We start from the raw sequence: 57,671 nt of genomic DNA on the forward strand, positions 1-57,671 counted from the left end.
TCAACACTTTGTTTTAAACTTTCTTTCGACAATTTAAAACCGAAGTTTTATTTAACTCTCTGAGTAGTTCGTGCCTTGCTATGCTTCAGCGTTTCCCGTCTCAGTGGGGTCGCATTATAGGGAGATCCGAAAACAGATCAACCCTTTTTTGAAGAAAACTTGAAATAATATGCGGTTCGCACATATTTACATCGAAATGGTTACTTTAAACACTAAAAAGGCCCTGATGGGCCTTTTTAATTAGTTTACTATGAGCTTCCAGCCAAGTTTTCCTTGCTGTTTAGACTCTTGTTGCAGCTCGCTGGCCATTAATGGATGATCTTTTAACCAGTTACTTTCAAACTTAAGGTCTAACACTTCATTTTTAGCAGTTAACTTAAACTTAGGCAGTACATCATCTTGTCTGCGCATTGATAAAATGACTGCTATTCGTAGTAATCTCACTATATATTGTGCTAATAGACTATTTACGCCGAGTGAATTAAAACAACCTTTTGGAAAATCAGATCGATGTGCATCTGCTACCGCTACTATTAATTTATGCTCTGACTGTGAAAAACCAGGCATATCGGTATTTTCCAAAATATAAGCGGTATGTTTATGGTACTGCTTATACTCTATTAGTAATCCAATCTCATGAAGCTGCGCTACCGCTTTTAATAGTGGTAACCCATTTAAGCTTTCAATTGGCCAATCTTTATCAATACTCAGCGCTAACTGCATTGCCAAGCTTGAAACTCGACACGCTTGTTTTTGATCAACATGATAACGGCTCATAAACCCATCAACAGTGCGTTTGCGAATGTCGTTATTATGAAACTCCGGAACCATGCTATATAAAACACCTTCACGCAGTGCTCCACCCGCCAATCCCATTTTTTCTATTTCAAGAGATTCAAATAGTGCGATTAAGATTGCAAGTCCTGATACAAATACCAGTCGACGGTCTTCACTTAACCCAGGAAGGTCTAGCGCTGCAATAGTGCTAAATGCAATTGCTTGATCTTTTATGGTGTTGAGCTTTTCAAGTGTAAGTAAGTCGTCAAGATTTTGCGCGACCATAATTTCTTGAATTGCTTGTACTGTACCAGAAGCTCCAGATGCAATTTCCCATCCAGCTGCTTTATACTCTGGAGAAATTTCATCAATGACTGTACGAGCCGCTTTTATTGCTGCGTTAAAGTTACTCTTACTTAGTTGGCAATCTTTAAAATAGCGTTCAAGATAGGTAACACACCCCATATTGAGGCTTTTGTAATGTAGGGCATCAAATGCTTTACCAATTACAACTTCTGTACTTGCACCACCAATATCAATAACAAGCTGTTTGCCAGTACAAGATGAAGTATGGGCAACACCTTTATAAATTGTGCGCGCTTCTAATTCTCCGCTGATAACATTAATGTTATGACCTAGAATTTTTTCGGCATGATTTTTAAATACGTCGGCGTTAGTTGCTAAGCGTAAGGTAGCTGTTGCTACTATGGTGATGTTTTTGTCTGGGATATCTTGTAGACGCTCAGCAAAAAGGGCAAGGCATTCCCAGCCTCGCTGCATTGCTTCTGTGCTTAATACGTTTCCTTTATCAAGCCCTGCGGCTAATCGGACTTTGCGTTTAACACGTCCAATTGTTTGTAGACCGCCAGCAATTGATTTGGCAATAAGCATATGAAAGCTATTTGAGCCCAAATCAATAACTGCGTACACATTTTTTTGCGGTTTAAGTTGCCCCACCGTTCAAAAACCTCTAGTTACTACTACTTATACAAACGGTCGCTTACGACCGTCCTTTTTGGTAACTATTATTTGGGCGACGTCCGCTGTTATTACTACGGTTACGTGGACCTGTTGAATAGTTGCGCTTTCTTTGAATAATAGGCTGAGTTAAATCATCTAGCAATGCTGTTTTATCATAATGTGATAAAGGAATGCTGTGCTCTATATATTCTTCAATTTCATGCAGGTTGTATGCATATTGCTCACATGCAAAACTAATTGCGTGGCCTGATGCACCAGCGCGGCCAGTACGGCCAATACGGTGAACATAATCTTCACAATCGTCAGGTAAATCAAAGTTAAACACATGACTTACTTCTGGAATATGAAGACCACGCGCTGCAACATCGGTCGCAACTAAAAAGTCTAAATCACCTTTGCTAAATTGCGCTAATATAGTTTGGCGTTTTTTCTGGTTAACATCACCAGTAAGCATACCTACACGATGACCGTCTGATTTAAGCCAAGCATATACTGTTTCACAACTATGTTTGGTATTTGCAAACACGATTGCTTTCTCTGGCCATTCTTCTTCAATTAAGGTTAACAACAGCTTAATTTTATCTTCTTGCGAAGGATGAAATAGCTCTTCTTGAATACGTTTACCCGTTTTAACGTCAGGTTCAATTTGAACATGCTCTGGGTTTGTCATGTGCTCAAAAGCTAATTCTTGTACGCGGTACGATAATGTGGCAGAAAATAATAAGTTTAAACGCTTTGATGTATCTGGCATACGATCGAACATATAGCGAATATCTTTGATAAAACCTAAATCGAACATACGATCGGCTTCGTCCAGCACGACTACCTCAATTTCATTAAGGGTGTAACAGCCTTGCTTATACAGATCAATTAGGCGACCTGTAGTACCAATTAAAATATCAACGCCTTTTTCTAGTTGTGCACGTTGTTTTTCGTAATCTTCGCCACCATATACTAAACCTAAGTTAAGATTACAGTGCGGCGCTAAAATTTTAGCATCTTTGTGTATCTGAATCGCAAGCTCCCGAGTAGGGGCCATGATCAGGGCTCTTGGATGTTTACTAGGTGCTTTGCTAGATTGTAATAACCGATGGCACGTGGCGGTTAAAAACGCCAACGTTTTGCCTGTACCCGTTTGAGCTTGGCCCGCGATATCGCGTCCATCACAAATAAAAGGTAGGCATTTTGCTTGAATAGGTGTGCAATATTCAAACCCATTCTCGGTTAAACCGGCAACCACTTCCGGTGCGATAGCAAAGTCTGAAAACTTTTTATCGGTTAAATGTGTCTTAGTCATAGCGTTTAAGCATAACGTTTAAACTTGCAATAAGAAACAAGAGTGTTTAAATACGCACTAAATATTTCGCCTAACTAAATCGGAGAGCGCAATGAGCGAGAAAATAATCCAAATTACTGACGATAGCTTTGAAGCTGACGTATTACAATCAGACAAACCAGTACTAGTAGATTTCTGGGCTGAATGGTGTGGACCTTGTAAAATGATCGCCCCTATTCTTCACGAAGTTGCTGATGAATACGACAGCCGTGTGACTGTTGCTAAATTAAATATTGACCAAAATGCTGGCACACCGCCAAAGTTTGGTATTCGTGGTATCCCTACTTTACTTCTTTTTAAAGATGGCCAAGTAGCTGCAACGAAAGTAGGTGCTCTTTCAAAAACTCAACTTATCGAGTTTTTAGAAAACAACATCTAACGGTAAGCTAGAACAATAAAAAGGGCTTTTTTGCCCTTTTTTAAATTTATTTTGTATAAAGACTGGACGCTTTGCCAGTGAACTGCTAGTTTATAAAGCCAACTAATCCTTAGTTATATTCAACAAACCTCACTCAACGATCAAAGCGATTTTGAGTATGACAACTGTAATAAAGAACCCACCAATATGCATTTACGCGAATTAAAAGACAAGTCGATTAAAGAGCTTGTAGACTTAGCTGAGTCCATGGGGCTCGAAAACGTAGCCCGCTTAAGAAAGCAAGATATCATTTTTGCCATTCTTAAATCCCATGCCAAAGGCGGAGAGAATATCTTCGGCGGCGGTGTATTAGAGATTTTACAAGATGGTTTCGGCTTCTTAAGATCATCAGAAGCCTCTTACTTAGCTGGGCCAGATGACATTTATGTTTCACCTAGCCAAATTCGCCGTTTCAGCATGCGTACTGGCGATTCAATTTCAGGCCTTATTCGTCCACCTAAAGACGGTGAACGTTACTTTGCTTTACTCAAAGTAAATGAAGTTAACTTTGATAAACCTGAAAACTCTCGAACTAAAATTCTTTTTGAAAACCTTACTCCACTACATGCAAACGAACGTTTTCGCATGGAACGTGGTAACGGCAGTAAAGAAGATATTACAGCCCGTGTACTTGATTTAGCATCTCCTATTGGCCGCGGCCAACGTGGCTTGTTAGTAGCTCCGCCAAAAGCGGGTAAAACAATGCTACTTCAAAACATTGCACAATCAATTACGCATAATCACCCTGATGTAACATTAATGGTTTTACTTATTGATGAACGTCCGGAAGAAGTAACTGAGATGCAACGCCTAGTTAAAGGTGAAGTTATTGCATCAACGTTCGATGAGCCAGCTTCTCGTCACGTACAAGTTGCCGAAATGGTTATCGAAAAAGCAAAACGCCTAGTTGAACATAAAAAAGATGTTGTTATCTTATTGGATTCAATCACTCGTTTAGCACGTGCTTATAACACCGTTATTCCTTCATCAGGTAAAGTACTTACTGGTGGTGTTGACGCTAACGCATTACATAAACCTAAGCGCTTCTTTGGTGCTGCACGTAACGTTGAGGAAGGTGGTAGCTTAACTATTATAGCTACAGCGCTTATCGATACCGGCTCTAAAATGGATGAAGTTATCTACGAAGAGTTTAAAGGTACTGGTAACATGGAACTTCACCTTAACCGTAAAATTGCGGAAAGACGTGTATTCCCTGCTATCGACTTTAATCGTTCAGGCACTCGTCGTGAAGAATTACTAACAAAACCAGATGAGCTTCAAAAGCTTTGGATTTTACGTAAAATTGTTCATGACATGTCAGAAATTGATGCAATGGAATTCTTAATCGATAAACTATCGATGAGCAAAACCAATGATGAATTTTTTGATTCGATGAGACGCCAATAAAGCGTTTTAGCTGAATAAAAAAAGCGCCTAAGGCGCTTTTTTTATGTCTGGATTAAACACAGTTTAACTTTCGTTATATTTTTTAAGTACACTCTGCAGCGTATCAACGAGCGCTTTAAAGTCATTCGCACTACTTTTTTGGGTCCTGCGTAAAAGGGCTCTATCTAAACTTTGAGCCGATTGCGCAATTTCATCTAAACCAAACATTTGCGCCGCTCCTAAAATGCGATGACTATCTTTTTGTAGCGCGGCTAAATCTTCACTTATGAAATGCTGAGTAATCGTTTCACTCTCCAAAGCAAAGCTTTGCTTAAAACTAATGACAAGATCGCTCATATCAACTTCATTTTGCTTTGTAATTGGCTGATCTTCTGCATTATGTAGGTGGCTGGAAAGCGCTTTATAAAATGACTCTTTATCTATCGGTTTACCTAAGTAACCACTAAACCCTAACTCTAAATAGCCATCCACTTCATGACTCATAGCATTTGCAGTTAAAGCAAAAATAGGCCGCTCAAAACCACACTGTTTTAATAGCTGAAAAGCAGAACGCCCATCCATCACAGGCATTTGAATATCGAGTAGCACTAAATCAGGATACTCTTTTAAGCACTGCTCTACCGCTTGCTCACCGTTTTCAACGGCAATAACCTCTAGCCCCATTGAACGTAAATAGCGGCTTATTAACCTTCGATTATCAGGGTGATCTTCTGCTAGTACAACACGCCCTGCCAATTGCTTATTTACCTTTGGAGCACTTTGAGTTTCAATCAGGCTTTGCGATTTATTTACTTCTGCGCACGGTAAAAAGAACGAAAACTGACTGCCCTTTTTGTATTCGCTTTGTACACTGATATAACCGCCCATCATCGCGGCTAATTGTTGCGATAAGCTAAGGCCTAACCCTGTCCCCCCAAAGCGACGGCTAATACTGTTATCAGCTTGGCTAAAGCATTCAAAAATAAGCTTTAACTGTTTAGAGCTCATACCAATACCGGTATCTTTTACAATAATCACTAGCCCTTGTTCACTCTTATTTAAAGCAATAATGATTTGGCCAGCGTGAGTAAACTTAATAGCATTAGCACATAAATTTATAAGAATTTGTTTTACGCGTATTAAATCCAGCTTAGTGTAAAACTCATTACCCACTTGATTGTCTAAAATGAGGCGTAAATTTTTTGCTTTTGCTTGAGTGATAAACATTGCATGTACGTCATTTACAAGCTCTACAATATCAAAGCACGAAATATTTAACTCTAACCTATTAGCTTCAATTTTACTTAAATCGAGCACGTCGTTTATTAAGCTTTTTAAATGGTCGCTATGGCGCTGAATTACTCTTAATTCATCTTTAAGTGACTCAGGCTCATATAATTCATTAATTAAAGCATCTGTTTGCCCTAAAATAGCCGTTAGTGGAGTGCGGATTTCGTGGCTAATATTGGCCAAAAACTGGCTTTTAACATCGTTAGCTTCTCTTAGCTCCTGTGCTATTGCCTGTAACTCGGCAGTGCGCTGCGTAACTTGCTCTGTTAACTGCTGCTTAGCGCGTTTTTCTGCGCCACGGCGGTAAAGCGCAATACCAGTTACAACAACCAAAAGTAATAGTAAAAAAGAGAATAAAGTAAGCTGAGAACGCTGCGACATTTTTAGCTCTTGCACACGTCGATCTTGTTTAAGTTTTTCTATTTCTTGGTTTAATTGTGTTGCTTTAAATTGATGCTGAAGTACCGCTAATGCATTTATAATTGCTGTACTTCTGAGCTTTCGTAGCTCACTAATATATTCTTGTTGCAAGGCCATTGCGCTTGAATAATCGCCTTTACTGGCTTCAAGTAGTGCTTTAGTCCCTAAACCCTCCCTAATTATTCGCTCACTGCCATATTCGTGGGCAAGTGAAATAGCTCTATCTAAACTTATTTTCGCCTCTTCTAAGTTGCCTTTAACAAACTGAATTTTACCAAGCGCATGTAGCGCATTAAGCTCTAAATTATGGTTACCTATTTTAAGCGCATAGTACTCACCTAATTTAGCTTGCTCGTACGCTTCATCTACTTTTTTTAACACTAAATTAGTATTTGCCAAGTTGGTATATTGCGTAGATAACTTATTGTAATCATTGGCTGAAATATAATAACGCAGCGCTAGCTGGTAATAATGAAGTGCTAAGTCAAATTGATTACTCTCCATATGAGCAACACCCATATTGTTGTATACCTGCGCAATACCACTTTTATCATCTAACCGCTGATAAACTTTAAGTACATCTTGATAAAGACTAAATGCACTATCGTAGCGTGATAAGCGTATATAAACGCCTGCTATATTAAGTAATATGTCGGTTTGATCTTGCTCACTACCGTGCGCTTCGTAAATAGCTTTTGCCTTTAAGTAAAACTCTAGGGTATCGCCTAGCTTATTCATATTAAAATAAGCCAAACCAATATTATTTAGTAAATTTGCTTGTTCAAGTAGTTGTTCATTTTTTTCAGCTAATACTAGGGTGCGGGTATATTCACTTATGGCCTTTTGAAATAAGCCTTGATAAAAAAGTGCTACACCTTGCATTTTTATTGCACGAAAGTGCTCGTCAGGAAAGAAAGTATCTGAAGTGTTTTTTTCTAATAATTTAAAATAGTGTAAAGATTCTTTAAAATTATCAGCCGATAACGCACTATTACCTAATGCCGAATAAACAGCGACACGCTCTTTTTTAGAAACGTTTTTATTAGCAAGTAACGTATTTGCTAATTGTAATTTAGGCTCCCACTGCACTTCGTTTTTGAATTGCTCAAATAACGAATCACTATTTTGGGCATAGCTAGGAGCTATTAGTACACAGCATATAGTAAATAAGAGGCATTTAAACTTGCCCAGCATAATTTTAATCCTTCAAACCGTTACTTATATCAGTGTAATCTTTATTGAAGATACACTAACTACTAGGGCCTAAACAATGCTTAACCCACTGATTGATGAGATTTTTGAGCTGATATTAACAAGGCAGGTTTGGCAAGTTCATACTTTAGCAGCAGAACTGACAAACCGCAGCGCAATAACAACACTCGATAAAAGCCCTGAACGTGATTTATTTAAACGTAACTTTTTAATTATGAATGCATTGTACCAACTGCAGGCACAATTACGCCCTCAAAGTTTACTCATTTCAACTCTGCATATCGAGCTTTTAGAAAAAGAAGATAATAGTTTAGTAACAACGAACGAAAATTTGCGAGATTATTATTTAGATTGGCGTAATTACGATACCGATGAAGAGAAAATTGATGAGCTTTTGAATAGTTTTTGGCGTCAGTTTAAAACGACATCACCACAACAAGTATTAAATGACAATGAATTTAAAGCGTTGGCTTTAGAATGGAAGTTACCCGAAAATTTCACTCTTAAAAACATTCAAAAGCGCTGGAGACAACTTGCATTACAGATGCACCCAGATAAACCAAATGGTTGTGAAGTTAAGTTTAAAAAAATAAAATTACAATACGAGCAGCTAAAGGTAGCTGCTCGCTAATTTGTTAATTTAGCGGTTTAAATTAACGAGTAAGGCGACGAGCGCGTATTTTACGCCCTTTAATGTTGCCTTCGGTTAGTTTGCGAAGTGCTGGTTTTGATGAGTTACGTTCAACAGCAACAAATGCTACGTTATCAAGTACGTTAATTTTACCTACTTGACGACCTGCAACCCCATCCTTACCTGTTAAAGCACCTAAAATATCCCCAGCGCGGACTTTTTGCTTTTTACCTGAATCAATCATCAAAGTAACCATTTCAGGGCGGTACGGCGGTTTATCTAATAAATTAAACGGCGGCATTTGCTCTGGAGTAATATCACGCTCGTAATGATCGCCAATTTGTGCAATTTTAAACGCTTCAGCTTCACCATAAATAGAACAAGCAATGCCCTTTTTACCAGCACGACCAGTTCGGCCAACACGGTGAACATGTGTTTGCGTGTCATGTGCTAAATGGTAGTTAATAACCATATCCATGTCATCAATATCTAAACCTCGTGCAGCAACATCGGTTGCAACAAGTATTGAAGCACTTTTATTTGAAAAGTGAATTAGCGTACGTTCACGATCGCGTTGCTCTAAATCACCGTGCAATGCAACAGCGCTGAAGCCTTCGTCAGCTAAATCATCACACACTTGTTGAGTTTCTACTTTGGTATTACAAAATACAACACAGCTTTGTGGTGTAAATTTAAGAAGTAATAACTTAAGCGTTGGATAGCGCTGCTTATTGTTATCCATTTTGTAGAAGTACTGCTTAATTGTGCTTTTGGCTTGCTCTTCTTCTACTTTAACCATTTCTGGATTTTTAAGTACACGCTTAGCAATTGCTTCAATAGCTCTTGGGAAAGTAGCACTAAATAACAATGTTTGACGATTTTGTGGAATACGCTCAATAATTGCATCTAATGTGTCTTGAAAACCCATATCAAGCATTTGATCGGCTTCATCAAGCACCAATGTTTCCACATCATCTAAACGTAGAGTACCTTTACGAATATGGTCATCAACACGCCCTGGCGTGCCAACAATAATATGCGCACCATGTTCAAGTGAACCTATTTGCGGGCCAATTGAAACACCACCACATAACGTCAATATTTTAATGTTATGAATGCCGCGCGCTAATTTACGCATTTCAACTGCAACCTGCTCGGCAAGTTCACGAGTTGGGCACAAGACTAAAGATTGAATACGAAAGCGTTTTACGTTTAATTTAGCTAACACACCCAAGCTAAACGCAGCAGTTTTACCTGAACCGGTTTTTGCCTGAGCAATGATGTCTTTACCAGCAAGTACAGGCGGCAAACTTTGCGCTTGTACAGGTGTCATGTGGGCATAGCCAAGGGTTGATAAGTTATCAACGAGTCCAGCCGGTAAAGCCAAAGATGAAAAAGCAGTTGAAGTCACAGTAAGTTCCATAGCAATAAAATAACATGGGAGAAAGCCCCACTAATATGCAGCTTATAATAGCAGAATTCGTAATTGGCAACCATTAACAAACACATTATAAAACATGTTAATGAAAGGTGTTGAAAATGATAGTAGTTTGCATTAAGATCGCGATTGTTTTTTACATACCTGCGCTGGAAGCAATTAATGAAACTGAATTCTATTTACATAGCTCTATTAGCAAGCATTACGACAAGCACATATGCAAACACTACCGACCTTGAACGCATAGAAGTAAAGGGTAGCTACTTTAACGATTACAAAGTAGATAACGCTAATGGCGCAATGAGAACATCAGCTTCATTACTTGAAACTGCACAATCTGTCACTGTAATAACCGACACTATTATTAGCGAACAGCTTGCCACTACACTTGGCGAAGTACTCACAAATGACGCAAGCTTAACTGCAGGCTCACAACAACGAAATCGTGAGGTATTTAACTTACGCGGCTTTGAGCTGAGCTCATCGACAGGTTATTTACGCGACGGTCATCAGCATTGGTCGCACTATCAGCAACCAATCGAAATTTTGCAGCAAGTTGAAGTAATTAAAGGCCCATCAAGTATTTTATATGGTCAGTCAGGCCCGGGTGGCTTGGTTAACATGGTAACTAAAAAACCTACAGCACAAACACTATTTAATGCCAGTGCCGATGTAGATCAGCATGGCTCAACCCGCTTTATGGTTGATGCTGCAGGTGCCTTGACTGAATCGGAAGATTTACGTGCTCGCGGGATTTTAGTAAAGCAAGACGTTGACTACTGGCGTGAGTACCAAAACGGTGAAAATCGTGAACGCGACCGCTTTTTAGGTGCTTTAATTGTTGATTACGATATTAGCGATAACGCATTAGTACGTGTGCATTACGACCGCACAGATGACGAAGCAGGTTTAGATACTGGCGCATGGATAGACGATAATGCTAATGTAATTGGTAGCGATAAAACAATCCGTGATATGTCTTGGGCGTTTACCGATATTACCGTAGAAAACCTAGGTGTAGACCTAGAAGTATTTTTAACCGATAACTGGCAAGTAAAACTTGGCTATAACGAACAAACGTTTGAACGTCAACGCTTTGAGTCAGCACCTCGCATGCCTAGTAGCTTTGCTGAAGGTGACAGCTATGAATCTCGTCCTTACGACCGTTTTGACGATTGGCAATTTAAAACTGCATTTATTGATTTTATTGGTGAATTTAAAACAGGTAGCTTACAGCATCAGTTTTTAATTGGCGCAAACTCGCTAGATTACTACTACGGGCAACGCCGTACTTCTGCTGACTACTTTGATTTTTCTGCAGGACAAGCAGAACCATCACGCCCATCTGTAAGTTATAAGACAGATGATACAGTAAGCGAAACTGAATACGACTATTACGGTATTTACGTTCAGGACTTAATTTCGTTCTCACCACAATGGCAATTATCGCTAGGTGGCCGTTACGACAAACAAACACGAGAAGGTGCAGATAACGAGTCATTTGTACCAAAGGTAGGTGTGCTTTATCATCCAAATACTTCGGCAACTATATATGCAAGTTACTCAGAAGGTTTTGAGCCTCAAGGTAGTGAAACTCTGGTTGATGAAACCGATGTAAATAATGGCATGAAGCTAGATGCCATTACCTCAGAGCAAAGAGAGATTGGTATTAAATGGCAATTATTTGATGACCGTTTACTGCTTACAGGTGCAATTTTTGATATTAGTAAAGAAGGCACACTTGTTAGCGAACAGCTTGAGACGCCTATTGGCTCATTCACAAGTGAAACAAACCAAGTGGGTGAACAACGCCATAAAGGTGTTGAAGTAAGCGCACAAGGTGCTGCTACCGACCGCTTATTTGTTATGGCATCAACTATGTATCTAGATGCTAACTTTGAACGCGATGAAGTATTGGAAGGTAAACGCCCTACCGATGCACCAAAATGGTCGGCATCACTTTGGACTCGTTATGAATTAAACGACGCCATTGCCATTAACGCTGGCGCTTTTTACGAAGGCGAGCGCTTTGCAGATAGCGATAATACAATTACTAAAGATGCATATACACGTGTTGATGTTGGCGCCACTTATAAGTTTAACTTAAGCAATACCGATATTAATTTACGTCTTAACATCGAAAACTTATTTGATAAAAGCTATTTAGGTGGTGGCGGCACGAGTAATGTAACTGTTGGCGAGGGCACAAATCTTCGTTTAGCAGCGCAATTTAGCTTTTAAATAAATGCCTTAAATAACAGTGTTAAAAGATAGCCCGCGTACATTTACGCGGGCTTTTTTATATCTAAACTTTTATACCTAACAGCATTAAACCTATTACAACGCCTATTCATCTCATCTATTTTTTATCATGTTTGTTACATGTTCTAATAGCGCTAATTATTAAAAAGGCTTACCCAAATGAAAAAATTAATTACCACACTGCTGCTTACTAGCAGTATGGCTGCAAACGCTAACAACGCCGAATTTACCCAAAAGCAATTACAACAAGTCAATGAAGTGCGCACCTCTGCACTAAATAGTGATCTAAGCTATAAATTACTAGAGTCATTAACAACTGAAGTAGGACCTCGCTTACCTGGTACTGAAAATGATAAAAAAGCAGTGGCATGGGCTAAAGCTAAATTTAATGAGCTTGGTTTTGATAAAGTATGGCTTGAAGAAGCGACTTTTCCTGAATGGCGCCGTTATAGCGAAAGCGGAAAAATACTAACACCAAGCGAGCAACCTCTACATTTAACTGCATTAGGTAACAGTATAAGCACGCCTAAAGATGGGATCACAGCGCCAGTAGTCTTATTCGAAACACTTGATGAGTTAATTGCAGCACCTGCAAATAGCCTAAAAGGTAAAATTGCGTATATTAATTACCGCATGAACCGCGATATAGATGGGAATGGTTACGGACCTGCTGTAAAAGCACGTGGCACAGGCGCTATAGAAGCGTCTAAAAAAGGCGCTGTTGCCTACATGATGCGCTCGGTAAGTACTGGTCATCATCGTTTTGCACACACTGGCGGTAGTTACTACAAAGAAGGTGTTACAAAAATACCTAATGTAACCATTGCTAACCCAGATGCCGATCAAATAGCACGACTCATTGCTTTAGATAAAGACGTATCGGTAAATATTAATGTGCAAACCGAAAGCCTTGGTGAAGGCACAGGTTATAACGTTATTGGCCAATTTAATGGTACCGAAAACCCTGAGCAATATGTATTAATTGGCGGGCATTTAGATTCTTGGGACTTAGGGACTGGCGCACTAGATGACGGCGCAGGCGTTGCGCTAACAATGGCAGCCGCTAAACATATTAGCGATGTAAAGCGTCCTAAGCGCAGTATTCGTGTGGTACTTTTTGCAGCCGAAGAGCTAGGCCTTTGGGGTGCAAAAGCTTATTTTGCAGAGCATAAAAACGAGCTAAGCAATATTGTTGCAGCTGCTGAGTCTGATTTTGGCGCCGATGTTGTATATGCTTTTGAATCGAACGTAAGCGCAGAGTCACTTCCTGTAGTGCGTGCTATTGCAAAAGAACTTGCGCCGTTAAATATTGAGCATATTGGTAAAAACCAAGCGAATGGTGGCCCTGATCTAATTCCACTTAAAGCAGCAACCTCAGCACCTATTTTTGAACTTGCTCAAGATGGAACAGATTACTTTGATTACCACCATACAGCTGACGATACGCTTGATAAAGTAACACCTGCTAAGCTGCGTCAAAATACCGCTGCATACGCTGTATTTGCTCTAATGGCTGCTGATGCAAAAACAACAATTAAGCCTAAAGCTCAAAATAAGTAATAACATACATACTTACTTACAGTTTGTGGCTTTAACTAACACGCTTCTTGTTTTACCTTTAGGTAATTAAACAAGGAGCGTGCTTTATGTTACTTTTCAACACGAGTGAATCATTTCCACATTTTGCACAAACAACACGCTGCCCTCATTGTCAAAGCGACGCCTACCATTTACTAAATAAAAGCCGCTATTTACGATTTAGCATTTTACCTATGCTTGCCTTAAAATTAAGTTATAAACGCGAGTGCTATCAATGCGGAAAAAGCGAACCTGTAAAAATAACGCAACTACCGTTAATAGAAAAACTAAGCCTACCTAAATACTTTATTGGTGTATTTTTATTACTTTGGATTGTTTTATTTTTTTATCAACAGCACCTTAATAGCGAGACTCGAAAGGAAGGCTATTTAAATGCGCCTAAAATATATGATACCTACTTAGTACACGCCGACAAATTTACACACGAGCCCTGGACCCTAACCAATTTAAGAATTGCTCAAGTTTTAAATTTTGACGAACAATTTATTACCTTTCAGATAAGCAACTACAGCTATAAACGTAATAATAGTATTACTTTGGCAATGCGTACTAGCCAGCTAATTCAAGACAATTACTTTTCCACTAAAACAATCAGCCTCCCTCGTGATGAAGTAGCACGCCTTTACAACGACGAAGCTATTTACGACGTGCTGCGCCCCTATGCCAACATCCTTTATGGTGGGTTTGTGATGCATCCTCCCAAACCTAAGCCACTATATAAAGGCTTAAAGCTCGATAAAAACAATCAACAAGGCATTATTTATTTTAAAGATGGTTTGTTTGTTGAAGCATTTAATAGCTTTAAACAAGCTGCTGAAGCGGGCTCTCAATGGGGGCAATTAAATTTAGCGCAAATGTATCGTGATGGTCAGGGAATAGATCAGGATCAACAGCAGGCTATTTATTGGTACAAAAAGGCTATTGAGCAAAAAAATACTAAAGCACAATTTGAATTGGAATCTCTTTGTAAAATAGCTAGCTGTGAATAAAGCAGCAAGTATGTTACTTGCTGCTTTAATATTTTATAACTCTAAATGTTTATCTAAAAAATTAATTACTTGTTTGTAGTAAGCAGTTCTGTGTTCTTCTTTGTAAAAACCATGGCCCTCATCCTCCAATAACACGTACTTATAAGGATGGTTAGCTTTTTTCAATGCAGCAATTAATGATTCGGCTTGTTCAATAGGGGCTCGTGCATCTTCACCTGCGTGAACTATGAACACAGCTGCTTTAAGCTTATCTATATTATAGCTAGGTGAAAATGCCTTCAAAAGCGTTTCATCAGTGCCTAAAACGTTTTCAAGATAGTTTTGTCCTGTACTACGCCCTGAAATATCACCTTCTTCAAACATTAGCGGTAGGTCATAAATACCAACTGTTCCAATTGCACACTTAAACATGTCTGGCTCTAAAATGGCGCTCTGCAAAGCTGAATAAGCACCAAAGCTTGATCCCATTATACAAATGTTGTTTTTGTTTACCGTTCCATTAGAAATTAAAAACTTAACACCATCAATAATATCAAACTGAATATCAGAACCCCACTTTTGGTAACCTGCTTCTTCGAAGTTTCGACCAAACCCACCTGAACCTCTAAAATTAACTCTTAGTACAGCCATTCCCCTACTTGCTAATAACTGTACCTCAGAATCATAACCCCAATAATCACGAGGGCCATGTGGACCGCCATGAGGCATTACAACTAGAGGTAAGTTTTTATCTTCAAGACCATTAGGAACAGTTAAATACCCATAAATAGTTAAACCATCCCGAGTTTTATATTGAATAGGTTTTGTCTTTGAAAGCTCATTTTCGTTCAGCCAACCACGCGCTGAAAATAATATTCTTAGCTTATTTTGCACCCCATCGTATAAGTAATATTTACCAGGATTGGTATCACTTGATGCGTAAATAACATTAATATCGCCATTAGAGGTGCTACTGACTAACTGCACTTGGTCGCCTTGCAATGCTTCTATCAAAGATTTTAAGCGAACACTCTTATGAGAGTCTTTATCTATAAAAGCATAGTTTGGGTAACCTAACTCACTTTCTATTGCAAATAACTCTTTTGAAGCTTCATCAACCCATACTCTTTTTGGAGATACATATTGTTCTTGATGGACTAATTCTATTTCCTTAGTATTTAGATTTAGTTTATACAACCCTTCAGCTTCGCCACCAACAGAAGCAGTCATATAAATGCTGTCACCAGATTTATCAAAAGCTCTTAATCTAATATCGCCATAATTAACTTCTCCTAAATTTAATTTCTTCCAGTCACCACCTTCTTTTTCTTTAGTATGTATTTTTGCATCTATATAGTTATCTGTAGATACTGAAACACGAACATTACCATCGTGGTCAGTTAAAAATTCGGCCATACGTGATGGAGACAAGGTGACTTGCTTTCTTTTGCCAGTATATACATCTACTTCATATACAATAGTATGAGGTTCATTACTCGAGGTCCAAGGGTAGGTAACTACTAACATTTTTCTTTTGTTAGTAACTAAGGGATCTAATACAAATGAAGTTCCGTATAATGGGGTCTGCCTTTTAAGGCGTGTACCTGTTTGCATTTCACCATGGTAACCAATTAAATATTTACCTCTAGCCCCGTTAGCATTTACGCCAAATATTTCACCATGATATTCTGGGTGGTCTTGCCATCCTTTTAGGTACTCTTTAGTAACGACAACTCGCTCATTATTTACCCAATGGTAATCACCAACTTGGGCATTTCCTTCAAAGGCAACTGCGTGAAGCATTTTAAAGTTTTTAGTATCAAAAATAACAAGTGCATCTTTACCAGCAACTTTGTTTATAACGGCTAAATATTCGCCGCCAGGAGAAATAGTAGCGTGATTAAACTCTTTATTTTTACTAAAGTGCTCCACGGGGATTTGGGGCTGCTTTGAAAAGCTAAAGAAGCTTACCAATAACAGAGGTACCAACAAGCTATATCTTAAAAAAAAATTCATCATAATTCCCTGTATTAACAACAAGAAGCCATAATATATAAAGTTAAATAGAATGTAACCAAAATGATGCTTTTTTGTATCTATTATTTTTTAAATAACTTTGTATAACTTACATGTACAAGCACAACAACTAAGCCAGCAATAACGCCTAGTAAACCATCAAACAAGAGAGGCGCTAATACTTCTCCTGTGCCGCCAGCAACAGACTGAGCATAGCTTGTTACATCCAACTGAGTATGATGTAGTAACTCAACGCCATGTACTAAAATCCCGCCGCCTACTAAAAACATTGCAATGGTGCCTGCAAAAGCTAAAAATTGCATCAACCTAGGCGCTGCTGCGAGTAAGCCTTTTCCAAGTAATTCTTTAAATTTATTAGCTGTTACCTTTGATTGGTTGAGTAAATAAAGCCCGGCATCATCCAGCTTTACAATACCGGCCACTAAGCCATAAACGCCAATCGTCATTATAATTGCGATAACACAAAGCACTAAAGCTTGATTAAGCAATGTAGCACCTGCCACAGTACCTAAAGTAATCACAATAATTTCGGCAGAAAGAATAAAGTCGGTTCTTATTGCCCCTTTTATTTTTTGTTTTTCGTACTCAACTAAATCTAATTTCTCACCCTCGTCTACCGCTTCACTGTTATGAGGCAAAAACTTAGCAAATACTTTTTCAGCTCCCTCAAAACATAAAAACAAACCACCCATCATTAAAAGCGGTGTTATTAACCAAGGCAGCCATACGCTTATTAATAAAGCAGCGGGTACGAGTATCGCTTTATTTAAAAATGAGCCCTTTGCCACAGCCCAAACAACCGGTAATTCACGCTCTGCTGCTACACCTGTAACTTGCTGCGCATTGAGCGCTAAGTCATCGCCTAATACACCCGCTGTTTTTTTTGTTGCAACCTTACTCATTGTCGCAATGTCATCAAGTAAAGTGGTTATATCATCTAATAACGTTAAAAGGTTAGTACCTGCCATAAAGCTTCCGAGCTCAAAAAATATTGCTATAAACATAACTTAAAGCGCTACTTTCACCAACGGTTAATTTTGCTTTGTTATTCTTACATTAGATTAAAATTTTGCCCTGTGTTTTAACTAACGTTTAAAGAAGATGGGAGGAAAAATGAAAGTATATTTAGCATTAATCGCTATTTTACTAAGCTTAACCGCATGTAGTGATTTAAAAACCAGTACTGCTTACCAATGCGATGATGAGAGCGTAAAACTCAATATTATTAATAATTCTGAAGCCGAACTTATCTTTAACAATAAAGTGCATGTACTTAATCACGAAAAAAGTGCATCCGGGAATAAATATATAAGTGAAGAGGTACTGTTTTGGGGTAAGGGTAATGAAGCCATGTTAATCATTGCAGGTAAAAAAAGACAGTGCACCAAGGCTTAACATAAAAACAACCAAAAAATTACAATAATGCTACAATAATTAAAGACCCATTATTGTGATGAAGTTATGCGTTCAATTGCGATCAAACATAAAATAATTTTAGCCTTTACAGCCATTGGCATATTGGTGCTAACAAGTAGTGTATTTTTTTATTGGTCATTAAACAAAATTAGCGTTAATAATACCCGAACCGAAAAATTAGCGGTTCCGGTACAACAGTTCAGCAAAGATTTAAGGCTATCATTACTGTCTATCACCAAATTTAACGCCTTAGCTTACAGCCAAGCAAACCTTGATTTACTTCAACAAAATAAAAAACAGGCGCAAGTTGAGCAACAACAATTTAGCGATATGCTCAATTTGTTAAGCACTCAACTAAATCAACAAATAACAATGCAAAATTTACTCACCAGTACCAACGCAGGTTTCGAGCAACTGACTGAAGTAAGTGTCGCAATGTTTAGCGCTAAAGAGCGTAAGTTTGTAGCGCAAAATTCCACCATAGAATTATCAGCAACGTTTAACGAGCAACTTTACAATTTAAGTTCTAACTTACTTGATATAGAACTTTTAGAAGTGCCTGTAAAACAGCAGGCGTTACTTAATGCTATGTTTGGAACAGCGACCCGTATAGACGATTTATTGTTTAACTTAAGCAATAATATAAAAAGCATTACTCAAACTACCACTATCAATGATTTAAATAGCCATCAGCAAGATACCCTATTTCTACTAGATAACATCCAACCTAATTTCACCTATTTAGAGCAACAAGCGCTACCTTTTGATAATGCGTTTAATGCTAAAAATTTAACGGCTAAGTTTAATCAATTAAGAGAGTTACTTAACAACGATACAGGAATTTACGCCCAACAAAATAAAGTACTCAAAAGTGCTATTGCTGCGGCTCAAAATTTTGAACACTTTCAACAGCAATTTATAACAACAGAAGGTCAGCTTATTGAACTTAATAAATTGGCTGATGAGCGCTTTAATGCCTTACAAACTAATGCAAAGGCCGCCATAAATACAGGGATTAGTTCTGTAGTAATTATTACGATTGTTTTAATTATATTGATTATCGCAATCTCTATTTTTACAACTCGCGCAATGCTAAAACCGCTTAAAAAAGTAAACCGCGATTTAGCCCGAATCGCCTCAGGTGATTTATCAAAGCGAAGCCACCCACGTAGTAAAGATGAATTTGGTACTTTGCTAAATAACATAAATAAACTCAGTGAAGACCTTACTAACCTAATTGGTGCAATTAGTAGCGACGCCCACGAACTAGACCGCAGCGCTATTAAAACCAGTGAAAAAGGTCAGCAAATGACGGTTGTTGCACAACAGCAGTTAGAGCGAAGCGCGCAGGCAACATCGCTTGCACAAAATATGCTAACCAACTCACAAGCGGTTTATGAGCAAGCTGATAAAACATCAAGTGAAATAACCAATGCATCGCAATTTGCAAATGATGTAAACGAGATTGCTAATCAAAATAGTCTAAGTATAGAAACTTTATTGCAGCGCCTTGATAAAGCAGTAGGCAGCACAGTAGAACTCGCACAGTACACCCAGCTTATTGAAGCCATTGTTGAAACAATTAGTAGCATTGCCGAGCAGACTAACTTACTTGCACTTAATGCTGCAATTGAAGCAGCGCGAGCGGGTGAAAACGGACGCGGGTTTGCTGTAGTTGCTGATGAGGTTCGATCATTAGCTGCACGTACACAAACCTCGACTAGCGAAATAAACACCATGATCCAAACATTGCAACAACACACTAAAACAACTCAAGAACACATTACTGATGGCCAACACCAAGCCAAGCAATGTGTTAAAAACAGCACTGAACTAAATAAAGCCGTAGAGCGTATTAAAAGCACATTGTTGTCTGTTAATCAGATGAGTGAGCAAATTGCTCATGCATCACATGAGCAATTGACTAACAGTGGCGACATTCAACAAATAATGGCAAAGGTGACAGAGCAAGCAACCTTGAATGCCCAAAACGCGACAACCCTAGCAAGCGAAAGTGAAGACGTAAACCAACTTGCACACTCTTTAACGAGTGCCGTAGAGCGCTTTAAGTTTTAAGTGCAAGTAATGACTTGCCTTGCATGAAATGGGTATAATACTTTAACTCTTTTGCTTAATAGCGGCCCACAATGAAATATAAAGATCTACGTGATTTTATCGATTTGCTTGAAAAAAAAGGCGAACTTAAACGTATCACCCAAGAAATCGACCCGTATCTTGAAATGACCGAAATATCTGATCGCACATTGCGTGCAAAAGGCCCTGCGTTATTATTTGAAAACCCAAAAGGCTACGATATGCCGGTACTTACCAACTTATTTGGTACACCAAAACGCGTAGCAATGGGCATGGGCCAAACAGATGTTAGCGAGCTTCGCGAAGTGGGTAAGCTACTCGCTTTTTTAAAAGAACCTGATCCACCAAAGGGTATTAAAGAAGCTCTAGGCGCTATACCTATTTTTAAGCAAGTGCTTAATATGCCTGCAAAAGAAGTAAAAAAAGCGCCTTGCCAACAAGTAGTTTTAGAAGGTGATGATGTAGATTTAACTAAATTACCTATTCAACATTGCTGGCCAGGTGATGCAGCACCATTAATTACTTGGGGCCTTACAGTTACCAAAGGGCCTTATAAAAAGCGCCAAAATTTAGGTATTTATCGCCAGCAATTATTAGGCAAAAATAAAATAATTATGCGCTGGTTGTCACATCGTGGTGGCGCGCTTGATTTTCAAGAATGGTGTAAAGAAAACCCAGGGCAACCCTATCCTGTATCGGTAGCATTAGGTGCCGATCCTGCCACTATATTAGGTGCCGTAACGCCTGTACCTGACACTCTAAGCGAATATGCATTCGCTGGCTTATTACGTGGCAGCAGAACCGAAGTTGTAAAATCTATTTCAAATGACCTACAAGTCCCTGCCAGTGCAGAAATAGTACTTGAAGGTTACATAATGCCTGGTGAAATGGCGCCAGAAGGCCCTTATGGTGACCATACCGGTTACTATAATGAAGTCGATGACTTTCCAGTAATGACGGTTACTCACTTAACGCATCGTAAAAATCCTATTTATCACAGCACATTTACTGGCCGTCCGCCTGATGAGCCTGCTATTTTAGGTGTGGCACTTAATGAAGTGTTTGTGCCGATACTACAAAAGCAATTCCCTGAAATTGTCGACTTTTACCTTCCGCCTGAAGGGTGCTCATATCGTATGGCGATTGTAACAATGAAAAAACAATATCCAGGCCATGCTAAGCGCGTGATGATGGGAGTTTGGTCGTTCTTACGTCAGTTTATGTACACCAAATTTGTAATCGTCTGCGATGACGATGTTAACGCCCGCGATTGGGAAGATGTTATTTGGGCTATAACAACCCGAATGGATCCAGCGCGTGATACAACATTAATAGAGAACACACCTATTGATTATCTCGATTTTGCATCACCAGTCTCAGGTCTTGGTTCAAAAATGGGAATGGATGCTACCAATAAATGGCCTGGCGAAACCACCCGCGAATGGGGCGAGCCTATTGTTATGGATAAAGACACCAAAGACCGTGTAGATGATATTTGGGAAAGCCTTAATATTGTTTAAGTGTTTATATGTAAGTACATATCAGGCTATAAAATAACCCTGCAGATATGCTAGAATCGAGCTATTCGATTGCGTATCTGCTGTTACAAGCGCTGCTAAAAGGTAAAAAATGCAAACATTAAAAGCTGAAGTTGTAGCTATCAGCCCACTTACAGAATTTGTTCATAAAGTAATTTTAAAGCCACAACAACCGGTGACCTTTGAAGCTGGCCAATACATGCAACTCGTATTAGGCGAAAAAGACAAACGTGCTTTTTCTATAGCTAGTCGCCCTTCACAGTGCGATGCAATAGAACTGCATATTGGCGCCTCAGGTGCCGATTCGTATGCAATGCAATCGTTAGAGCATTTACGAAACGCCCATACCACAGGGCAGTTAGTAGACATTGAAGCTGGCTTGGGTATTTCACAGTTGCGCCTGCAATGTGAGCGCCCTATTATTTTACTCGCCGGTGGTACTGGTTTTTCATACGCAAAATCAATGGCTGATCATTTAGCTGAAATAAAATGCGAGCGCCCTGTATTGTTTTACTGGGGCGTAAAAGAAGAATCTGCTTTATATGCACATACAGAAATGCAAACATGGGCAGATAGCCATGAGAACTTTAAGTTTATTCCTGTAGTAGAAAATCCATCTGCTAATTGGCAAGGACACACTGGCTACGTACACAAAGCAATAATGCAAGATATTGTGTCACTAGAACCATACGATATTTATATGGCAGGTCGTTTTGACATGATAGGTGTTGTCCGTGATGACTTTATTACTCATGGTGCAATTCGTGAAAACATGTACGCAGATGCATTCGCATTTATCAAATAATTGAAATTTACTTTCAGTTATAAATAAAGGCACCTAATCGGTGCCTTTATTTTTATAACAACAAATATTTAATAGTTAAAACCTATCAACTCCATCAATATAAACAATTTCCTAAATCCCTATCTATAAACCATACTTTGTATAGAACATCAGCGGGAGAGACCCAAATGCTAAATACAAAAGTAAAAGATTTTATGCAACGCAAGTTGCCAAATATCACACCAGATACAGAAATGACGACAGCCATAGCAGAACTACAAAAATTTAAACTACTTGGCGCACCAGTATTTGATAAAGATAAATGCTTAGTTGGATTTATATCAGAGCAAGAGCTGTTAAAACCACTTACGCAAAGCAGTTATTTTTGTGATGGGATGGTTAAAGTCTCGCAGCTTATGCAAACAGAGGTAGTGACCGTTAGCGGCGATACCAACATTATTGAGCTTGCACAGCAGATGCAGCCTGGTAAACCAAAAAACTACCCTGTTGTAGAGGGTGTTAAAGTAATCGGTATGATCAGCCGAGCAGACGTACTTAAAGCGCTTTACGATAATTACATAAGCTGCCAAACACATTAAATTGCAGATACAAAAATGCCGCTTATATAAAGCGGCATTTTTAATGCTCTTAAATTAACGTGCGCTAACGAGTGCTAAAAGTTCTTTTTTATCGCCATCGCTTAAAAATGCTATTTCTAACGCATTTTTTTGGGCTTTTTCCATATCAGCTTGAGATAAGCCTGCTTTAGGTGCAGCAACGGTATATTCATACTCAATTTCAATACCTTCAACCGCAGGATCATCAGTATTAATACACGCTAAAATACCATGATCTAAAAACTGTTTAAGTGGGTGCTTAGTTAAATCGTTTACTGTACTGGTTTGAATATTACTTGTTAAGCACGACTCAATACCAATACGGTTATCGCGTAAATAATCCATTAGTTTTGGATCTTCAATTGCTTTAACGCCATGCCCTATTCTGCTCGCACCCAACTCATTAATTGCTTGCCAAATACTTGGAGCGCCAAGTGCTTCTCCAGCATGAATAGTCGAAGCTAAATACGCATTTCGTACTTGTTTAAAGTGCTCTACAAACAACTCACCCGGGAAGCCAATTTCGTCACCGGCTAAATCAACAGCGACTAAATCATTTTTAAATGCGAGTAATGCATCAAGCTCTTTTTGACACGTTTTTACGCCATAAGTACGCGATAAAATACCAATCAAGTTAGCTTTTATATTTGCGCCCTTTGTTGCTGATTTAATACCATCAACAACTGCCTCTACAACGCCTTCTGGGTGTAAACCTTGGCTTTGTGCCATGTAGTAAGGGCTAAATCGAAGCTCCACATAATCAAGACCTTGTGCTTGTACATCTTCAATGTTTTCAATTGCGATACGTCTACACGCATCGTAGTCGCCAAGCACAGTAACTCCCCAATCTAACTTTTGTAAAAAAGCCATGAGGTTTGGTTCAGGATCAATAACTTGAACATGAGGGATTAATGCTTCAACGTTATCTGCAGGTAGCTCTATATTAAACTGTCGACCAAGTTCTAATATGGTTTGCGCACGTACATTACCGTCTAAATGGCGGTGAATATCTAGCAAAGGTAATTTTCTATTGATCATAATAGCAACCCAGTTTAGTTAAATTTGCGCGCATGATACGCAGATACAGTTATTTTTCAAGTCTATATGATTTGCGGTAAGTTTTAGCGGTCATATGTCTGCTTTTTGTGCAAAAAAATGATATAGCTTATTTTCCTGATAAGTGATGCCAAAGAGTTTTAAAAAGCGTATTTGCATCAATAGGTTTGGTAATATAGCCATTCATTCCACAGGCTAGTGCCTTTTTAACGTCATCGTCATGGGCGTTCGCCGATAGCCCTATTATGGGTAAATCAATTAACTCTAAATCACGACGAATTACTTTTGTTGCTTTGAGTCCATCCATTTTTGGCATTTGAATATCCATAAGCACAATGTCGTAGCTATTTTCGGCTAGCTTTTCTATGGCTTCAAAACCATCGTTAGCAATGTCGGCAATACAGCCTTTCGTTTTTAAAATAGCATTAGCAACATGCTGATTAAGTGGATTATCTTCTACTAAAAGTAATTTATAGCCTGTAAATGATAATGTACTTACGTCTATTTCGTTGTATTGCTGCTGAATTTGCTCTGCCTTTGGTAAAGGCGATATTAGCGGCAAACTAAATGTAAATGTAGAGCCTTTACCTTCATAACTAACTAAATCAATTGCACCACCCATTAACTCAACTAGTTTTCTGCAAATACTTAATCCTAAGCCTGTACCACCATATTGGCGTGAGGTTGAGCTATCAGCTTGCGCAAACGGTTTAAACAATTGTTTTTGTGCTTCGCTACTAATACCAATACCCGTATCGTTAATACTAAAATAAGTCATTTTTTTCGATTGCCAAATTTTCAGAGTGATTTCACCTTCCCCTGTAAATTTAACCGCATTATTGAGCAGGTTCAGCAGCACTTGTTTTAAGCGGATTGGATCGGTATTAATGACCAAATTTGATGTTTTATCAAAATCGAGACTTAACTTTATTGATTTAATATCAGCCTCAAATTGAAGTAAATTAAGCATTTCATCAGCTAAACTCGCTACATTAATAGGCTCTTGCATTAAGTCTAGCTTGCCTGCTTCCATTTTTGAAAAGTCGAGCACATCGTTTAATACCCTCAGTAAAACACCAAGTGCCCCATCTGCTTGCTCTATGTAACTTCTAGCTTGTTGCCAATCGTTTTGCTGGAGCGCTAAATAATGCAGCCCTTTTATACCGTTAATAGGGGTGCGAACTTCGTGGCTCATGTTTGCTAAAAACTGCCCCTTTATATGACTCGCTTCATCTGCTTTTTGTTTTTCTTTGCGTAGTGTATGTGTTTGCTTGGCCACTTGTTCGCGAATTTGTATGTTTGTACCAGTAACTGAAATCAAAAATGTAATCAGTAACCACACAAACAACATACCTACTATTTGTGCAAGCCAATATACTAACCAAGACGTTCTAACTATTGGCTCATATAACTCAACCTGCCACATGCGTTTGCCAATCAACAATTGATATTCTTTAAATAGCGCTTGCGAATTAGCGGTATCTGCAATATAAATTGCCTGCTTTTTCCCTGATACCGTTGTATCAAAAAAACTAGCTGAAATTGAGTTGTTGTGATCAAATAATAGTGTTTGCGATAAGCGTTTCAGACTGACTATCGCTGCCACAAAGCCTTGAAAATCATCTTCGGTAGAGGACTCTCTAAAAACAGGATATAAAAAAAGCACACCGTGTTCGGCTGTATTTTGGACCAAGTTAATTGGCTCACTTAGTGCAAGTTCATTAAGCTCTTTCGCTTTGCTAAGCGCTGCACCTCTTACTTTACTAGAAGCTAAATCAAACCCTAAAACATCTTCATTACCTTTTAAGGGATATACGTACTTTACTGGAAAGTAATTACTACGCGTACCTGCTGGTTGCCAAGCTCCATCCAGTGACTTTTCTTTTATATATAGAGGTTTGCCTGTGGCTGGATTTTCATGTGTTTCAAAATCTGCGAGTTTATTTGCTGGTATATAAGGTATCCATTCAAAAGCCAGAATTTCTTGGCTGTAGCCCAACTGCTTTGAAGTAAATTGTTTAAACTCTTTAAAATCCACGTCACTACTACTAGCAAAATATGTAGCTAATAAGCCTAAATGAGCAGTAATACCATCGAGCTTTTGGCTTATAGCATTTTGCACAGAAAGTATTTTGGCTTCTTGCTTTTGAATATCTTTTTCTTTTTTAACACTAGCAGCGCCATAAAAACTAACGCTGATCAGTATGTAAATTAATAGCGAGGGTAAAATTACCAGCATACGGTGGCGTACTTGTGTGTAATTAAAAGCGGCGAGTACTAAAGGTGTAAATATAAGTACGCCAATACTGTCGCCAATCCACCATGCTATAAAGTTATCAAAAATAGCATTGGTCGGAATCACATTATTCAATGCTAATAAACTTGTTCCTACACCTGCAGCAATAACACAACATATTGGCCCCGCTACTATTAAGCTTTGAACACTGTGTTTTAAAGAAGATAAATCCAACGGCGCTTTTATAACATTCACTATAATTTGTCGGCCAATCCAAGCCTGTAAAACAGAGGCTAAAGTAATGCCTATAGCTTGTAAAAGCACAATAAAATGAAAAATATCTACGGTGCGTTCAAGGTGAATTAAGTTAGTACAAAAAGCCCCAATAATAAGGCCAATAAATGACTTACGTCCCCAAATTAAAAAGCTCGCTAAAGCAATTCCTGAGGGCGGCCAGGAGGCGACCGCATAGCCATCTACAGAAAGAAGTGAGTTGCTAAAGTATCCTGTAAAGAAGTAAGCACAAGCCAAGCTAAGGGTTAATATTAAAAACTTTCTCAAAGCTTGTGCTCCTGAACTACAAAAAATGCTAAGTAGTTATAGTGTAGTCATTTATTGATATAAAACGAGCGCCTTTTCTGCCTGTGCACTATTTTTATAACTCAACACAGCTTGTTCAGAGAACTGTTTTTTATTTTCACTATTCAGTGCTTTATCAAAAATTCTAGCTGCTAAGTCATAATCACCCTTAGCATTAGCAAGGCAAGCTAGCGCAAGTAATAGTGAATTATTTGAATCATCCTTCTTAAGCCGTTCTTGAATGCTTATTTGCAACTTAGCTGCATCGGCTGCTGTTGCTTTACTTAATATATTGGCAAGCTCTAAGTGTTGCTCATTGTGCTTAACCATTTTAATTAAGTCACTTTCAATAACAGCCAATTGACCTGCTTGCGCCATTTGCATTAAAAATGCGGTGTGGGCATGAGCTTGCAGCTTTTTAGGCAGCTGTTTATATTTTTCACTCAGCTTGTCTGCATCCAACGCACTAAAATAAGCACTAAATAACTGCGTCCACTGTGCATCAGTAAGTGCTTTTTTGCGCAGTAAACGCGGCAAAAAGTCTTCCAGCGCACTAAAGTGTTGTTGCTGTACTAATGCTTCTGCATAAAGTTTTAACTCAAGTGCGGTGGCTTTTTTAGCTTCTGCGCTAATACGCATTTGTGATTCAATCGCGCTACTATCGCCACTTGCCAACCATAGCTTTGCTACTTTTAATTGATGCTCTGGGCTTATTTCAAATAAACGCTCAAGTGCTTTATCTGTTTGATTATTAGCAAGCGCTGCTTTTGCAAGTAATGCTAAGCGAATATCTTCAAACTTATCTGGTACGCTATTACCCGATAAAGCCTGTTCTACGTGCTCGTAATCATCATTAATAGCACTCCAAAGAGCCTGCTCAATAGCTGCTTGTTTGCGCTCTTGGCTACGTGCAAAAAAGCCATGCTTAGTATTATGATAAATCGATAATAAATAACGAATTAACTTATATGTTAAATATAAAACAACAGAGGTAATGACTGCCATTATACAAAAAGATACTATCGTGCCTTCTATCGTCGTATTGTTAAATGAAATAAGTACATAACCTTTTTCATCTAGAACGAATGGAGTAACCGCTAGTACAACAACAATAGCTACAATTAAAATAATTAGCCCTATCATTGCGCCCACTCCTTAACCTTTTGTGTACTGTTTAAGGTTACTTTTGGATTAAAGTTAAGCTGCTCTTTTTCAAGTTTAGACAACGCTTTAAGTACCGTTTTAGTTGTATCATCGTCTTGCTTAAAGTACTCACCAACTAAACGTTTTGCTTCACTTAAGGCGCTAAAGAAAATACTCGCCTGCTTACTCATAAGTGCATCTTGTGCCTGAGTTATATTAAGCTTGATTCGTTGATTTATTAAATGGCGCTCTTGATCCGTAAGTAATGGCTCAATGGAAACACCCTCGTGCTGACGAATAGTAATAAAGCTATCCACAATTTTATTCCAGCTATTACTCAAGTTTTGCTGCCAATCACTCACATCACCACTTAAAGCATTTTCATCTATTGCAGCTGCTTCTTCTGGTAAATTAACTGCATTAAAAACTAAGTCGTCAATACTGCTTAGTACACTGTTTAGCTGTAAATAAATAGCCTCTGTTGCAACAGGTTTAAGGCTATCAAGTGTTTGTATATCTTGCATAATCGCTTGGCGAACTTCAACTGTTCCTGGATGCTCACTAAGTAATCCATCTAAGCGCTTTAAAACAGCACTAGTGCCTTGGTAGTCTTTTTCAGCCCATAGTTTAAACTCAGCCATACGCTGTAAGCTGGTTACTTCTTGCGGGTTTAACGATGAGCCTTGTTGCTGCGCCTTTTGCAAAGCCGCTTTTAGTTCTTGCTGATTTTGAACTGCACTTTCATTTAGGGCTGCGGCAACTTTTTCTTCACTATTAAACAGCGCTTGTTGCAAATTAGATTGCGCCGATTTAAGTGCTTGCAGCTCCTGGGTGAGTAACTTATTTTGCTCGCTTAACTCATTAACGGCTAGGTTTTGCGCCTTACCAGCATTTAATTTTTGATAAAACTCGTATCCAACACCAGAGGCCACAATTAACGAAATAAGAAGCGCAAGTACTGCAACCTTACTTATTTTTTGTTTACTTTTGTCTGCCGTATTTTTTGTAGCTGTAGGCTCTTGCTTAGTTGATTTAGCAGAGGTCGTGTTAGCTATTGTTGGTGTGGCTTTTTCTGCCGTTACTGGCTTTGACTGTTCGCTCATGTTGCTACCTTGCTGATTTATGCAGGTAAACATAGCATTATCGCTAGCCCCTGCTGCAATGTGTATATTAGCCGAACTTACCTGTTGCAGCTTTAAATAAGCGGCTATACGCTCGCTAGCAACATAAAATCGGCACTGTTGTAACCATTGTAGTTGGTCTGCAGTAAGGCTTTTAAATATAGCATCAACTGCTGCATTACTTGTTATGACTATACCGTGTACATTCTGGCTTTTCCAGTGGTCTGTCCAGTTAGAGGTGATACTCTCTGTCGGTTCACGTTTGTACACAACACAATTATTCAAAAAAGCACCGCGCTCTTTGAGCGTTTTAGCTAACTCAGGGCGGCCACCTTGGCCCTTAACTAATACTATATTACAGCCATCCACCTCGGCGAGTGATTTAAGCGCAAGTAACCCTTCTGAATCATACTGCTTTGGTACTGCTGCGCGCACACCAAATTGCTCATATATAACATCGGCTGTTTGTTGTCCAACCGCATAAAACTGCGCTTTGGTATTTATATCTGGTTTTAATTGCGAAAGTGCACTGACTGCATCTTGCGATATAAATATTATTTTATCTGCATTTAATAGCGGACTAAGCTCAGTGCTGGAGGGTGTTAAATGCGTTATTTTTAATACCGGAAATAAAGACGCCTGATAACCCGCTTGCTCAAGTTGCTGTGCAAGGGCTGCGCCTTTTCCTTCGGGCCGAGTTATCAGAATATGTGTCATTTATGCGTCTCTATAAACTTCAACTAATATTTTGTCTGCACCTTGAGCTAGTAATTTTTTAGCAAGCTCAATACCTAGTTTTTCTGCGTCATTTACATGGCCTGTTACTTCGTCACGTAAAATTTCGCTGCCATCAACAGCACCAACTAAACCACGTAAATGCACTTGTTCGCCATCAACCAATGCATAAGCACCAATAGGAACTTGGCAACCACCTTCTAAATAGCGATTCATCGAACGCTCTGCGTTTACGCGAATACGTGTTTGTGTATGCTCAAGTGGTGCAAGTAATGCTTTGGTTACTTCATCATCAATACGACATTCAATACCTACAGCGCCTTGACCATTTGCTGGTAATGACACTTCTGGCTCAATGTAGTCAGCAATACGCGACTCCATTTCTAAACGAATAAGCCCTGCAGCCGCTAAAATAATAGCATCATATTGGCCGTCATCTAATTTACCTAAACGCGTATTTACATTGCCGCGTAAATCACGAATATCTAAATCAGGGCGAAGTGCCTTAATTTGGCACTGGCGGCGTAGGCTCGAAGTACCAACAATAGCGCCTTGTGGTAGCTCACTTAAATTAGCAAAATTGTTTGATACAAACGCATCGCGTGGATCCTCACGCTCACAAATAGTATGCAGTGCTAGCCCTTGAGGAAACTCTACTGGCACATCTTTCATAGAATGTACGGCAATGTCAGCTCGGCCATCTAACATTGCTTGCTCTAGTTCTTTAACAAATAAGCCTTTACCGCCAATTTTAGCCAATGGCGTATCTAAAATTATATCCCCTTGCGTCGACATTGGGACTAATTCTACGCGCACATCTGCATGAAAACGCTCAAGCTCTGCTTTTACAAATTCGGCCTGCCAAAGTGCTAGAGCGCTTTTGCGCGTTGCGATGCGTACTAATTTTGTTTTTTCTGTCATAGGGGTATCCAATTAATTACTGCGTTTAGCCAGTTTTAGTCAGCTAAAATTCTAAATTCTTTTTGGGCAATTAAATTACCTTGCTCATCAACTACATCAACACGCCAATGACCTGTTTGTGTGTTCATTATATTTTTTGTTGAGTACGTTCTGTAACGAGGCGAAGTAACATTAAGTGTAATTTCAGCCATCGTTTCACCTTCAAACGACCAAACATGCTTAACTTGCTGGCCTTGAAGGTTTTTAATCTCGCTAAAAAACGATAACCCTTCCTCAAACTGGCTTAACCTAATATCAGCAGCAAACACATTAGTAGGCTCACGCTTACTTACTTTACGAGTAAGTACCGCGCGACTAATTTTACCCGTGTCTATTTGCGCCCCCAATGCCACACTTGCCACATGTGCTGTAGAGGAAAAACCTTCAGTGCCACTCAATGCGCCATCATCACTTTCTAACTCTAAAAGTAAGTCACTTTGACTTGCAGGCTCAGTTACGTTTTGGGCTTCTGCGGTTTCTTCTTGCACATCATTATCAAGGTTTGAGTTTAACTCTGTATTAATACTTTCGCTTTGATCAGTAACAATATCGTTGTTAGCCAACAAAGCCGGGGGATTATTTACAAGGTCTACTTCGGCAGGTGTATTACTTGAAATGCTTAGTTGAGTCTCATTTTGCTCAGCTAACAAAGGTTCAATACTCGCTTGAGTTACCTCTACAGACTCAGCAGGGGTATTGTTTCCTGATGATTGAGGCTCAACATCCATTACCTCATCGCTTGTTTGGTTTTCAGCGTTACTGCTGAAATTTAAGAATTGTTCCTGCTCATTTGGGTGCTCACCTTGCTCTGCATTAACAGAGGTGGTTAAGCCATAAACAACTGCTGCAGAGGTCATTAATACCAACATAGCAATACTCACAATACGACGCCAATTCCACTCGTAGCTTACCGTTGGTACGCTCTGTTGTAATTCGCGTTTAACATTTGCTTTTATAACTATTTTTTGACTCATATTGACCTCAGCGGTTCCAAAATTAGCTTAAACGAGCAATTAACCATTGGCGAATAGCTTGCAATTCTTCTGCGCAAACTTGATGAGCCATTGGATATTCTTGCCAGCTTACATCCATGTTATGTGCTGTTAATACTTCAAACGCATTTCTACCCGCACTGTGCGGTACAACGTTATCTTGGCTACCATGAGCCATAAATACGTTTAAATCAGTATGTTTTGCTTCATCAGCAAATTTGTGTGGCACACACATATAAGTAGAAAGCGCCATAACACCCCCAAGCTTTTGCTCAAAGCGCGGCGCTAAATGCAAAGACACAACACCACCTTGAGAAAAACCAGCTAAAATTATTTTATTAGCAGGAATGCCATTAGCAATTTCTTTATTAATTAACTCTTCTACCTTTGCAGCAGAATCTCTTACGCCTTGTTCATCGGCACGCTTATCTAATTCTATAGACTTAATATCGTACCAAGAGCGCATTTCCATGCCACCATTTATGGTGACCGGTTGCACTGGCGCATGCGGAAAAATAAACCGTATACCAAGCTCGCTTGGTAAATTTAGCTGTGGGGCTACTGGCGCAAAACCATCCCCAGAGTCACCTAAACCATGTAACCAAATAACCGTTGCTTTATGTTCACTTTGGGCTGCATATTCTACAAATTCTAAACTCATAGTGATGATTGCCACTTAACTTCTTGGCCTGCTTGGCGAGTTGAGGCTTCATTTATAAACGCCCAAAATTCAGCGCCAGAGCGGTTATCAATCCATAACCCATCACGCATTTCAAAATGATGTCCGTTAAACTTAGTCGCAACCCATACTTGATGAAGAGGTGCTTGCTTATTGATCACTATTTTACTTTTATCAGGAAAAATAATTTCTAAAATACCTTGTGCCGATTCATAATCTAAATCAGCTTCGCAATCATCAACCTGCTCTTCAATAGTGAACATAAGAGCTTCGGCTAATTGGTGATATTCGTGTTCAGTCATTGTTATTTCCTTTGCAGGCGAGCCGCCTAATATTGGGTACGTTTTAGCTTTAAATTAGCTTTAAAAATGTGCAGCTAGTGTAACAGGAATAAAATCATCCGCGAATAGCTGCATTTTTTAGATATTCTGTTACTCTGCGATTATAAAGCCAGCAACCGTATTAATCTAATGAAAGCGACACATACCTTACAATTAAAAAGACTATTAATAAGCACTGTACTGTTAAGCGCCTTAGCTGGCTGCGGACAAAGCGGTCCGTTATATTTACCAGAGCAACAAACAGAGCAAAACCAACCTCAAAATACAGCTAAACCAGCCACTACCGCTGAGCAAGCTAAAGCATCGCAAAGTCAGGAGCAATAAATGGATTATTTTAACTACAAAAACAACCAATTATTTGCCGAAGACGTCAGCGTAGCAAGCATAGCGCAGCAATACGGCACGCCGTGTTATGTATACTCGCGTGCTACATTTGAGCGCCATTACTTAGCATTTGCTAACGCCACTAAAAATCATAAAAGCTTGGTATGTTACGCTGTAAAAGCAAACTCAAATATTGCCGTACTTAATATATTAGCGCGCTTAGGATCGGGTTTCGATATTGTATCTAAAGGTGAACTAGCGCGTGTAATTAAAGCGGGAGGCGATGCTTCTAAAGTGGTTTTTTCAGGCGTGGCTAAAACGTCTGACGAAATAGCTTACGCATTAAAACTGGGCATTAAATGTTTTAATGTAGAGTCGGCGTCTGAGCTTGAGCGTATTTCTGAAGTGGCTTGCGAGCTTAACCTAGAAGCGCCTATTTCTATTCGCGTAAACCCAGACATAGATGCAAAGACACATCCGTATATTTCTACCGGTTTAAAAGAAAATAAATTTGGTATTGATATTCAAACAGCAGTGAGTGTTTATCAACAAGCAGCGGCTTTACCTGGTTTAAAAGTAATTGGTGTCGATTGCCATATTGGCTCTCAATTAACGCAAGTTAGACCTTTTTTAGAAGCCCTTGATAAATTAATGGCGCTTATTGATGAGCTAAAAACTAACGGTATTGAGCTAACTCATTTAGATATTGGCGGCGGTTTAGGTGTGCCATACGACAACGAGCAACCACCACACCCAAGTGAATATGCAGCGCAAGTTACCGAACGCTTAGCTAACTACAAACATCTTGAACTTATTTTTGAACCAGGGCGCGCTATTGCAGCTAACGCAGGTATTTTGGTTACTCAAGTTGAATTTATCAAACAAAACCAAGACAAGTTTTTTGCAATTGTAGATGCAGGTATGAACGATATGCTTCGCCCTGCGCTTTATCAAGCGTGGCAAAAAATTATTCCGGTATCCGTTCGCGACGACGAAACACCTACTCACAACTTTGATATTGTGGGTCCGGTGTGCGAAACCGGCGACTTTTTAGGAAAAGACCGCGAACTAGTGCTTAAACAAGGCGATTTACTTGCACAACGAAGTGCGGGTGCATATGGCTTTACAATGAGCTCAAACTACAACTCGCGCCCGCGTGTTGCAGAAATTATGGTAGATGGTCAGCAGCATCACCTTATTCGTGAACGCGAAACTATTGAAAGCCTTTATCAAGGTGAGAAAGTTTTACCATAAACGTTTTTGTCTACTACCTGCTCTGTGGCATGATTAGCACAGAGCAAAACCGAATTAGAGCGCTATGTTAGTTAATTTTTCCAAAATGCACGGCTTAGGTAACGACTTTGTTGTGATTGATAACATTACACAAAATGTTTTTTTGTCGCGAGACCAAATCAAAAAACTGGCAGATCGCCACTTTGGCATTGGCTTTGACCAATTGCTGATGGTTGAAGCACCATATTCACCTGATCTCGACTTTCATTATCGAATTTTTAATGCCGATGGTACCGAAGTAGAACAATGCGGTAACGGCGCACGCTGTTTTGCCCGCTTTGTACGCATGAAAGGCCTTACTAACAAGCACAAAATTAGTGTATCGACTAAGTCGGGCAACTTAACGCTCTACATAGAAAAAGACGGTCAAGTAACTGTTAACATGGGCCATCCTAATTTTGAGCCAAGTAAAATTCCGTTAAAAGCCAGCAAACGCGAGCTTACTTATATTATTAGAACGCAAGAACACACTGTATTTAGTGGCGCGGTATCTATGGGTAACCCGCATTGCGTGCTAGAGGTTGACGACGTAACCACCGCGCAAGTTGATATATTGGGTCCATTACTTGAAAACCATGAACGCTTTCCCCAAAAAGCGAACATTGGCTTTATGCAGGTTGTATCGCAAGAACACATTAAGCTAAGAGTGTGGGAGCGCGGCGTTAACGAAACCCTAGCCTGTGGCACAGGTGCATGTGCAGCGATGGTGATTGGTCATATGCAAAATAAACTATCAACAACCGTTCAAGTAGATTTGCCGGGCGGTACTTTGCAAGTGCGCTGGAGTGGTGAAGGTCACCCGGTACGCATGACTGGTCCCGCAGAGCATGTTTTCGACGGACAAGTAGCACTATGAGCGAGCTAAGTACAGAGCAGATTATTAATTACTTACGGCAACATCCTGACTTTTTAGTTCATCACCCCGAGCTACTCGCACAACTTGAGCTGCAACAGCAAGCTCAAGGTGCAACGTCACTAGTACATATTCAGCAACGTCAATTACGCGAGCACAACACGCTTTTAAAAAGCCAAATAGATGCTATGAGCAAGCATGCAACGCAAAACGAGCTCGTATATCGTTTGTTTAGCCAATGTCATCGCCAGCTTTGGAATCATGACGACTTTGACACTCTTGCAAATAATCTACGCAATATAATCTGCTCAAGTGAAGATGTTAACGACTGCAAATTAGTAAAATATAATCCCGAGTACGACGAGCTTATTGCGCATCGCCTTACCCATTCTGGGCATTATTTAGGGCGAATTAATAAACAAGAGCGCGAACAATTATTTAGTGAAGATACACAATCCGTCGCTATTTATTTAATTGGCGACACCAAGCACCCTATCGCTATTTTGGCGTTTGGTAGCAATAACGTAAACCATTTTGAGCCCGCGCAAGATAACCTGTTTGTGCTCGACTTTATAAACGCATTACACCTGCGGTTACAAAAACTAGCATGAGTGACGATGCGCCTAATATTACCGCGCTAAGCGACCACTGGCGTTCACCCATAACGCTATTTAGCGATTATTTAAAGTTTGAAAAACAATATTCAGCGCACACAGTTAATCAATACGTAAGCCAACTTGGCTTTGCAGCCCTTTATTTTAGCAAACTATGTGATGACTGGTTTGGCGTACAAGGCGAACATATTCGCCGCTACAGCATGGCACTGCGATCAAAACAATTAAGTGGCCGTACAATTAGCTTAAAGCTCAGTTGTATTCGCAGCTTATATAAGTTTTTAAAAGCAAAAAATATTGCCGAGCAATCGCATTACCATAATCCGGCAATAGGTATAAAAGGCCCTAAGTTTGCAAAGCCCCTACCTAAGAATCTCGATGTAGATCAAATGGCACGCTTGCTCGAAATACCCGACGACGAACCTCTCGCAATTAGAGATAAAGCAATGATGGAGTTAATGTATTCTTCAGGGCTGCGTATAAGCGAGTTAGTTGGCGCTAACATGCAAGATATTAGCGCTGCCAATGGTGAAATTTTAGTGCGTGGTAAAGGTAATAAAGAGCGATTAATTCCGGTGGGCAAAAAAGCGTTAGACGCATTAAAAAAATGGCTCACAATACGCCCTCAGTTTGCAAAGCCCGATGAAATAGCAGTATTTTTAAGTAGCCAAAAAAACCGTATTTCGATTCGCCAAGTGCGCCTACGCATGCAAGAGTGGGGAATAAAACAAGGCATTAGCTCGCAGGTTCATCCGCATAAGCTGCGCCACTCGTTTGCGTCACATATTTTAGAATCATCTGGTGATTTACGCGCCGTGCAAGAGTTACTAGGGCACAGCAGTTTGTCGGCTACACAAGTGTATACGCATTTAGATTTTCAACATTTAGCCAAGGTGTACGACAACACTCACCCTCGTGCAAAAAAACGAACTGATTAGGTAAATAAAAATGATCCGATTTAATCGTGCTATTAAGCCATTTTCTGTCATGAGCTTTGATTTAGACGACACTCTTTACAACAATCACCCCATTATAAAAGCAGCGGTTAAAGCGCAGCAAAATTATTTAAACGCGCTCCCGAGCTACTTAGCCCAAGGCCCAAAATACTGGCAACAATGCCGCAATGAGGCCGTATTAAAGTTACCTGAACTTGCTGATAACGTCACTAAATGGCGCCAACATACACTGCGCTTAGCCCTCTCTAAACTAGATTTGAACGAGCAAGAGGTAGAGCATCATGCCGATGCTGCCTACAACGCCTTTGCCGATGCGCGCAGTAAAATAGTGGTAACCGACGACGTACTAAAGCTGCTAGATAACTTAGCCCAGCACTTTACGCTGGTTGCTATAACTAATGGTAATGTTGAAATTGAACGCTTTAACTTACACAATAAATTTGAACTCGTGTTACAAGCCGGCATGCATGGTAAAGCAAAACCTCACAGCACCTTATTTGATAAAGCCGCCGAGCACTTAAACGTTGCTAAAAGTGAAATTTTACACATTGGCGATAGCCTTGATACAGACGTACAAGGCGCAAATAATGCCGGTTGCCAATCGGTATGGTTAAACGATCAAGGCGCCAATTATGCTTATAAAGGGCTGGCTGATATTGAAATAGCCAATATTCATGCCTTAACGCACTTTATTAAATAATACCAATTGCATCAAATAAGAGGTCACAATGAGCCACTATACCAAGCTAATTACCTTGCTATTAATTGGCTCACTTAGCCTTAACGCTTATTTATTGTGGCCGCAGCCCGCGCCAACCAAAGTACAAAAAACGCAAGGTGCTGAAAAAAGCATATCGCCTAAACAACAAAATACGCTATTAAATACGGCAAAGCAGCAGTTTAAAAAACACCAATTTGAAGCCGCACTTAGTAGCTATCAACAACTCAAAAACAGCAATCCAGAAATCGCAAAAAACCTTTATTCATCGTGGCTAGTGCAGCTTAAAATATGGCTAAATAGCAATTTATTACTCAGCGAATCATTTCTCAATGCGCTATTAAATAACAGCCCTTATAACGTAGAGTTACTTAATTTACAGGTTGAGTATTTAATAAATAGCGAGCAAACACAAAACGCCATTATTGCTTTATTTGAGCTTAATTCATTACTGCCTGCTGATCAGCAAATTAATGCAAATACACTTTTAAATACGCTCACTCAAAACGAATTACACACATTAACTGAGCAACAAAATTGGCAAGCTATTATTGAGCAAACACAAATTTGGCTTGATTATAAAAGCGATAACGCGCAGTTTTTATATCCGCTTGCGTACGCCTACTTTCAGCAAGGCGATTTAATTAGTGCACAAGCAACCCTTGATCGAATGCCAAACCAGCACAATCTAAAAAGCCAAGTGCAAACACTGCAAGCGATGATCAATAAAGCACAATCGCAAGACGACTTCGTTGCTTTAACGCCTTACGGCGCGCATTACTTAATAAACACCGAAATAAATAACAATCTATCGACCGAACTAATGATTGATACAGGCGCAAGCGTAACCTCACTACCTACAAATATTATTAAGCAAATTTCGCCAAGACCTTTGTATTTAGGCGATGTAACGGTAAATACAGCGAATGGTCAAATTGTTGTAAAGCGTTATCAAATTGAATCGTTTAAAGTGGGCTCGCAAATTATTTATGGTTTTGAAGTGCTAAGCATTGAAAACACCCGTGGGCAAGGTTTGCTAGGAATGAACTTTTTATCGCGATTTAAATTCAATATAAATCAGCAAACAGATGAGCTAGAGTTGAGCGCTAAATAATTAAAAACCCAAAGGTAACACATGACACTAAATAACTATTTAAAAGCACTTGCTGAAAACCCAAAAAGCATTCAATTTACCGATACAATGGCCGTGATAGAAGCAAATTACGACTTTACTGCATGTGGCTTTAATAACCATGGATTACTTAGCGCTGCGAGTGAGAACAACGGCTCGTGTAAAATTTTTGCGTTTGCTAAATTAAACGATTTAAGTAAACAAAATACGTTGGATTGTTTTGGTAAGTTTTACCGAGAAGACGTTCTGCAAAACCCTAAAGGGGATGATCACATGAACATTCGCACGTTTATGTTAGCACCAGAGGCAACACCTTTTTTAGGTATTACCTTTGAAGGCGAGCCACTAAAAGCAAAATAGCCAGCAAAAATTAAAGTGGTTTTTCCATAAAGTAACGCGTACCTGAGCGTGGGTAATTATTAAGTTGATACTTAACACTATAACCGCGCTTTTCATAAAAGGGTTTTGCTTGAAAATCAAGTGTATCAAGCTGAGCAGTTGTAGCACCTAGCTCAATAGCTGCTTGTTCAAGTGCCGTTAGCAGTTTATCTGCAAGCCCTTTACCTCGCGCACTATAGCTACACCAAAGCCAACTAATCATCAGCCAGTTTCCAAACACACACCCACTAATACCGGCAACAAGCTCGCCCTGCTCATCAGTAAATTTATAGCCTAATGGCAGCCTTTGCGCATCAAAATGCTCGGCGTTAAATTCAACTATTTTACTACGTAGTATAGAGCTTAATGCGTCGGAGTGATCTGCTTGTAATTGGTACATATTGCGCTTCTTAAAAAGCGAATATTAGCAAACTCATACCATCAATACAGATTATTTTTACCATAAGGTACTTCAAGCATATTGCTGCTGGTTTTTTCTGGCTGACCGCACATTTCGTCGTAAGCGCTTGTTTGCCTTAACATCATCTGTGCGTACGCTATTTTTTCAAAACGTTTTTGTACATGCAGTGGGCTGAGTGCTCTTAAAAACTCACCGCTGTCTTCTGTTACATAATATTCAACGTTATTAATCATCACTGATACTTGATAAAGCGCCATATCTAACGAGTGAACAATAACTTTTTGTAGCGGTTCGTGCTTTTTTAACTGTGAAAATTTAATACCCATCTTGGCTACCTTTTTATATTTAACCTGAGTTCTGGTTATTTAACATTATCGATACGCAGCTTTGCTATAATCACGATCAAATTTTTATTAGCCGCTGGCGTCACACGTTATGAGCACAAAAATCCGACTCGCTAAATATATTGCCCATGCAGGTATTTGTTCTCGTAAACAGGCATCGCGTTTAATTGATGAAGGTGTAGTGACTGTAAATAATCGCCCAGCGAATCATATAGATCACGTTGATGAGCAAGACACAATAATAGTGAACGAAAAAGAAATTAAAGGTGCTGCCGATTTAGTTTATTTTGCGTACCACAAACCAGTAGGTATTGACTGCAAATTAAATATTGATGACCCAGCCAGCCTTATTCACCATTTGCCCACACTCACCCGCGTTTACCCTATTGGTCGATTAGATAAAGACTCTCGCGGTTTGCTTATTTTGACCAACGATGGGGATTTTTGTAATCAACTAATACATCCTGACTTCCACCAGCCTAAACATTATTTAGTCACCGTAAATAAGCCTTTAGACGATGGTTTTTGTAAAAAAATGGCAGCAGGCGTACCCGTTGATAAACACATAACCCTGCCTTGTGAGGTAAATAAAATAGCCAGCAATCAGTTTAGTATTGTTTTAAAACAAGGGCTAAACAGACAAATACGTAAAATGGCGCATTACTGCGGATACAAAGTAATTGACTTATTTAGAGTGCAATTTAGTGACCTCACCCTTTCAAAGCTAAACCTACCTGAAAACCAATATATACAAATTAATAAAACCGATATTTCAAAAATCTAATACCAAGTCACTTAACTACATCTCAAAAAGTTAAAAATAAACTTGAAAAAATAGATTACAGGTGTAGTCTTAAATTAAAGATTACACTTGTAGGCAATAAAATGATTGAATTATCAAAAGCAGAGTTTGACGTGCTCGACGCACTTTGGATTAACTACCCCGCCACCGCGAGCCAAATAATTGAGCGCTTAAGCGACGATAAACAATGGCACGAAAAAACCATCAAAACCCTGCTAGGTCGACTAGTAAAAAAAGGCGCACTTACATTTGAAAAAGAAGGTCGCCAATATATTTATACTCCCTGTATGGAGCGCGCCGACTACACCTTAAAAGAAAGCCAAAACTTTATTGAGCGATTTTTTAGTGGGCGTATTGCGCCACTTGTGAGTGGCTTTGCTAAATCGGAGCAGCTTTCTCAGCAAGATATAAACGAGCTTAAAAAAGTTATAGATGACTGGGAAAAAAACCAAAAGTAAGGGATTAACATGGTTATTCAAACTGGTTTTAATTGGTTAATTGAGCAGCAATTACTATTAAGCATTTTGTTTTGTGGTTTTATTTTACTCGAGCGATTTGCTTTAAAAGCCCTTGGCTCGCGGTTTGTATATAAATTAGCATGGCTATTACCTGCGGCATTGGTGATTGCTAATTTACCAAACGCAATTAAACCACTGCAAAACAGTAATATTAGTCACTACTTAATCACCCCCAACCAATCTTTTACAAACGAGGTAGGTATTAGCTGGGCGCTCATGTATGTACTTATTACCGCAGGGTTATTAATAGCTAGCTTTATTACGCACACCCGCTTTGTTAAAAGCCTGCAGTTAACTGAGTTAACACAATTTGAAGGCACTCTTACCGCTGATGTTAAAACTTATACCAGCCAACATGTAGCCACGCCAATGGTGGTCGGTATTTTAAACAGCAAGCTGGTGCTACCGAGTAACTACAATACCCAGTTTGATAAAGCCACATTAGCGCTTATTTTAGAGCACGAAAACGTACACATAAAACGCAAAGACAACCTAACAAACGCACTTATATTACTACCTACTATTTTACTTTGGTTTAACCCACTAGCTTGGTTTTGTTACGCAAGCATGCGCCGACTACAAGAGTTGACTTGTGATGAACGGGTACTTGCCAATAAAACCACACAACAACATATTTTATATAGCAAAGCCTTAATAAACTGCGCGGCAAATGCGCCCACAGGACTTATGGCTTATTCACACTACGGAGATAAAAAAACCATGTTACAACGACTAATTAATATAAAACACAGCGGGGAGCGTTCAAAGTTTGCTAAAGGTGGCTTATTGCTTGTAGCAGCAAGTATGCTAAGCGGATTAGCGATTGCAAAGCAACCAGAAGCAATGACTAAAGAGGATCACATTTCACCAACAATACGCATTGAACCTGCTTACCCAATACAAGCAGCTCAACAAGGGATCAGCGGCTCTGTTGTATTAAAATACGATATTGCAGCAAACGGTAAAACAAAAAACATTAGTGTTATTCAATCTAAACCTAAAGATATTTTTGATAAATCAGCGAAAGAGGCGCTAGCAAAATGGAAATATAAAGCATCAGATTCAGGTTTTGAAGATGTACTTGTGCAACTAGATTTTGCGATTAATAGTGAAGTGGCGCCTACCGATTTAATTGAGCGAATTAAAGTATCGCATTAACGCCACGAGTTGTTCAAGACTACAAAGCAAGCGCCCTTTTAGGCTGCTTGCTTTGTGGTTTTAAAATATAAACCTACAAACTCACCACAATCATGGCAATGGCTGTACCCAAACCAATAAACCACACTAATGAGCGAATTATATCTAGGTTCATATAGTAAAATACGCAATACAAAATACGCGACACAATATGCGTAACCGCTAGCGTTTCGGTCACTGCACCTACAGAGTTAGTGCCCAGTACAACTGCAATAGCGACAGCAAAAACAGCAAGCGATTCAAAACAGTTTTGATGAGCAGCGAGCGCCCGTGCACCAAAGCCGGTTAATTTTGTTTGTTGCGCCCTTGGGTGTTTATTGTCGTATCGACCTAATTTTGCCATTGCTATAGCAACCGGCACTTTTGCAAAATAAGGCATTAATACCGCAAGTAATGCACATACAACTAATGTTGTCATAATTTATCCTTTTGATGTTTCGGATAATTTAGCATAAGCGTAATAAAAAAGCCGCCAGATACGTTTTATGACAAACTCTGGCGGCTAACAATAACATCAGACCTACTATAGCTAAATTTATCCTCAAACTCATGCGACATAATATCGCAGATGATGAATATTCAACATCATAGTTAATGCATCGCTTTACTTCACAAAGCTTGTTAACTTTACTGCCTTACATTTTAACGATGACGACCATGACCTGGATATTTTTCACTTTTTTAGCCGCCTTCATGCAAGCATGGCGTAATGCCCTGCAAAGTAAATTAAGTAACGATGTGAGTGTGGCTGGCGTAACACTCTCTCGCTTTATTATCGCAGGTCCTATTGCTGGCGTGTATTTATATGGTTTGTATCAATATCAAGATACAGCCATGCCTACGTTTAATAATGCCTTTTGGGGATTTATTGTAGGCGCAAGTGTGATGCAAATACTTGCCACTGGTTTAATGGTTAAGTTATTTAAAATGAATAATTACTCCGTAGGTGCTGGTCTTGCCAAAAGCGAGGCGTTAGTAGCAGCCATTTTAGGTGTATTATTTTTTGGCTCGGCACTTTCTTTGCTCGGTTGGCTTGGTGTGTTTTTTGGCGCTATTGCCGTATTGCTACTCAGTGGCATAACAAGCGTTAAACACTTTAATGCTAAAACAGCATTACTAGGACTGGCTTGTGGTACTTGCTTTGCACTTACATCGCTGTGGGTACGAGAAGCGAGCTTAAATTCAGGATTATTATTTCCTCACTCAGCAGCTTGGGTTTTGCTGTTTGTAATTAGCTTACAAACACTAATACTACTGGGCTATTTATTATTAAAAGAGCCGCAAACACTTAGTAAACTGTGGCAATACAAAGGTACTACAGCCGCAATTAGTGTTTTTAGTTGTGTCGGTTCTATTGGCTGGTTTAGTGCAATGAGCTTACAGCACGTTGCTTACGTTAAAACACTTGGACAGGTTGAAGTGTTTTTTACCATGCTAATTGCCGTTCTTTGGTTAAAGCAGCCACTTAAGAAACAAGATACTGCTGGCTTAATACTCATAGCCATTGCCGCTGTTTTGGTTATGTTGCCGAATTAAGGGCATAAAAAAGCGCAGGCTTTTATACCTGCGCTGTTATAATTTTTATAGCTTTAAGAACTGGTTCTAAGAGCTTATTTTAAGTGTTATCACACCACTAATAATCATTAATACTCCCGCAATACGACCAAATGTAGCTGCATCGTTATAAAAAAATATTCCCACTAAAAACGTACCGGCGGCCCCAATACCTGTCCATACGGCGTATGAGGTACCCATTGATATTTGCCTTTGTGCAAGCCACAACATAAAACCACTAGCGACTAAAAATACCACCGCTATTGCTATGCCTTGCCAGCGTGTATCAGCGTTTTGCGAAATTTTTAAGCCAATCGGCCAGCCAATTTCAAGTAACCCAGCAATAATTAAGTACACCCACGCCATTAAACGTCTCTCTTTTTAACAATCACTTCGTATAAATCTTCGCGGCGATCTTTTAAATTACGCACTGTGCCTTCGCTGTGAAGTATTTTAAGCTTATCCATATCAAGGTCACTAAATAGCAGCATTTCGGTGTTTGGTGTGGCTTCGTTAAGTGTTGCATCGTGCGGGAACGAAAAGTCCGATGGCGTTAATACCGCCGATTGTGAGTACTGCACATCAAGACTTTCTACCTCTGGTAAATTACCCACCGAACCTGCAATTACCACATAACATTCGTTTTCTATTGCACGCGCTTGTGCACAGTGGCGCACACGTAAATAACTGTTTTTAGTATCAGTCCAAAATGGCACAAACAGAATATCTAACCCTTGTTTGGCCAATATGCGTGAAAGCTCAGGAAACTCTACATCGTAACAAATTTGAATACCTACACGACCGGCATCGGTATCAAACACGGCAATTTTATCGCCGCCTTGAATAACCCAATCGTTTTGCTCATGCGGGGTTATGTGTATTTTACGTTGCTCGTCTATTTTACCGCTACGATGGCACAGGTAACTTACGTTATAAATTTTATCATCTTCGGCAAGTGGCATAGAGCCGGTAATAATATTGGCGTTGTATTCTATTGCCATACGCGACATGGCGTTTTTAAATGTCTCGGTGTATTCCGCTAAATAGCGAATCGCTTCTGTTTGATTACTTTGATTTCCTAGCCCCATTAGTGGCGCATTAAAAAACTCAGGGAATAGTATAAAGTCACTTTTGTAGTCAGATACGGTATCTACAAAGTATTCAACCTGCTTTAGCATTTCTTCAACCGATTCAACACAACGCATTTGCCATTGCACAGCACCTACTCGCACGATTGATTTAGTTGACTCAAGTACCGTGTCGGTTGGCTCATACATAATGTTATTCCACTCAAGTAAAGTGGCGTAACCAACAGACTCTTGATCCTCCGGTAAATACTTTTTAAGTAATCGTTTTACCTGAAAATCGTTAGATAACTGAAAACTTAAAATAGGATCGTATAATTCTTTTTGATCTACTTTTGCAATGTATTCCATTGGCGTCATTTCACTGCTGTGATTGTAATAACGCGGAATACGCCCACCAGCTAAAATAGCGCGTAAGTTATATTGGCGGCACAATTCTTTACGGGCGTCATAAAGGCGACGACCTAAACGCATGCCTCTGTGACTTTCGCTAATAGCAACATCTAAGCCGTATAGCGCATCGCCGTCGGTATCGCTAAATACACGGTCGTGACCGTCTGCAATATCTTCGTATGTATGCGGGTTTGAAAAACGCGTGTAATCAACCTGCACGCTTAATGCTAAGCCCACCAGCACGCCGTCATCCACAATACCTATTTGCCCTTCAGGAAACTGGTCTATTAATCTAAAAATGGTATGACTTGGCCACGCACCGCCTAAGTCGGGATACGCTTGATCCATCAAGGTTTTAATTTGCGGATATTGCTCTCTGGTTAAGTTACAAATTTCAAGATGGGTTTTTTCTGCCGACATACACAACTCCTTTGGGCATAAGAAAATAAAAGCCGAATGTACGTTAAAGTACACTCAGCTTTGTATCATGTTTTTTACGTTACGCGTACTACTTTAAGCTACGATAAAAAAGTGTGGTTACTTTCTCTTTTGGTAACCAGCCTGCGTATTCAAGATTCAGCTCAGCCAATGGATCGGCTTTAAGTACTTGCTCTAAGCTTGCATTATTTTGCATTGCTTTTAGCATTACGTCTTTCGCGTTTTGAACTAGCTTACCATACGCTATCAGTCCTGAACGGTCACTTACCTTGCCGTGACCTGGTATTACTTTAGTGTTGCCGTCAATTTGATTAACTACATCGTTTACTGCCGCTAAAATACCATCAACGCTGCCGCCGCTATCTACATCAACAAACGGTAAGCTGCCAAAATTAAAGTAAATGTCGCCCATGTGCACTATGTTGTCGTTACTAAAAAAGATAACGGAGTCGCCATCGGTGTGTGCATGTTCGTAATGCACTACATGGGCGTGTTCGTTATTAAAATGTAGTTTTAAGTCGTGACCAAAACTAATGCGCGGTAAAAAGTCTGACCCCTCCCCGTGCTGCTCTTCTAAACGTTTGTGTACATTGTCGTGCGCTATAACATGCGCACCCGCTTTAGCAAAGTTCTCGTTGCCACCGGTATGATCGCCATGATGGTGAGTATTAATGACAAACTCTGCACTGCCTGGTTTTAAATCGCTAATGGTTTTTTTAATATCATCTGAGAGCTTGGCAAACTGATCATCAATAATATAAATGCCATCATCACCTACACTTGCTGCAATATTACCGCCTTGCCCAAATAGTACGTATACATGCTCACTTAGCTTTTGTGCTGTTACTGGGCCATCATCTGCTTGCGCTGTAGTGCTTAGTAATAAACCTGTTATTAATGCGGGTAGTATTTTTTTCATTTTAGTTCTCTGTTGTTTTATTGGTAATTATATAGAACGTGTTTAGCTATACTTTAGTTCATCGTGTCGGCTTTATTACTATTTGATGTATTAATTCTTGAGGCAATAAAGGTGTATGCTTACCTTCAACGTAATCACTAAACCCCGCTCTGTAAAATTCAGAAAGAGGGTGCCCCGATTGCCCACCCGGAATAGCCATAATTGCATGTTCTAAATGCCCAGGTTGAGCAATAAAACGCTGCGATGCGCCAAAACTACGCCCTTGTACGGCGGGCATATAACTATCACCAAAACCCGCTGCTGTGGGCATATTTAATAACTTAGCAAGTAACGGCATTTGCTTTGCAAACGGATGCTCTATCACTAACTCATTTACCTTGCCCCACTGCCAGTTTTGTACATTATTACCAAACTGTTCTGTAAGCTTAGTAATAGTCTGGCTAAATGCTCCTTGTAGCTGCTCATCCCAGCTTTTAAATTGTGGGTTTATCCATGCGTCGGGCTTGTTGTTTATAAGCTGCCAAACAGCGGGCTCTAAATCTCGTTTTACGTATTTAAGTGTGCCTTGTTGTTTATTTAATTCATCTTCCATATTGCTAAATAAAATATTAATCACTTCATCGCGGTAGCGCTTAACTAAGGTATACCCTGTGGAGGTTGAACACGCACATTGCTGCCAGTTTTCAAGCGCTGTTATATATTGCTGATTTTTAGTTTGATCGGCTTTTAATTGCTTTAATAGCAGAGCATGCCAAGGCATTAAAAAGCGAGCTTGATTATCAAGTTGTAATGCGTAAAAGTCGCTCTCAGCAAATGTTTGTTTTTCAAATAATCTATCGCGAATTTGACTCGAACGTGCGCCGAGTGCATAACCACCATTACCAAAACGCGCGTCATCCTCAGCCGATACCACGCGAGAATTACCAGTCCATAATCGACCGCTTTGCGGGTTTTTAATAAAAGGGCGTTGTAATTCATTTTGCTGCCAAAGCGCTGAGTAGTCATCGGCATTTACGCCAAGCTCACTTGGCGTTTTACGAGCCGGTATACCGCCCATGTTTTTCCACGCTGCGCTACCAAGGCTGTCTACCACCATAAGGTTTTGTACCGGAATGCCCACATCGCTTGCTACAGCAAGTGCATCATCTACCGTTTTGGCTTGCTCTAATTTTAATAACTGCATATTAACGGCATAAGACTGATGGGCTGCCCAGCTCAACGCATAAGGTTTTTCGTTAATATATTTTACAGGTCCGTATTCACTGAGTATTAATGAATAGTTTTCAACCTCCCCATCGGGTAATGCAATAGGTTCATCTACTTGCCATGTTTTACTATCATCGTTTAATGCAATCCAATCGGCTGTATCTAAATAACCGTTAGTAAATCCCCATGCAACATTGTTGTTAGTGCCAACAACAATGGCAGGTGCGCCGGGCAGCGATACACCGGTTACCTGAGTCTGCTCACCACTGTGCATGTAATTTAATTGTGCCCTGTACCAAATTACAGGTACTGCCATCGATAAATGCATATCATCCGACACCATACCACCCCCTGTTTTAGTAAGCGCCCCTGTAACAGCCCAGTTATTACTGCCGCGCTCTTGGTTGGCTTCAATACTTTTAACTATATGCTTTGTTTGAGTTGGAAAGGTAGGTATGCCGTCGCTATAAGACGCTAATTTACTGCCATCAAGCGCGGCTTGGTACTTACTCGGTTGCGTTAAAAAATCAACCATTTGCTTTGTGTACGCTTGCTCAATTTGAATAAGTGCTTGGTCGCGCTCAAATGTGGCGCTTTGTAAATCAAGGTACATGCTAAATATCACAAGTAGGCTGTCTTCACTTAGCCATGGCTTTTGCGCTGCACCGGTTAGTAAATATTCAAAGCTTGAATACCCTACTTGCGCTAAGCCTTCGTTTACACCTTGAGCGTAACTTTTAAGTAATTGCTTATCGGTCTCAGGCAGGGTTTGTAAAATAATTTGGCTGCGTTTACGTAATTGATGAAAACGCATTTTTTTATCGAGCCCCAACGCTGCTTGGCCAAATAATTCACTTAACTCACCTGCGGCATTACGCCTTAGTAAATCCATTTGAAAAAATCGGTCTTGCCCATGCGCATAACCTAAACCGTAGGCGGCGTCGTTTCGGCTATTGGCGTTTATTACTGCTTGCCCTAATGCATCTCGCGAAATTTTTACAGGCTCTGCTACCGCGTTACTGCGTCCGTTTCCATCAAGGGCGGGTAAACTTAAACTAAGTACCCCATAAACAACAGCGGTACTTGCCAGCCCTAATATTACAATTAATAACAACAAGCGTTTGATTACTTTAAACATCACCGTTTCCTTTGCACGTTTTGACCAAGCGTTAAGCACATATAATAACCACAGTTTTATTAAATAATAATGTTCTTGCTCACAAAGGGTGAAATAAACATCAAAATCCACGATAATGTCAGCTCCACACATCGTGCAGAACTAGTTGAGATCAAAATGACTGAAAAAACATTTATCAAAGGTAAAGACCGCGACCTAGAATCGTCAATCTCTACCATGCAAAACAAGCTTAAAGCCCTAAACATTAATGTTGAAGAAGCGCTTTGGCTTAACCCTGTAGCTAACTGTTATTCGGTTCATATAAAAGACAGCGACTGCGGTGTTATGTTTACCAATGGTAAAGGCGCAACCGACAAAGCATCTATTGCTTCAGCACTCGGTGAATACTTTGAACGTTTAAGCTGTAACTACTTTTTTGCAGACTTTTATCTAGGTGAAGAATTTGCTAATGGCGAGTTTACTCATTACCCAAGCGAAAAATGGTTTAAAGTTGAAGGCGATGAAGTGCCAGAGGGCATTATGGATGAAAGCTTATGGGATTACTTTGACCCAGAGCGCGAACTAAACGCATCACACCTTTTTGATTTTAACTCAGGCAATATCGACCGTGGTATTTGTACCCTGCCATACACACGCCAACGCGATAACCAAGACGTATACATTCCGGTAAACGTTATCGGTAATATTTTTGTATCTAACGGTATGAGCGCAGGTAACACCAAGTTTGAAGCTCGCGTACAAGGTTTATCAGAAGTATTTGAACGTGCTATTAAAAACCGCATCATCGCCGAAGGTATTTGTTTACCAATCGTGCCTGAAGATGTTGTTAAGCAATACCCTAAAATTCACGAAGCGTGTGAAGAACTTCGCAGCCATGGCTTTCATTTACGTATTGCCGATGCATCACTTGGGGGTAAATACCCTGTAATGAGCGTAACGCTTATTAACCCAACAGATGGATCTGTATTTGCTTCTTTTGGTGCTCACCCATCATTTGAAGTTGCGCTTGAACGTACCGTGACTGAGTTACTACAAGGTCGTCGTCTTGATCAGCTAGATGTATTCCAACCTGCAACATTTGATAACGATGAAGTAGCAACACCAGAGAACATTGAACTGCACTTTATTGATTCAAGCGGTTTGATTTCGCACGATTTTTTCCGTGCAAAACCTGATTTTGAATTTGTACACTGGGACTTTAGCGGAACAACTGAAGAAGAATATAACTTCTGTACTGACCTAATTCATAGCATGGATCATGATATCTACATCATGGATTACACGCACCTAAACGTATACGCGTGTCGTATTTTAGTACCAGGCATGTCTGACATTTACCCTGTTGATGAGCTTATTTGGCGTAACAACAACGAAGGCGCAAAATTTCGCGAAACATTCCTATCGCTTGATCTGTACGATGCAGAGCAATGGATGGAAATTTACGACAGCCTTGAAGAAGCAGGCCACAGCGATATTATCCGCGCCGCAGAATTTATTGGCCTTGCAACCGATGCCGACACACCATGGCACACTCTGCGTATAGGTGAGCTTAAAGCGCACCTATGTTTAGCTGCAGGCAGCGAAGAAGCCATTGATTGGGTTGACTGGATACTTCATACAGGCCAAGTAAACGAAGAGGCAATGCGCCACTTCCGCTGTTTAAAAGCAGTTCTTGAAATTAAATACGATGACGAGCGCGAATACGCAGATTACCAAGATGCACTAGGCTTAATGTTTGGTGCTAATAATGTAGCGCTGGCTATAGAAATTGCCGAAGGTAAAAAGCAGTTTAACGGTTTAACTTTCCCTGGTTTATCGCTTGAAGGCTTTAAAAAGCATGCGGCGCTACTTGATGGTTACCGCAAGCTACATGTAGCAAAGCAAAATCACTGGGCGCGTGAAGTTAGCGACTCGTAACTCGCTAAACTACTAATTATAAAAAATAAACGGCGCATTTGTTAATGCGCCGTTTTCATTTGTGTAATAAATTAGCTATAGTTAATTTGCCTAAATTAACGCCACGATGTAGCAAATGCCACCATCTACTAACAATAAAAAAACGAACGTTCATAACTTTAAGTTGACCTTTTGGTTATCGCTTACGCTAACTGTACTAGTTGGTATCGTACTTGATCGTATTAACTACAATCGTGTTAAAGATGCCCATCGCCTACAAATTCTTTCTGAAGTAAGTACATATCGAGCTCAATTAGAATCTATTTTAGTTTCTAATATCCAACTAGTTCGAGGCTTAGGTGTTGCCGTAGCAGCGCAGCCTGATTTACAGCAAACACAGTTTGAACAAATTGCCCAACCACTATTTAAAACCTCAAATGAGCTTCGCAATATTGGTGGCGCTCCCGATATGGTAATTCGTATGACTTACCCCTTAAAAGGTAATGAAAAAGCACTCGGTTTAAACTTTTTAGAAGAAAAAAACCAACGCGCTGATGCTATTAGAGCTCGCGATACAAATACCATTGTAATGGCTGGCCCATTAAAATTAATCCAAGGTGACATAGCACTTATAGCCCGCGTTCCTGTTTACATACCGCCAGAAAATCGCTTTTGGGGATTACTTTCAGTTGTTCTCAACATTGACAAAGTCTATGAAAATTCAGGTATTTATGAGCTAGAAAAAGAATACAACGTCGCTTTACAAGGCAGGCATGGACTTGGCAGCAAAGGGGAGTTTTTTTACGGTAATCAAAACATAATAGAGCAAGACCCCCTTGAGTTTACGTTAAGCTTTCAAGGTGGCAATTGGCAACTTTACGTAGCACCTAAAATAGGTTGGAGCCCACCAAATTCAGCTGTGTGGCCACTTAGGTTATCAATTATTATTATTTGCGGATTATTAATTTGGGCCTTTTTATTCTTTTTGAAAATGCTTAATCGTCAGCAACAAAACGAAAAAATGCTTGAAGCAATGAGTGATCTAGCCCAAATAGGCGCATGGTCATTTAACTTAGAAACGAAACAAGTATATTGGTCTGATATGACCAAAAAACTATTTAAATACCCATTAAATAACCAACCAGAATGGCCTACAGATTTAAATTACTTTAAACAAGGCACTAGCAGAGAAACAATTAAACCTTTAATTGAACGAGCCATAAAATATGGTGAAAGCTACGAAGTTGAATTAGAAGTAATGGATGAAGAAGGTGAATCTGTTTGGGTACTTGTACATGGTGAAGCAGAACGAAAAAATGGACGATGCACACGTATCTTTGGCTCATTACAGAATATTGATACCCGTAAAAAAATTGAATTAGAAAATAATAAAACCGCATTACACAACGAAATTTTAGCCTCCCTGACCGTTAATAAATTAATATTAAATGGGCAACTTAGCCAATCAAAAGACATTATTACTAAAGCAATCTGCCAAGCATTTGATATTAAACGTGCCAGTATTTGGTTTTTTAATGAAGACAAATCCCAACTAAGCCCTTTTGCCATACATAGCAAACATTCGTCTAGTGATAAAATTGACTCTATTTGGCTAAGAAAAAATCTTCCCGGCTTTTTTAATGCAATAGATCACCAGCCTGTATTTAATGTGCCTGACGCCCAAGAACACCCAATACTCGAGCCAATTAAAGAACAGTATTTAATGACTCTCGAGATTAAATCAATGCTGTGCGTAATAATCCCTGCAGGAAGTGGCGCTATAGGAGTCGTCTGCGCAGAGCAATGCCAATCAAAACGCTACTGGTCTAAAAACGAAGAAAGCTTTTTAATTGCCGTTGCAGCGTTAATAGGCAGCTTGCACTCAAGCCAACAGCGAATTGAAACCGAACAAAAACTAGTTTCTGCCAAAGAAACCGCCGAACAAGCTGTTGAAGCTAAAAGTGAATTTTTAGCGAGTATGAGCCACGAAATTCGCACCCCAATGAACGGTGTTTTAGGTATGCTTAACATAATTAAGCAAACTCAATTGGACCTACAGCAAAAACATCATATAGAACTTGCTCAATCATCAGCTCAATCTTTGCTTAATATAATTAATGACATATTAGACTTTTCTAAAATTGAAGCCGGTAAGCTCGATATTGAAAACGTGCAATTTAATTTACCTCGGTTATTAGGCGAAGTGGTGGAATCCTTTGCTTTAAAGGTAGAACAAAACAATACAAAACTTATTCTAGATGCTACTCAAATAACTGTTAGCGAGATAATTAGTGACCCTAACCGCTTGCGCCAAATTTTAAATAACTTAATTGGCAACGCGGTTAAATTTACTATTGATGGCGAAGTAGTCATTACTGCCAGAATAGATGAAACAACGGATGGCTCGTTCCTTCAATGTTCGATTATTGATACTGGTATTGGTATTGACCCTAAAAAACAAGCGTCGTTATTTGACTCATTCACACAAGCCGATGCTTCAACAACACGCCAATTTGGGGGCACAGGGCTTGGCCTTGCCATAGTAAAACAATTGTGCGAACTGATGAACGGTGAAGTGAGTGTAAACAGTATGCAAGGTGAAGGAAGTACATTTTCTTTCACAGTACAAATACAACCGCGCTTAAGTAAAGAACAAGATTTACCGAGTCATTTAATTAAAAACAAACATATTTTAATTATTGATGAGTGCTCGTTAAATGCTAACACCGCTAATAAGCAGCTCACTGTTTGGGGTGCAAAAGTTAATTGTATACATAACTATCTTGAGGTTGATGATTACTTAAGTAATGTAACCACCCACCCTGGTGCTATTTTAGTTGATTACTACTTTTTTGAAAAAGCCCCACAAACGCATATCACCGCGCTCAAAAACTTTATAAATATGCATAGTTGCAAGTTAGTTATTATGGCGCCAATGAGTTATTCGTCTGAGGAGTCTAAAGTAGGTATGGAAGTCGACTGTATGATTTTCAAACCTCTCACACCGTCTGATTTGTTTGACTCACTTACAAACGATAAATACATTGAACAACAGCAGCAACAAGCACAGCTTCAAAACAAGCTAACTAAAGCGCCAGTACTCGATTCATCAGAACCACAACTATTGCTTGTTGAAGACAATAAAATAAACCAAGTGGTTGCCTCTGCGCTATTAAAGCAGGCGGGTGTTACTTTTGATATTGCCGAAAATGGCCTTGAGGCAATTGTAAAGCTCAATGCAAAACAAGGTAAACCATATAAGCTAGTTTTAATGGATTGCCAAATGCCCGAAATGGATGGCTACCAAGCCACTAAAGCCATTAGAGAAGGTGATGCAGGTAAAGATAATGAAAATATTACTATTATTGCGCTAACAGCCAATGCCATGCAGGGCGATAAAGAAAAATGTCTAGCCGCAGGCATGAACGACTATTTAAGTAAGCCTCTCGATTTAGCTGCATTACAACCAAAGCTTCAACAATGGCTTGGCATTCAATAAAGGTGTAAGCTAATAAAATACGCTTACTAATTTGAGATTATTTATGCAGTTATCAACAAATCAACAACGTATTCTTGGTTGCCTATTAGAAAAACAAAGCACGACGCCAGAGCATTATCCGCTATCGTTAAACGCTCTCGTGAACGCATGTAACCAAAAGTCTAACCGCGATCCTGTGTTAAGTCTTACAGATGAAGACGTGCAAAACGCACTTGATGAACTAATAGAAATGCGTTTGGTTACAATAGATGAAGGTCTTTCGGGTCGCGTAAATAAATACGATCACCGCTTTTGCAACACTGAATTTAGTAATCTGCAATTTTCTGCTCAGCAGCGTGCCATTGTTTGTTTATTACTTTTGCGTGGTGCTCAAACCCCTGGTGAATTAAGAACCCGCAGTGCTAGGCTTGCTGATTTTAATAACGTAAATGAAGTAGAGGCAGCGCTCAATAAACTGATTGAAAGCGAGTACGTCACAAAGCTAGAGCGTGAAGCTGGAAAACGTGACAGCCGATATATTCATTTATTTGGCGAACAACAAAATAATCCCGCCGATGCCTTTGTTGCTCTACCAAGCGAAGTAATTAAAGACAAAGAATTAAGCGATTTACTTGAAGAAGTAGAAAAATTAAAAGCAGAGCTTCGCCAAATAAAAGCTCATTTAAAACTTTAATTAACTAAAACTAAATCACATAATAAGTTTATTGCGTATCACATATTAAATTTTATAAGGAGCTGGCAATGCGCGCCGAAATTATGGCTGAAATGAAGGTTCAGCCAACGATTGATGTAAATGCTGAGATAACTCGCCGAGTTAATTTTATTAAAACACGTTTGGTAGCAGCTCATTCACGCTCGTTAGTACTGGGTATTAGCGGTGGTGTTGACTCATCAACCTGCGGCCGCTTATGTCAACTTGCTGTAAACGAGCTAAATAAAGAACACGATACTGACAAGTATCAGTTTATTGCAGTGCGCCTACCTTATGGTGTACAAGCTGACGAAGATGAAGCACAAATGGCGGTTGATTTTATTCAGCCAAGTAAACGTATGACCGTAAACGTACAACCTGCGGCTGATGCATTGCATGAGCAAGCGATAGCTGCCGTAGTTGGCTGTGGTGAAGCACTGCCTGAGCAAGCTCAAATAGATTTTATTAAAGGTAATGTTAAAGCGCGTCAACGTATGGTTGCTCAGTACGAAATTGCAGGTTTTTGCCAAGGCTTAGTAGTGGGTACCGATCATAGTGCTGAAAACATTACTGGTTTTTATACTAAATTTGGTGACGGCGCGTGCGATTTAGCCCCTCTGTTTGGTTTATCAAAACGCCAAGTTCGTGCACTTGCTACTGCACTAGGTGCGCCAGCTTTATTGGTAGATAAAGCACCTACAGCTGATTTAGAAAGTGACCGCCCAGGTTTAACAGACGAAGAAGCACTTGGTTTGAGCTATGAGCAAATTGATGACTTTTTAGAAGGTAAACCTGTGTCTAATGATGTTGAACAAAAGCTTGTAAGCATTTACACGCGTACACAACATAAGCGTCAACCAATTCCGACAATTTACGATTAAGGTTTAGTAGCTAAAATAAAGCAATTAATGCCTTTGAGGATTAATTGCTTTTTTGATCGACAGATTAAGAAGCTGCGTACATTTTAATAAATTAACGCTTTGAATTTTATAATACCAATTGCATTAAATTAGTGAGCTATTATAGCCCTATGAAATAGCGATAGAACGATGATATTTTTAATTATATTGGTATAACTACCCGCCAAAGAGAACACTGCCTTATATGACATCGCCCATTTTAATTACCGGCGCAGGCCAACGTATTGGTTTAGCACTCGCTCAGCATTATATAGCCCAAGGGCAGAGTATTATTATCACGTATCGTACTCGTCACGCCGCTGTTGATAAATTAGAGCAACAAGGCGCTGTATGTATTTATGCCGATTTTAGTACCGATGAAGGTATTAGTACATTTATAAATACGCTTAAAGAGCATACAACATCGCTGCGCGCTATTGTTCATAACGCATCAAGCTGGGACTGCGAAGCTAACAACCCTGACTTTGCAGCACTGTTTGATAATATGATGCGAGTACATGCCAAAACACCGTATTTAATTAATTTAATGTGCGCAGAGCTGCTTTTAAACTATCAGCAAAATGAAAAAGTACCTGCCGATATAATACATCTTACTGATTATGTAGTTGAAACAGGCAGCCCTAAACACTTAGCTTATGCAGCAAGTAAAGCAGCACTCGACAACCTAACCAAATCGTTTAGCGCTAAATATGCGCCAAATATAAAAGTGAACTCGGTTGCTCCATCGCTCATTATTTTTAATGAACATGACGATGAACAATATCGAGCTAAGACCCTTAAAAAATCATTAATGGGCATTGAACCCGGATGCCAAGAAATTATCAATAGCATTGATTTACTATTACAAAGCCACTACATCACAGGGCGCTCTTTGCCTATTGATGGCGGTCGTCATTTAAAGTAAATATAAATAAACTGAGATATTTATGCACAATGAATTAAAAGAAAGTTATGAAAAAATCATCACCGCTGTAGGCGAAGATGCTAACCGCGAAGGCTTACTTGATACGCCAAAACGTGCTGCAAAAGCAATGGAATATTTAACGCAAGGGTATCGTCAAACGCTTGATGAAATAACTAATAAAGCAGTATTTACATCTGACGCTGACGACATGGTGTTAGTACAAGACATAGAGCTCTACTCTATGTGTGAGCATCATTTACTGCCTTTTATTGGCCGTTGCCATATTGCTTATATACCAAACGGTAAAGTATTAGGCTTATCTAAATTTGCACGTATTGTTGATATGTTTTCACGCCGTTTTCAAATTCAAGAACAGTTAACGCATCAAATCGCTAAAGCAGTTGAAGAAGTTACTGGCGCTAAGGGCGTAGG

50 protein-coding genes (1 of these 50 running past the window's edge) are annotated in these 57,671 nt (G+C 39.5%); 29 read left to right on the forward strand and 21 right to left on the reverse strand.

Features of this window, described 5'->3' with window-relative positions; genetic code table 11:
• Window positions 1-240: 240 nt before the first annotated feature.
• Both gppA and rhlB read right to left on the reverse strand, forming a co-directional pair.
• On the reverse strand, window positions 241-1,734 hold the full coding sequence (gene gppA / locus H5157_RS12900; protein ID WP_182724812.1) for a guanosine-5'-triphosphate,3'-diphosphate diphosphatase: 1,494 nt from the start codon (window positions 1,732-1,734) through the stop codon (window positions 241-243).
• 43 nt (window positions 1,735-1,777) lie between these two features.
• Window positions 1,778-3,055 carry an ATP-dependent RNA helicase RhlB gene (rhlB, locus tag H5157_RS12905; protein WP_002960940.1) on the reverse strand — a complete coding sequence of 426 codons (1,278 nt, stop codon included), beginning with the start codon at window positions 3,053-3,055 and terminating at the stop codon, window positions 1,778-1,780.
• A 91-nt stretch (window positions 3,056-3,146) separates the two neighbouring features.
• On the opposite strand from rhlB, the gene trxA reads away from it, so the two are divergent.
• Both trxA and rho read left to right on the forward strand, forming a co-directional pair.
• On the forward strand, window positions 3,147-3,473 hold the full coding sequence (gene trxA, locus H5157_RS12910; RefSeq protein ID WP_002960942.1) for a thioredoxin TrxA: 327 nt from the start codon (window positions 3,147-3,149) through the stop codon (window positions 3,471-3,473).
• Window positions 3,474-3,659: 186 nt separating this feature from the next.
• Window positions 3,660-4,919 (forward strand): transcription termination factor Rho, encoded by a 1,260-nt coding sequence (gene rho / locus H5157_RS12915; protein ID WP_002960945.1) that lies wholly within the window; start codon window positions 3,660-3,662, stop codon window positions 4,917-4,919.
• A 63-nt stretch (window positions 4,920-4,982) separates the two neighbouring features.
• Here rho and H5157_RS12920 read toward each other — a convergent pair whose 3' ends face one another.
• Window positions 4,983-7,802 (reverse strand): ATP-binding protein, encoded by a 2,820-nt coding sequence (locus H5157_RS12920; protein ID WP_002960946.1) that lies wholly within the window; start codon window positions 7,800-7,802, stop codon window positions 4,983-4,985.
• A gap of 76 nt (window positions 7,803-7,878) precedes the next feature.
• On the opposite strand from H5157_RS12920, the gene H5157_RS12925 reads away from it, so the two are divergent.
• The gene (locus H5157_RS12925; RefSeq protein WP_182716693.1) at window positions 7,879-8,451 is read left to right on the forward strand and encodes a DNA-J related domain-containing protein; all 573 of its coding nucleotides are present in this window, start codon (window positions 7,879-7,881) and stop codon (window positions 8,449-8,451) included.
• A gap of 22 nt (window positions 8,452-8,473) precedes the next feature.
• Here the strand turns inward: H5157_RS12925 and dbpA are convergent, their stop codons facing one another.
• On the reverse strand, window positions 8,474-9,862 hold the full coding sequence (gene dbpA, locus H5157_RS12930; RefSeq protein WP_002960948.1) for an ATP-dependent RNA helicase DbpA: 1,389 nt from the start codon (window positions 9,860-9,862) through the stop codon (window positions 8,474-8,476).
• Window positions 9,863-10,051: 189 nt separating this feature from the next.
• On the opposite strand from dbpA, the gene H5157_RS12935 reads away from it, so the two are divergent.
• From H5157_RS12935 to H5157_RS12945, 3 genes are all read left to right on the forward strand, one after another.
• On the forward strand, window positions 10,052-12,130 hold the full coding sequence (locus H5157_RS12935) for a TonB-dependent siderophore receptor (RefSeq protein WP_182724813.1): 2,079 nt from the start codon (window positions 10,052-10,054) through the stop codon (window positions 12,128-12,130).
• Window positions 12,131-12,310: 180 nt separating this feature from the next.
• A complete protein-coding gene (locus H5157_RS12940; protein WP_182724814.1) occupies window positions 12,311-13,711 on the forward strand; it encodes a M20/M25/M40 family metallo-hydrolase in 1,401 nt (466 codons plus the stop codon).
• Window positions 13,712-13,797: 86 nt separating this feature from the next.
• Window positions 13,798-14,739, forward strand: coding sequence for a tetratricopeptide repeat protein (locus H5157_RS12945; RefSeq protein WP_182724815.1), 942 nt, complete (start codon window positions 13,798-13,800; stop codon window positions 14,737-14,739).
• A 33-nt stretch (window positions 14,740-14,772) separates the two neighbouring features.
• Here the strand turns inward: H5157_RS12945 and H5157_RS12950 are convergent, their stop codons facing one another.
• Both H5157_RS12950 and H5157_RS12955 read right to left on the reverse strand, forming a co-directional pair.
• Window positions 14,773-16,734 (reverse strand): S9 family peptidase, encoded by a 1,962-nt coding sequence (locus tag H5157_RS12950; RefSeq protein WP_182724816.1) that lies wholly within the window; start codon window positions 16,732-16,734, stop codon window positions 14,773-14,775.
• Between the two features lie 83 nt (window positions 16,735-16,817).
• Complete coding sequence (locus H5157_RS12955; protein ID WP_182724817.1) at window positions 16,818-17,723, reverse strand: DUF808 domain-containing protein; 906 nt, start codon at window positions 17,721-17,723, stop codon at window positions 16,818-16,820.
• Between the two features lie 145 nt (window positions 17,724-17,868).
• Here H5157_RS12955 and H5157_RS12960 point away from each other — a divergent pair, with 145 nt between their 5' ends.
• The 5 genes from H5157_RS12960 to H5157_RS12980 all read left to right on the forward strand — a co-directional run bounded on the left by H5157_RS12960 (window position 17,869) and on the right by H5157_RS12980 (window position 23,186).
• Entirely contained in the window at window positions 17,869-18,150 is a 282-nt protein-coding gene (locus tag H5157_RS12960) for an MliC family protein (RefSeq protein ID WP_182724818.1), read from the forward strand.
• 66 nt (window positions 18,151-18,216) lie between these two features.
• Complete coding sequence (locus H5157_RS12965) at window positions 18,217-20,247, forward strand: methyl-accepting chemotaxis protein (protein WP_182724819.1); 2,031 nt, start codon at window positions 18,217-18,219, stop codon at window positions 20,245-20,247.
• 71 nt (window positions 20,248-20,318) lie between these two features.
• Window positions 20,319-21,785, forward strand: coding sequence for a 4-hydroxy-3-polyprenylbenzoate decarboxylase (gene ubiD, locus H5157_RS12970; RefSeq protein WP_182721498.1), 1,467 nt, complete (start codon window positions 20,319-20,321; stop codon window positions 21,783-21,785).
• 109 nt (window positions 21,786-21,894) lie between these two features.
• Window positions 21,895-22,608 (forward strand): NAD(P)H-flavin reductase, encoded by a 714-nt coding sequence (gene fre, locus H5157_RS12975; protein WP_182724820.1) that lies wholly within the window; start codon window positions 21,895-21,897, stop codon window positions 22,606-22,608.
• 167 nt (window positions 22,609-22,775) lie between these two features.
• A complete protein-coding gene (locus tag H5157_RS12980) occupies window positions 22,776-23,186 on the forward strand; it encodes a CBS domain-containing protein (RefSeq protein WP_024594621.1) in 411 nt (136 codons plus the stop codon).
• Between the two features lie 54 nt (window positions 23,187-23,240).
• Here H5157_RS12980 and add read toward each other — a convergent pair whose 3' ends face one another.
• From add to cyaY, 8 genes are all read right to left on the reverse strand, one after another.
• A complete protein-coding gene (add, locus tag H5157_RS12985; protein ID WP_182724821.1) occupies window positions 23,241-24,242 on the reverse strand; it encodes an adenosine deaminase in 1,002 nt (333 codons plus the stop codon).
• 127 nt (window positions 24,243-24,369) lie between these two features.
• Window positions 24,370-27,057 carry a CHASE domain-containing protein gene (locus tag H5157_RS12990; RefSeq protein WP_182724822.1) on the reverse strand — a complete coding sequence of 896 codons (2,688 nt, stop codon included), beginning with the start codon at window positions 27,055-27,057 and terminating at the stop codon, window positions 24,370-24,372.
• 51 nt (window positions 27,058-27,108) lie between these two features.
• The gene (locus H5157_RS12995; protein ID WP_182724823.1) at window positions 27,109-28,218 is read right to left on the reverse strand and encodes a heme biosynthesis HemY N-terminal domain-containing protein; all 1,110 of its coding nucleotides are present in this window, start codon (window positions 28,216-28,218) and stop codon (window positions 27,109-27,111) included.
• Window positions 28,215-30,056 carry a uroporphyrinogen-III synthase gene (locus H5157_RS13000; RefSeq protein ID WP_182693358.1) on the reverse strand — a complete coding sequence of 614 codons (1,842 nt, stop codon included), beginning with the start codon at window positions 30,054-30,056 and terminating at the stop codon, window positions 28,215-28,217. The genes H5157_RS12995 and H5157_RS13000 overlap by 4 nt, the downstream gene beginning before the upstream one ends.
• Complete coding sequence (gene hemC, locus H5157_RS13005; protein ID WP_182693357.1) at window positions 30,057-30,995, reverse strand: hydroxymethylbilane synthase; 939 nt, start codon at window positions 30,993-30,995, stop codon at window positions 30,057-30,059.
• A gap of 35 nt (window positions 30,996-31,030) precedes the next feature.
• A complete protein-coding gene (locus H5157_RS13010; RefSeq protein WP_024594616.1) occupies window positions 31,031-32,008 on the reverse strand; it encodes a DUF2914 domain-containing protein in 978 nt (325 codons plus the stop codon).
• A 22-nt stretch (window positions 32,009-32,030) separates the two neighbouring features.
• Window positions 32,031-32,687 carry an alpha/beta hydrolase gene (locus H5157_RS13015; protein WP_002960978.1) on the reverse strand — a complete coding sequence of 219 codons (657 nt, stop codon included), beginning with the start codon at window positions 32,685-32,687 and terminating at the stop codon, window positions 32,031-32,033.
• Window positions 32,684-33,007 carry an iron donor protein CyaY gene (gene cyaY / locus H5157_RS13020; protein ID WP_002960979.1) on the reverse strand — a complete coding sequence of 108 codons (324 nt, stop codon included), beginning with the start codon at window positions 33,005-33,007 and terminating at the stop codon, window positions 32,684-32,686. Before cyaY ends, H5157_RS13015 begins: the two co-directional genes overlap by 4 nt.
• Window positions 33,008-33,175: 168 nt before the next feature.
• Between cyaY and H5157_RS13025 the strand changes: the two genes are divergently transcribed.
• The 8 genes from H5157_RS13025 to H5157_RS13060 all read left to right on the forward strand — a co-directional run bounded on the left by H5157_RS13025 (window position 33,176) and on the right by H5157_RS13060 (window position 39,296).
• On the forward strand, window positions 33,176-33,370 hold the full coding sequence (locus H5157_RS13025) for an LPS translocon maturation chaperone LptM (protein ID WP_024594615.1): 195 nt from the start codon (window positions 33,176-33,178) through the stop codon (window positions 33,368-33,370).
• Window positions 33,371-34,624 carry a diaminopimelate decarboxylase gene (gene lysA, locus H5157_RS13030; protein WP_182724824.1) on the forward strand — a complete coding sequence of 418 codons (1,254 nt, stop codon included), beginning with the start codon at window positions 33,371-33,373 and terminating at the stop codon, window positions 34,622-34,624.
• A 64-nt stretch (window positions 34,625-34,688) separates the two neighbouring features.
• The gene (gene dapF / locus H5157_RS13035; protein WP_002960987.1) at window positions 34,689-35,519 is read left to right on the forward strand and encodes a diaminopimelate epimerase; all 831 of its coding nucleotides are present in this window, start codon (window positions 34,689-34,691) and stop codon (window positions 35,517-35,519) included.
• Window positions 35,516-36,127, forward strand: coding sequence for a DUF484 family protein (locus tag H5157_RS13040; protein ID WP_182724825.1), 612 nt, complete (start codon window positions 35,516-35,518; stop codon window positions 36,125-36,127). Before dapF ends, H5157_RS13040 begins: the two co-directional genes overlap by 4 nt.
• Window positions 36,124-37,068, forward strand: a complete 945-nt coding sequence (locus tag H5157_RS13045; RefSeq protein WP_182712533.1) for a tyrosine recombinase XerC — start codon at window positions 36,124-36,126, stop codon at window positions 37,066-37,068. Before H5157_RS13040 ends, H5157_RS13045 begins: the two co-directional genes overlap by 4 nt.
• Window positions 37,069-37,078: 10 nt before the next feature.
• Window positions 37,079-37,786, forward strand: coding sequence for an HAD-IA family hydrolase (locus H5157_RS13050; RefSeq protein WP_182724826.1), 708 nt, complete (start codon window positions 37,079-37,081; stop codon window positions 37,784-37,786).
• A gap of 28 nt (window positions 37,787-37,814) precedes the next feature.
• Window positions 37,815-38,918, forward strand: a complete 1,104-nt coding sequence (locus tag H5157_RS13055; RefSeq protein WP_182724827.1) for a retroviral-like aspartic protease family protein — start codon at window positions 37,815-37,817, stop codon at window positions 38,916-38,918.
• Window positions 38,919-38,939: 21 nt separating this feature from the next.
• Window positions 38,940-39,296, forward strand: a complete 357-nt coding sequence (locus H5157_RS13060) for a HopJ type III effector protein (RefSeq protein WP_002960998.1) — start codon at window positions 38,940-38,942, stop codon at window positions 39,294-39,296.
• Between the two features lie 10 nt (window positions 39,297-39,306).
• On the opposite strand, the gene H5157_RS13065 is transcribed toward H5157_RS13060, so the two are convergent.
• A complete protein-coding gene (locus tag H5157_RS13065; RefSeq protein WP_182724828.1) occupies window positions 39,307-39,714 on the reverse strand; it encodes a GNAT family N-acetyltransferase in 408 nt (135 codons plus the stop codon).
• A 41-nt stretch (window positions 39,715-39,755) separates the two neighbouring features.
• A complete protein-coding gene (locus H5157_RS13070; protein ID WP_182692772.1) occupies window positions 39,756-40,061 on the reverse strand; it encodes a DUF6482 family protein in 306 nt (101 codons plus the stop codon).
• Window positions 40,062-40,170: 109 nt separating this feature from the next.
• On the opposite strand from H5157_RS13070, the gene H5157_RS13075 reads away from it, so the two are divergent.
• The 3 genes from H5157_RS13075 to H5157_RS13085 all read left to right on the forward strand — a co-directional run bounded on the left by H5157_RS13075 (window position 40,171) and on the right by H5157_RS13085 (window position 42,557).
• Window positions 40,171-40,863, forward strand: a complete 693-nt coding sequence (locus H5157_RS13075) for a pseudouridine synthase (protein ID WP_024594609.1) — start codon at window positions 40,171-40,173, stop codon at window positions 40,861-40,863.
• A gap of 101 nt (window positions 40,864-40,964) precedes the next feature.
• Window positions 40,965-41,339, forward strand: a complete 375-nt coding sequence (locus H5157_RS13080) for a BlaI/MecI/CopY family transcriptional regulator (protein ID WP_007377323.1) — start codon at window positions 40,965-40,967, stop codon at window positions 41,337-41,339.
• Window positions 41,340-41,348: 9 nt separating this feature from the next.
• The gene (locus H5157_RS13085) at window positions 41,349-42,557 is read left to right on the forward strand and encodes a TonB family protein (protein WP_182724829.1); all 1,209 of its coding nucleotides are present in this window, start codon (window positions 41,349-41,351) and stop codon (window positions 42,555-42,557) included.
• A 73-nt stretch (window positions 42,558-42,630) separates the two neighbouring features.
• On the opposite strand, the gene H5157_RS13090 is transcribed toward H5157_RS13085, so the two are convergent.
• Window positions 42,631-43,014, reverse strand: a complete 384-nt coding sequence (locus tag H5157_RS13090; RefSeq protein ID WP_024605945.1) for an MAPEG family protein — start codon at window positions 43,012-43,014, stop codon at window positions 42,631-42,633.
• Between the two features lie 239 nt (window positions 43,015-43,253).
• On the opposite strand from H5157_RS13090, the gene H5157_RS13095 reads away from it, so the two are divergent.
• Window positions 43,254-44,132, forward strand: a complete 879-nt coding sequence (locus tag H5157_RS13095) for an EamA family transporter (protein WP_404936461.1) — start codon at window positions 43,254-43,256, stop codon at window positions 44,130-44,132.
• A 66-nt stretch (window positions 44,133-44,198) separates the two neighbouring features.
• Here the strand turns inward: H5157_RS13095 and H5157_RS13100 are convergent, their stop codons facing one another.
• The 4 genes from H5157_RS13100 to H5157_RS13115 all read right to left on the reverse strand — a co-directional run bounded on the left by H5157_RS13100 (window position 44,199) and on the right by H5157_RS13115 (window position 49,329).
• Window positions 44,199-44,516 (reverse strand): multidrug efflux SMR transporter, encoded by a 318-nt coding sequence (locus H5157_RS13100; protein WP_182716702.1) that lies wholly within the window; start codon window positions 44,514-44,516, stop codon window positions 44,199-44,201.
• A complete protein-coding gene (locus tag H5157_RS13105) occupies window positions 44,516-46,048 on the reverse strand; it encodes a bifunctional GNAT family N-acetyltransferase/carbon-nitrogen hydrolase family protein (protein WP_024595458.1) in 1,533 nt (510 codons plus the stop codon). Before H5157_RS13105 ends, H5157_RS13100 begins: the two co-directional genes overlap by 1 nt.
• 88 nt (window positions 46,049-46,136) lie before the next feature.
• Window positions 46,137-46,985, reverse strand: coding sequence for an MBL fold metallo-hydrolase (locus H5157_RS13110; RefSeq protein WP_182696180.1), 849 nt, complete (start codon window positions 46,983-46,985; stop codon window positions 46,137-46,139).
• A gap of 58 nt (window positions 46,986-47,043) precedes the next feature.
• Complete coding sequence (locus H5157_RS13115; RefSeq protein ID WP_182724830.1) at window positions 47,044-49,329, reverse strand: penicillin acylase family protein; 2,286 nt, start codon at window positions 49,327-49,329, stop codon at window positions 47,044-47,046.
• 156 nt (window positions 49,330-49,485) lie between these two features.
• Here H5157_RS13115 and ycaO point away from each other — a divergent pair, with 156 nt between their 5' ends.
• From ycaO to folE, 6 genes are all read left to right on the forward strand, one after another.
• A complete protein-coding gene (gene ycaO, locus H5157_RS13120; RefSeq protein WP_182724831.1) occupies window positions 49,486-51,246 on the forward strand; it encodes a 30S ribosomal protein S12 methylthiotransferase accessory factor YcaO in 1,761 nt (586 codons plus the stop codon).
• Between the two features lie 115 nt (window positions 51,247-51,361).
• A complete protein-coding gene (locus H5157_RS13125) occupies window positions 51,362-54,724 on the forward strand; it encodes an ATP-binding protein (RefSeq protein ID WP_182724832.1) in 3,363 nt (1,120 codons plus the stop codon).
• 43 nt (window positions 54,725-54,767) lie between these two features.
• Window positions 54,768-55,397 (forward strand): YceH family protein, encoded by a 630-nt coding sequence (locus tag H5157_RS13130; RefSeq protein ID WP_002962344.1) that lies wholly within the window; start codon window positions 54,768-54,770, stop codon window positions 55,395-55,397.
• 68 nt (window positions 55,398-55,465) lie between these two features.
• Window positions 55,466-56,296 (forward strand): ammonia-dependent NAD(+) synthetase, encoded by an 831-nt coding sequence (gene nadE / locus H5157_RS13135; RefSeq protein ID WP_024589633.1) that lies wholly within the window; start codon window positions 55,466-55,468, stop codon window positions 56,294-56,296.
• 223 nt (window positions 56,297-56,519) lie between these two features.
• The gene (folM, locus tag H5157_RS13140) at window positions 56,520-57,239 is read left to right on the forward strand and encodes a dihydromonapterin reductase (protein WP_024595773.1); all 720 of its coding nucleotides are present in this window, start codon (window positions 56,520-56,522) and stop codon (window positions 57,237-57,239) included.
• Window positions 57,240-57,261: 22 nt separating this feature from the next.
• Window positions 57,262-57,671, forward strand: partial view of a GTP cyclohydrolase I FolE gene (gene folE / locus H5157_RS13145; RefSeq protein WP_002962341.1) — the 5' portion only. The gene runs 145 nt beyond the window's last position; the window shows 410 of its 555 coding nt (coding positions 1-410); its start codon is at window positions 57,262-57,264; its stop codon lies beyond the right edge, outside the window.

Origin of the sequence: Pseudoalteromonas sp. SG43-3 (assembly GCF_014164385.1) — a bacterium.
GTDB classification, from domain to species: Bacteria; Pseudomonadota; Gammaproteobacteria; order Enterobacterales; family Alteromonadaceae; genus Pseudoalteromonas; species Pseudoalteromonas distincta.

Coding starts and splice junctions, on each gene's coding strand:
- rhlB (WP_002960940.1), bottom strand. CDS start 3,055: ATGACTAAGACACATTTAACCGATAAAAAGTTTTCAGACTTTGCTATC.
- trxA (WP_002960942.1), top strand. CDS start 3,147: ATGAGCGAGAAAATAATCCAAATTACTGACGATAGCTTTGAAGCTGAC.
- rho (WP_002960945.1), top strand. CDS start 3,660: ATGCATTTACGCGAATTAAAAGACAAGTCGATTAAAGAGCTTGTAGAC.
- H5157_RS12920 (WP_002960946.1), bottom strand. CDS start 7,802: ATGCTGGGCAAGTTTAAATGCCTCTTATTTACTATATGCTGTGTACTA.
- H5157_RS12925 (WP_182716693.1), top strand. CDS start 7,879: ATGCTTAACCCACTGATTGATGAGATTTTTGAGCTGATATTAACAAGG.
- H5157_RS12935 (WP_182724813.1), top strand. CDS start 10,052: ATGAAACTGAATTCTATTTACATAGCTCTATTAGCAAGCATTACGACA.
- H5157_RS12940 (WP_182724814.1), top strand. CDS start 12,311: ATGAAAAAATTAATTACCACACTGCTGCTTACTAGCAGTATGGCTGCA.
- H5157_RS12945 (WP_182724815.1), top strand. CDS start 13,798: ATGTTACTTTTCAACACGAGTGAATCATTTCCACATTTTGCACAAACA.
- H5157_RS12950 (WP_182724816.1), bottom strand. CDS start 16,734: ATGAATTTTTTTTTAAGATATAGCTTGTTGGTACCTCTGTTATTGGTA.
- H5157_RS12955 (WP_182724817.1), bottom strand. CDS start 17,723: ATGGCAGGTACTAACCTTTTAACGTTATTAGATGATATAACCACTTTA.
- H5157_RS12960 (WP_182724818.1), top strand. CDS start 17,869: ATGAAAGTATATTTAGCATTAATCGCTATTTTACTAAGCTTAACCGCA.
- H5157_RS12965 (WP_182724819.1), top strand. CDS start 18,217: ATGCGTTCAATTGCGATCAAACATAAAATAATTTTAGCCTTTACAGCC.
- ubiD (WP_182721498.1), top strand. CDS start 20,319: ATGAAATATAAAGATCTACGTGATTTTATCGATTTGCTTGAAAAAAAA.
- fre (WP_182724820.1), top strand. CDS start 21,895: ATGCAAACATTAAAAGCTGAAGTTGTAGCTATCAGCCCACTTACAGAA.
- H5157_RS12980 (WP_024594621.1), top strand. CDS start 22,776: ATGCTAAATACAAAAGTAAAAGATTTTATGCAACGCAAGTTGCCAAAT.
- add (WP_182724821.1), bottom strand. CDS start 24,242: ATGATCAATAGAAAATTACCTTTGCTAGATATTCACCGCCATTTAGAC.
- H5157_RS12995 (WP_182724823.1), bottom strand. CDS start 28,218: ATGATAGGGCTAATTATTTTAATTGTAGCTATTGTTGTTGTACTAGCG.
- H5157_RS13000 (WP_182693358.1), bottom strand. CDS start 30,056: ATGACACATATTCTGATAACTCGGCCCGAAGGAAAAGGCGCAGCCCTT.
- hemC (WP_182693357.1), bottom strand. CDS start 30,995: ATGACAGAAAAAACAAAATTAGTACGCATCGCAACGCGCAAAAGCGCT.
- H5157_RS13010 (WP_024594616.1), bottom strand. CDS start 32,008: ATGAGTCAAAAAATAGTTATAAAAGCAAATGTTAAACGCGAATTACAA.
- H5157_RS13015 (WP_002960978.1), bottom strand. CDS start 32,687: ATGAGTTTAGAATTTGTAGAATATGCAGCCCAAAGTGAACATAAAGCA.
- cyaY (WP_002960979.1), bottom strand. CDS start 33,007: ATGACTGAACACGAATATCACCAATTAGCCGAAGCTCTTATGTTCACT.
- H5157_RS13025 (WP_024594615.1), top strand. CDS start 33,176: ATGAAAGCGACACATACCTTACAATTAAAAAGACTATTAATAAGCACT.
- lysA (WP_182724824.1), top strand. CDS start 33,371: ATGGATTATTTTAACTACAAAAACAACCAATTATTTGCCGAAGACGTC.
- dapF (WP_002960987.1), top strand. CDS start 34,689: ATGTTAGTTAATTTTTCCAAAATGCACGGCTTAGGTAACGACTTTGTT.
- H5157_RS13040 (WP_182724825.1), top strand. CDS start 35,516: ATGAGCGAGCTAAGTACAGAGCAGATTATTAATTACTTACGGCAACAT.
- H5157_RS13045 (WP_182712533.1), top strand. CDS start 36,124: ATGAGTGACGATGCGCCTAATATTACCGCGCTAAGCGACCACTGGCGT.
- H5157_RS13050 (WP_182724826.1), top strand. CDS start 37,079: ATGATCCGATTTAATCGTGCTATTAAGCCATTTTCTGTCATGAGCTTT.
- H5157_RS13055 (WP_182724827.1), top strand. CDS start 37,815: ATGAGCCACTATACCAAGCTAATTACCTTGCTATTAATTGGCTCACTT.
- H5157_RS13060 (WP_002960998.1), top strand. CDS start 38,940: ATGACACTAAATAACTATTTAAAAGCACTTGCTGAAAACCCAAAAAGC.
- H5157_RS13065 (WP_182724828.1), bottom strand. CDS start 39,714: ATGTACCAATTACAAGCAGATCACTCCGACGCATTAAGCTCTATACTA.
- H5157_RS13070 (WP_182692772.1), bottom strand. CDS start 40,061: ATGGGTATTAAATTTTCACAGTTAAAAAAGCACGAACCGCTACAAAAA.
- H5157_RS13075 (WP_024594609.1), top strand. CDS start 40,171: ATGAGCACAAAAATCCGACTCGCTAAATATATTGCCCATGCAGGTATT.
- H5157_RS13080 (WP_007377323.1), top strand. CDS start 40,965: ATGATTGAATTATCAAAAGCAGAGTTTGACGTGCTCGACGCACTTTGG.
- H5157_RS13085 (WP_182724829.1), top strand. CDS start 41,349: ATGGTTATTCAAACTGGTTTTAATTGGTTAATTGAGCAGCAATTACTA.
- H5157_RS13090 (WP_024605945.1), bottom strand. CDS start 43,014: ATGACAACATTAGTTGTATGTGCATTACTTGCGGTATTAATGCCTTAT.
- H5157_RS13095 (WP_404936461.1), top strand. CDS start 43,254: ATGACCTGGATATTTTTCACTTTTTTAGCCGCCTTCATGCAAGCATGG.
- H5157_RS13100 (WP_182716702.1), bottom strand. CDS start 44,516: ATGGCGTGGGTGTACTTAATTATTGCTGGGTTACTTGAAATTGGCTGG.
- H5157_RS13105 (WP_024595458.1), bottom strand. CDS start 46,048: ATGTCGGCAGAAAAAACCCATCTTGAAATTTGTAACTTAACCAGAGAG.
- H5157_RS13110 (WP_182696180.1), bottom strand. CDS start 46,985: ATGAAAAAAATACTACCCGCATTAATAACAGGTTTATTACTAAGCACT.
- H5157_RS13115 (WP_182724830.1), bottom strand. CDS start 49,329: ATGTTTAAAGTAATCAAACGCTTGTTGTTATTAATTGTAATATTAGGG.
- ycaO (WP_182724831.1), top strand. CDS start 49,486: ATGACTGAAAAAACATTTATCAAAGGTAAAGACCGCGACCTAGAATCG.
- H5157_RS13125 (WP_182724832.1), top strand. CDS start 51,362: ATGCCACCATCTACTAACAATAAAAAAACGAACGTTCATAACTTTAAG.
- H5157_RS13130 (WP_002962344.1), top strand. CDS start 54,768: ATGCAGTTATCAACAAATCAACAACGTATTCTTGGTTGCCTATTAGAA.
- nadE (WP_024589633.1), top strand. CDS start 55,466: ATGCGCGCCGAAATTATGGCTGAAATGAAGGTTCAGCCAACGATTGAT.
- folM (WP_024595773.1), top strand. CDS start 56,520: ATGACATCGCCCATTTTAATTACCGGCGCAGGCCAACGTATTGGTTTA.